Origin of the sequence: Kocuria sp. CNJ-770 (assembly GCF_001942375.1) — a bacterium.
Classification (GTDB): Bacteria; Actinomycetota; Actinomycetes; order Actinomycetales; family Micrococcaceae; genus Kocuria; species Kocuria oceani.
This window is the reverse complement of record NZ_MKJW01000084.1, coordinates 1-55835: the sequence shown is the minus strand read 5'-3', so window position 1 is coordinate 55835 and position 55835 is coordinate 1. Positions and strand designations below refer to the sequence as shown.

At 74.8% G+C, this 55835-nt stretch carries 44 protein-coding genes, 1 tRNA gene and 7 pseudogenes; 38 read left to right on the top strand and 14 right to left on the bottom strand.

Going from position 1 to position 55835, the window contains the following annotated elements; translation table 11 throughout:
• The 5 genes from BJF77_RS07095 to BJF77_RS07075 all read left to right on the top strand — a co-directional run.
• On the top strand, positions 1–992 hold a 992-nt coding region (locus BJF77_RS07095; protein WP_075871702.1), incomplete at its 5' end, for a pseudouridine synthase.
• A gap of 10 nt (positions 993–1002) precedes the next feature.
• The gene (locus BJF77_RS07090) at positions 1003–2121 is read left to right on the top strand and encodes a prephenate dehydrogenase (protein WP_075871701.1); all 1119 of its coding nucleotides are present in this window, start codon (positions 1003–1005) and stop codon (positions 2119–2121) included.
• Complete coding sequence (gene cmk / locus BJF77_RS07085) at positions 2118–2879, top strand: (d)CMP kinase (RefSeq protein ID WP_369821369.1); 762 nt, start codon at positions 2118–2120, stop codon at positions 2877–2879. The genes BJF77_RS07090 and cmk overlap by 4 nt, the downstream gene beginning before the upstream one ends.
• Positions 2880–2952: 73 nt before the next feature.
• Positions 2953–4512 carry a ribosome biogenesis GTPase Der gene (gene der / locus BJF77_RS07080; RefSeq protein WP_238986028.1) on the top strand — a complete coding sequence of 520 codons (1560 nt, stop codon included), beginning with the start codon at positions 2953–2955 and terminating at the stop codon, positions 4510–4512.
• Between the two features lie 84 nt (positions 4513–4596).
• Positions 4597–4670, top strand: a tRNA-Pro gene (locus BJF77_RS07075).
• Between the two features lie 79 nt (positions 4671–4749).
• Here BJF77_RS07075 and BJF77_RS21515 read toward each other — a convergent pair.
• Together BJF77_RS21515 and BJF77_RS21510 are read right to left on the bottom strand one after the other, a co-directional pair.
• Positions 4750–4911 carry a hypothetical protein gene (locus BJF77_RS21515; protein WP_255396169.1) on the bottom strand — a complete coding sequence of 54 codons (162 nt, stop codon included), beginning with the start codon at positions 4909–4911 and terminating at the stop codon, positions 4750–4752.
• Positions 4912–5063: 152 nt separating this feature from the next.
• Positions 5064–5864, bottom strand: a pseudogene (locus BJF77_RS21510) (PfkB family carbohydrate kinase); the annotation flags it as partial.
• On the opposite strand from BJF77_RS21510, the pseudogene BJF77_RS21505 reads away from it, so the two are divergent.
• Positions 5863–6870, top strand: a pseudogene (locus BJF77_RS21505) (AI-2E family transporter); the annotation flags it as partial. The pseudogenes BJF77_RS21510 and BJF77_RS21505 sit on opposite strands and share 2 nt — an antisense overlap.
• A gap of 273 nt (positions 6871–7143) precedes the next feature.
• Here BJF77_RS21505 and BJF77_RS22535 read toward each other — a convergent pair.
• The 3 genes from BJF77_RS22535 to BJF77_RS07050 form a co-directional block, all read right to left on the bottom strand.
• Entirely contained in the window at positions 7144–7431 is a 288-nt protein-coding gene (locus BJF77_RS22535) for an SHOCT domain-containing protein (protein ID WP_369821370.1), read from the bottom strand.
• Positions 7432–7591: 160 nt separating this feature from the next.
• Entirely contained in the window at positions 7592–10348 is a 2757-nt protein-coding gene (locus BJF77_RS07055) for a LuxR C-terminal-related transcriptional regulator (RefSeq protein WP_075871700.1), read from the bottom strand.
• A gap of 164 nt (positions 10349–10512) precedes the next feature.
• Complete coding sequence (locus BJF77_RS07050; RefSeq protein ID WP_075871699.1) at positions 10513–10776, bottom strand: DUF2252 family protein; 264 nt, start codon at positions 10774–10776, stop codon at positions 10513–10515.
• Positions 10777–10964: 188 nt separating this feature from the next.
• Here BJF77_RS07050 and BJF77_RS07045 point away from each other — a divergent pair, with 188 nt between their 5' ends.
• From BJF77_RS07045 to BJF77_RS07020, 6 genes and pseudogenes are all read left to right on the top strand, one after another.
• The gene (locus tag BJF77_RS07045; protein ID WP_047804401.1) at positions 10965–11963 is read left to right on the top strand and encodes an adenosine deaminase; all 999 of its coding nucleotides are present in this window, start codon (positions 10965–10967) and stop codon (positions 11961–11963) included.
• A gap of 82 nt (positions 11964–12045) precedes the next feature.
• A pseudogene (gcvH, locus tag BJF77_RS07040) lies at positions 12046–12411 on the top strand (glycine cleavage system protein GcvH); the annotation flags it as partial.
• 215 nt (positions 12412–12626) lie between these two features.
• The gene (locus tag BJF77_RS07035) at positions 12627–13082 is read left to right on the top strand and encodes an FHA domain-containing protein (RefSeq protein WP_047804399.1); all 456 of its coding nucleotides are present in this window, start codon (positions 12627–12629) and stop codon (positions 13080–13082) included.
• A gap of 9 nt (positions 13083–13091) precedes the next feature.
• Positions 13092–13838: a MerR family transcriptional regulator gene (locus tag BJF77_RS07030; protein ID WP_075871698.1), complete on the top strand. Its 747-nt coding sequence runs from the start codon at positions 13092–13094 to the stop codon at positions 13836–13838.
• 1 nt (position 13839) lies between these two features.
• Positions 13840–14364, top strand: a complete 525-nt coding sequence (locus BJF77_RS07025) for a bifunctional nuclease family protein (RefSeq protein WP_047804397.1) — start codon at positions 13840–13842, stop codon at positions 14362–14364.
• 178 nt (positions 14365–14542) lie between these two features.
• Positions 14543–15145 (top strand): MerR family transcriptional regulator, encoded by a 603-nt coding sequence (locus BJF77_RS07020; RefSeq protein ID WP_047804396.1) that lies wholly within the window; start codon positions 14543–14545, stop codon positions 15143–15145.
• 9 nt (positions 15146–15154) lie between these two features.
• Here the strand turns inward: BJF77_RS07020 and BJF77_RS07015 are convergent.
• Positions 15155–15942: pseudogene (locus tag BJF77_RS07015) on the bottom strand (ParA family protein).
• 361 nt (positions 15943–16303) lie between these two features.
• Here BJF77_RS07015 and BJF77_RS07010 point away from each other — a divergent pair.
• Positions 16304–19756: a pyruvate carboxylase gene (locus BJF77_RS07010; protein ID WP_075871697.1), complete on the top strand. Its 3453-nt coding sequence runs from the start codon at positions 16304–16306 to the stop codon at positions 19754–19756.
• Positions 19757–19834: 78 nt separating this feature from the next.
• Here the strand turns inward: BJF77_RS07010 and BJF77_RS07005 are convergent, their stop codons facing one another.
• On the bottom strand, positions 19835–21205 hold the full coding sequence (locus BJF77_RS07005; RefSeq protein WP_075871696.1) for a phenylacetate--CoA ligase family protein: 1371 nt from the start codon (positions 21203–21205) through the stop codon (positions 19835–19837).
• 87 nt (positions 21206–21292) lie between these two features.
• On the opposite strand from BJF77_RS07005, the gene BJF77_RS07000 reads away from it, so the two are divergent.
• Complete coding sequence (locus BJF77_RS07000; RefSeq protein ID WP_047804392.1) at positions 21293–22750, top strand: mycothione reductase; 1458 nt, start codon at positions 21293–21295, stop codon at positions 22748–22750.
• Positions 22751–22771: 21 nt separating this feature from the next.
• On the opposite strand, the gene BJF77_RS06995 is transcribed toward BJF77_RS07000, so the two are convergent.
• The 3 genes from BJF77_RS06995 to BJF77_RS06985 form a co-directional block, all read right to left on the bottom strand.
• Positions 22772–24676: a long-chain fatty acid--CoA ligase gene (locus BJF77_RS06995; RefSeq protein ID WP_075871695.1), complete on the bottom strand. Its 1905-nt coding sequence runs from the start codon at positions 24674–24676 to the stop codon at positions 22772–22774.
• Between the two features lie 90 nt (positions 24677–24766).
• Positions 24767–25168: a hypothetical protein gene (locus tag BJF77_RS06990; RefSeq protein WP_075871694.1), complete on the bottom strand. Its 402-nt coding sequence runs from the start codon at positions 25166–25168 to the stop codon at positions 24767–24769.
• Entirely contained in the window at positions 25165–26010 is an 846-nt protein-coding gene (locus BJF77_RS06985) for a carboxylesterase (RefSeq protein ID WP_075871693.1), read from the bottom strand. The genes BJF77_RS06990 and BJF77_RS06985 overlap by 4 nt, the downstream gene beginning before the upstream one ends.
• A gap of 146 nt (positions 26011–26156) precedes the next feature.
• Here BJF77_RS06985 and BJF77_RS06980 point away from each other — a divergent pair, with 146 nt between their 5' ends.
• On the top strand, positions 26157–27008 hold the full coding sequence (locus tag BJF77_RS06980; protein WP_075871692.1) for a 1-acyl-sn-glycerol-3-phosphate acyltransferase: 852 nt from the start codon (positions 26157–26159) through the stop codon (positions 27006–27008).
• A 42-nt stretch (positions 27009–27050) separates the two neighbouring features.
• On the top strand, positions 27051–28445 hold the full coding sequence (locus BJF77_RS06975) for a class II 3-deoxy-7-phosphoheptulonate synthase (RefSeq protein WP_082157493.1): 1395 nt from the start codon (positions 27051–27053) through the stop codon (positions 28443–28445).
• A 70-nt stretch (positions 28446–28515) separates the two neighbouring features.
• On the opposite strand, the gene BJF77_RS21500 is transcribed toward BJF77_RS06975, so the two are convergent.
• From BJF77_RS21500 to BJF77_RS06960, 3 genes and pseudogenes are all read right to left on the bottom strand, one after another.
• Positions 28516–29394 (bottom strand): PASTA domain-containing protein, encoded by an 879-nt coding sequence (locus BJF77_RS21500; protein ID WP_075871691.1) that lies wholly within the window; start codon positions 29392–29394, stop codon positions 28516–28518.
• 205 nt (positions 29395–29599) lie between these two features.
• Positions 29600–30241: pseudogene (locus BJF77_RS21495) on the bottom strand (protein kinase); the annotation flags it as partial.
• Between the two features lie 150 nt (positions 30242–30391).
• The gene (locus BJF77_RS06960) at positions 30392–31279 is read right to left on the bottom strand and encodes a LysM peptidoglycan-binding domain-containing protein (protein WP_075871690.1); all 888 of its coding nucleotides are present in this window, start codon (positions 31277–31279) and stop codon (positions 30392–30394) included.
• Between the two features lie 415 nt (positions 31280–31694).
• On the opposite strand from BJF77_RS06960, the gene BJF77_RS06955 reads away from it, so the two are divergent.
• The gene (locus BJF77_RS06955; RefSeq protein WP_082157200.1) at positions 31695–32081 is read left to right on the top strand and encodes an Rv2175c family DNA-binding protein; all 387 of its coding nucleotides are present in this window, start codon (positions 31695–31697) and stop codon (positions 32079–32081) included.
• 49 nt (positions 32082–32130) lie between these two features.
• Here BJF77_RS06955 and BJF77_RS06950 read toward each other — a convergent pair whose 3' ends face one another.
• The gene (locus tag BJF77_RS06950) at positions 32131–33276 is read right to left on the bottom strand and encodes a polyprenyl synthetase family protein (protein ID WP_082157199.1); all 1146 of its coding nucleotides are present in this window, start codon (positions 33274–33276) and stop codon (positions 32131–32133) included.
• A 133-nt stretch (positions 33277–33409) separates the two neighbouring features.
• On the opposite strand from BJF77_RS06950, the gene dinB reads away from it, so the two are divergent.
• The 21 genes and pseudogenes from dinB to BJF77_RS06845 all read left to right on the top strand — a co-directional run bounded on the left by dinB (position 33410) and on the right by BJF77_RS06845 (position 55746).
• Positions 33410–34735: a DNA polymerase IV gene (gene dinB, locus BJF77_RS06945; RefSeq protein ID WP_075871704.1), complete on the top strand. Its 1326-nt coding sequence runs from the start codon at positions 33410–33412 to the stop codon at positions 34733–34735.
• A gap of 11 nt (positions 34736–34746) precedes the next feature.
• Complete coding sequence (locus tag BJF77_RS06940) at positions 34747–35121, top strand: DUF3040 domain-containing protein (protein ID WP_047802099.1); 375 nt, start codon at positions 34747–34749, stop codon at positions 35119–35121.
• 352 nt (positions 35122–35473) lie between these two features.
• Positions 35474–35905, top strand: coding sequence for a division/cell wall cluster transcriptional repressor MraZ (gene mraZ, locus BJF77_RS06935; protein ID WP_062736790.1), 432 nt, complete (start codon positions 35474–35476; stop codon positions 35903–35905).
• 226 nt (positions 35906–36131) lie between these two features.
• Entirely contained in the window at positions 36132–37133 is a 1002-nt protein-coding gene (gene rsmH / locus BJF77_RS06930) for a 16S rRNA (cytosine(1402)-N(4))-methyltransferase RsmH (protein ID WP_075871689.1), read from the top strand.
• Positions 37130–37840, top strand: a complete 711-nt coding sequence (locus tag BJF77_RS06925) for a hypothetical protein (RefSeq protein ID WP_255396168.1) — start codon at positions 37130–37132, stop codon at positions 37838–37840. The genes rsmH and BJF77_RS06925 overlap by 4 nt, the downstream gene beginning before the upstream one ends.
• Before the next feature lie 78 nt (positions 37841–37918).
• Positions 37919–39913 (top strand): penicillin-binding protein 2, encoded by a 1995-nt coding sequence (locus BJF77_RS06920; protein ID WP_075871688.1) that lies wholly within the window; start codon positions 37919–37921, stop codon positions 39911–39913.
• Positions 39914–40006: 93 nt separating this feature from the next.
• On the top strand, positions 40007–41650 hold the full coding sequence (locus BJF77_RS06915) for a UDP-N-acetylmuramoyl-L-alanyl-D-glutamate--2,6-diaminopimelate ligase (protein WP_075871687.1): 1644 nt from the start codon (positions 40007–40009) through the stop codon (positions 41648–41650).
• Positions 41647–43247, top strand: a pseudogene (gene murF, locus BJF77_RS06910) (UDP-N-acetylmuramoyl-tripeptide--D-alanyl-D-alanine ligase). Before BJF77_RS06915 ends, murF begins: the two are co-directional and overlap by 4 nt.
• Positions 43244–44358 (top strand): annotated as a pseudogene (gene mraY, locus BJF77_RS06905) (phospho-N-acetylmuramoyl-pentapeptide-transferase). Before murF ends, mraY begins: the two co-directional pseudogenes overlap by 4 nt.
• Positions 44355–45878, top strand: a complete 1524-nt coding sequence (gene murD, locus BJF77_RS06900; RefSeq protein WP_075871686.1) for a UDP-N-acetylmuramoyl-L-alanine--D-glutamate ligase — start codon at positions 44355–44357, stop codon at positions 45876–45878. The pseudogene mraY and the gene murD overlap by 4 nt, the downstream one beginning before the upstream one ends.
• Positions 45875–46795: an FtsW/RodA/SpoVE family cell cycle protein gene (locus BJF77_RS06895; protein ID WP_075871685.1), complete on the top strand. Its 921-nt coding sequence runs from the start codon at positions 45875–45877 to the stop codon at positions 46793–46795. Before murD ends, BJF77_RS06895 begins: the two co-directional genes overlap by 4 nt.
• On the top strand, positions 46687–47109 hold the full coding sequence (locus BJF77_RS21490; protein WP_255396167.1) for an FtsW/RodA/SpoVE family cell cycle protein: 423 nt from the start codon (positions 46687–46689) through the stop codon (positions 47107–47109). The genes BJF77_RS06895 and BJF77_RS21490 overlap by 109 nt, the downstream gene beginning before the upstream one ends.
• A complete protein-coding gene (gene murG, locus BJF77_RS06885) occupies positions 47106–48233 on the top strand; it encodes an undecaprenyldiphospho-muramoylpentapeptide beta-N-acetylglucosaminyltransferase (RefSeq protein ID WP_075871683.1) in 1128 nt (375 codons plus the stop codon). The genes BJF77_RS21490 and murG overlap by 4 nt, the downstream gene beginning before the upstream one ends.
• Positions 48223–49626, top strand: coding sequence for a UDP-N-acetylmuramate--L-alanine ligase (gene murC / locus BJF77_RS06880; protein WP_047802090.1), 1404 nt, complete (start codon positions 48223–48225; stop codon positions 49624–49626). Before murG ends, murC begins: the two co-directional genes overlap by 11 nt.
• Positions 49626–50837 (top strand): cell division protein FtsQ/DivIB, encoded by a 1212-nt coding sequence (locus tag BJF77_RS06875; RefSeq protein WP_075871682.1) that lies wholly within the window; start codon positions 49626–49628, stop codon positions 50835–50837. The genes murC and BJF77_RS06875 overlap by 1 nt, the downstream gene beginning before the upstream one ends.
• A 250-nt stretch (positions 50838–51087) precedes the next feature.
• Complete coding sequence (gene ftsZ, locus BJF77_RS06870; protein ID WP_255396166.1) at positions 51088–52329, top strand: cell division protein FtsZ; 1242 nt, start codon at positions 51088–51090, stop codon at positions 52327–52329.
• Positions 52330–52438: 109 nt separating this feature from the next.
• Entirely contained in the window at positions 52439–53179 is a 741-nt protein-coding gene (locus BJF77_RS06865; RefSeq protein WP_075871681.1) for a polyphenol oxidase family protein, read from the top strand.
• A complete protein-coding gene (locus tag BJF77_RS06860) occupies positions 53176–53934 on the top strand; it encodes a YggS family pyridoxal phosphate-dependent enzyme (protein ID WP_075871680.1) in 759 nt (252 codons plus the stop codon). The genes BJF77_RS06865 and BJF77_RS06860 overlap by 4 nt, the downstream gene beginning before the upstream one ends.
• Positions 53935–54062: 128 nt before the next feature.
• Positions 54063–54593, top strand: a complete 531-nt coding sequence (locus BJF77_RS06855; RefSeq protein ID WP_047802085.1) for a cell division protein SepF — start codon at positions 54063–54065, stop codon at positions 54591–54593.
• A 9-nt stretch (positions 54594–54602) separates the two neighbouring features.
• Positions 54603–54893 carry a YggT family protein gene (locus BJF77_RS06850; RefSeq protein WP_047802084.1) on the top strand — a complete coding sequence of 97 codons (291 nt, stop codon included), beginning with the start codon at positions 54603–54605 and terminating at the stop codon, positions 54891–54893.
• A 139-nt stretch (positions 54894–55032) separates the two neighbouring features.
• Positions 55033–55746 (top strand): DivIVA domain-containing protein, encoded by a 714-nt coding sequence (locus BJF77_RS06845; RefSeq protein ID WP_075871679.1) that lies wholly within the window; start codon positions 55033–55035, stop codon positions 55744–55746.
• Positions 55747–55835: the final 89 nt, after the last annotated feature.

The window sequence follows — 55835 nt, the reverse complement described above, 5'->3', positions numbered from 1 at the left end:
CTCCGAGGGGTTCATCGTCGAGGCCTGAGCCCCGGCCGGCTCCGGGCGGCGGCGGCGCCGCGAAGGGCGGCGCCGGCAAGGGCGGCACCGCGAAGGGCGGCGCCTCGAAGGGCGCCGGCAAGGGCGGGACCCAGGACCGGGGTCCCCGGCCGTTCGCCTCCTCCGAGCGCAGCGCCCGGCGGATGCCGGCCACGCCCTACCGCCCGCCGCACCGTCGCCGCCGTCCCACGAACCCGCCGGTGGACCGGCTGGACCAGCACGACCCTGACGGGGTGCGCCTGCAGAAGCTCATGGCCCAGGCCGGGGTGGCCTCGCGGCGGGTCTGCGAGGAGATGATCGAGGCCGGCCGCGTGCAGGTCAACGGCGAGACCGTCACCGAGCTCGGCATCCGCGTGGATCCGGCGACCGTCGAGATCCACGTGGACGGCGTGCGCGTGCAGCTCGACGAGAACCTCGTCTACTACGCCTTCAACAAGCCCGAGGGCGTGCTCTCCACCATGGAGGACCCCGAGGGCCGCCCGTGCGTGGCCGACTACCTGAACCAGCAGAAGAACGAGCGCGTGTTCCACGTGGGCCGCCTCGACGTCGAGACCGAGGGGCTGCTGCTGCTCACCAACGACGGCGAGCTGACCAACCGGCTCACCCACCCCTCCTACGAGGTGCCCAAGACCTACCTCGTGCAGGTGCGCGGGCCCATGGAGAAGGGCGTCGGGGCCGCGATGAAAGCCGGCATCCAGCTCGAGGACGGGCCCGCCTCCGTCGACTCGTTCCGGCTCGTGGACTCCACCCCCGGGCACATCCTCGTGGAGGTCGTCCTGCACTCCGGGCGCAACCGGATCGTGCGGCGGCTCTTCGACGCGGTGGGCCACCCCGTGGAGAAGCTCGTGCGCACCCAGGTGGGTCCCATCCGGATCGGCGACCAGCGCCAGGGCACCATCCGCAAGCTGTCCCGGACCGAGGTCGGGCACCTCCTCGCCTCGGTCGGCATGTGAGGGGCCCCCGGTGACGCAGACCCCCTCCGCCCGATCGGCCCCCGCGGCGACCACCGGCCCCGTGCTCGTGGTCGGTGCCGGACTGCTCGGCGCCAGCATCGGGCTGGGCCTGCGCCACCTGGGCGTGGACGTGTGGCTGCAGGACGCCTCGCCCACCGCCGAGGCCGTGGCCCAGGACATCGGCGCCGGCCGCTCCTGCCGGGCCGCCGGACCGGCCCCGGAGCCGGCCCTCGTCGTCGTCGCCACCCCGCCCGACGTCACGGCCCGCACCGTGGCCGAGGCGCTGGAGCGCCACCCCGGCGCCGTCGTCCTCGACATCGCCTCCGTCAAGGAGGCGGTGCTGGAGGGCGTGCGCGAGCTGGGCGGCGACCTCGCCCGGTACGTGGGCACCCACCCGATGGCCGGGCGCGAGCGCTCCGGTCCCGTGGCGGCCCGCGGGGAGCTGTTCACCTCCATGCCCTGGGTCGTGTGCGACTCGGGGTTCTCCTCGCCCGCGGCCCTGGCCGCCGCGAAGAGCCTCGCGGTGGACCTCGGGGCGACCGTGACCTTCATGGACGCCCGGGAGCACGACGCCACGGTGGCGCTGATCTCCCACCTGCCGCAGGTGATGTCCTCGCTGCTGGCCTCCCGGCTGCAGGACACCCCGCTGCACCAGCTGTCCCTGGCGGGCCAGGGACTGCGGGACACCACCCGCATCGCCGCCTCGGACCCGCACCTGTGGGTGCAGATCCTCTCCGCCAACGCCGAACCCGTGGTGGCGTCCCTGCACGGGGTGCGCCAGGACCTCGACCGCCTCATCGCCACCCTCGAGGGACCCGAGGCCCCGGGCGCGCGCCTGGACATCGCCCAGCTCATCGCCGAGGGCAACGCGGGCCAGGCCCGCATCCCAGGCAAGCACGGCGGGGCGCCGCGGGCCTTCGCCAGCCTGACCGTGCTCGTCGGCGACGTGCCCGGGCAGCTGGCCCGCCTGCTCACCGAGATCGGGGAGATCGGCGTCAACCTCGAGGACCTGCGCCTCGAGCACTCCCCGGGCCAGCCGGTGGGCCTCGCCGAGGTCTCCGTGCTCCCCAACCGCCGCAAGGAACTCGTCGAGGCGCTCCAGGAGCGCGGATGGAAGGTCGTGCAGTGAACACCGGAACGAACACCGGACCGAACGCCGGGACGAGCTCCGCCGCGGGCGCCCCGGAGGCCGGGGCGCCGTTCCCCGGCGCCGGGCGGGAGCTGGTCGTCGCGATCGACGGGCCCTCCGGCTCGGGCAAGTCCAGCGTGTCCAAGGAGGTGGCCCGCCGCTTCGGCCTCGCCTACCTGGACACCGGGGCGATGTACCGGGCCCTCACCTGGTGGTGCCTCGACCGCGGGGTGGACCTCGCCGACGCCGACGCCGTGGTGGAGGCCGCCCGCACCTTCCCCCTCGCCCAGGGCACCGACCCGGACCGGGAGCTGGTCCTGGTGGGCGGCACCGACGTGGCCGTCGAGATCCGGGGCGCCCGGGTGACCGGGGCGGTCAGCGCCGTGGCGACCAACCCGGCGGCACGCGCCGTCCTGGTGGCCCGGCAGCAGGAGCTCATCGCCGACAGCGGCCGCCGGATCGTGGCCGAGGGCCGGGACATCACCACCGTGGTGGCCCCGGACGCCGAGGCGCGGATCCTGCTCACCGCGGACGAGCGGGCCCGGATGGCCCGCCGCGGCCTGCAGAACGGCGGGGTCGAGGACGCCGCGCAGCTGCGGGCCGAGGTCGTGGGCCGGGACGCGAAGGACTCCACGGTGGTCAACTTCACCGAGGCCGCCGACGGCGTCGTGACCATCGACTCCTCCGACCTCACGGTCGAGCAGACCGTCCAGGCCGTGCTCGACGCCGTCGTCCGAGCGGCCGGCCGCACGGCCTGAGCCGGGCCCGCCCGGCCACCCCCGACATTTTCCCGCACCCGACCGGCCGCCCCCGGCCCAGCGAAGGACAGCCATGACCGGCAACCCCGAGAACTCCGCGCACGACACCGCCCACGACCCCTACGAGGCCGAGATCCTCGGCGGCAGCACGGACGACGTCGCCGAGCGGCTCGCGGCCATCGACGACGACGAGGCCGAGCAGCGCGCGCAGGCCCTGCGGGCCGGGCTCGAGGACTACGAGCTCGACGAGGAGGACACCGCGCTGCTCGCCGGATGGGCCGAGGGTGAGGACCAGGCCCCGGTGCGCCGCCCCGCCCCCGTGCTCGCCATCGTGGGCCGGCCCAACGTGGGCAAGTCCACCCTGGTCAACCGGATCCTCGGCCGGCGCGAGGCCGTGGTGGAGGACACCCCGGGCGTCACCCGGGACCGGGTCTCCTACCGGGCCACCTGGGCCGGGCGCAACTTCACGCTCGTGGACACGGGCGGCTGGGAGTACGACGCCAAGGGCATCAACGCCCGGGTCGCCGAGCAGGCCGAGCTGGCGGTGGAGTTCGCCGACGCCGTGCTGCTCGTGCTGGACGCCACCGTGGGGGTGACCGCCGCCGACGAGGCCATCGTGAAGATGCTGCGCAAGGTGCGGAAGCCGGTGATCCTGGTCGCCAACAAGGTGGACTCCCCGCAGCTGGAGGTCGAGGCCACCTACCTGTGGTCCCTGGGCATGGGGGAGCCGCACCCGGTCTCCGCGCTGCACGGGCGCGGTGCTGCCGACGTCCTGGACGCCGTCATGGAGGTGCTGCCGGAGTTCTCCGCCGTGGCCGAGACCGAGCTCACCGGAGGGCCCCGCCGGGTGGCGCTGATCGGGCGCCCCAACGTCGGGAAGTCCTCGCTGCTCAACAAGCTCGCCGGCTCCGAGCGCGTCGTGGTCGACCCGCTGGCCGGCACCACCCGGGACCCGGTCGACGAGCTCATCGAGCTGGGCGGCAGGCCGTGGCGCTTCATCGACACCGCCGGCATCCGCCGCCGCGTGCACATGGCCCAGGGCGCCGACTTCTACGCGTCCCTGCGCACCCAGGCCGCCCTGGAGCGCGCCGAGGTGGCCGTGGTGCTGCTGGCCGCCGACGAGGTGCTCTCGGAGCAGGACGTGCGCATCCTGCAGCTGGCCGTGGACTCCGGGCGCGCCCTCGTGCTGGCCTTCAACAAGTGGGACCTGATGGACGAGGACCGCCGCTACTACCTGGAGCGCGAGATCGACCGCGACCTCGCGCACGTGGCCTGGGCGCCGCGGGTGAACGTCTCCGCCAAGACGGGCTGGCACAAGGACAGGCTGGTGCCCGCGCTGGAGAAGGCCCTCGAGTCCTGGGACACCCGCGTCCCCACCGGCCGGCTCAACGCGTTCCTCGGCGAGATCGTGGCCGCCCACCCGCACCCCGTGCGCGGCGGCAAGCAGCCCCGCATCCTGTTCGGCACGCAGGCCTCCTCCCGCCCGCCGCGCTTCGTGCTGTTCACCACCGGCTTCCTCGACCCGGGCTACCGCCGCTTCATCACCCGCCGGCTGCGGGAGACCTTCGGCTTCGAGGGCACCCCGATCGAGGTCAGCATGCGGGTGCGCGAGAAGCGCGCCCGGAAGCGCTGAGCGGCGGCGCCGGCCGAGATGAATTCCGCCCCGGGTTGCTGTAATGTGATGCGAGTGCTCAGGGCGGCGACGTACTGAGCGCTTCGGGCTGTGGCGCAGCTTGGTAGCGCACTTGACTGGGGGTCAAGGGGTCGCAGGTTCAAATCCTGTCAGCCCGACGAACCGGAGGCCGGTGGACCGCGGAGACGCGGACCACCGGCCTTCGTCGTGCCCGGGGTCCTCGCACCTGTGGCCGGCTCAGGCGCCCCGGTGGCGGCGCACCGTCTCCCGCAAGCGGTCCGGGTCCAGGTGCGGCCGCCCGCCGGCCGTGCCGACCACCTGCGCGGCGGCCGCCGCGGCCCACCACGCCGCGGTCCGCGGGTCCTCGCCGCGCAGCAGCGCGACGGCCAGCGCGGCCACGAACGCGTCGCCCGCGCCGGTCGGGTCCACCGGGTCCTCGCCGAGGTGCGGGAGCACCACGTGCCCGGCGGCCCAGGCGACCACGTCCGCGTCCCGGCGGCGAGGGCCACGACGCGCGGGCCCTGCTCCAGCAGCTCCCGCGCCGCCCGCACCGTCTCCGGCACCCCGCGCGGGGCCCACCCCACCAGCGCCTCGGCCTCCGAGCCGTCGGCGCGCACCACGTCCGCCGCGTCCAGGACCCGCCGCCGTGTCCGTGCGTCCGCGGGGGCCCCGTCGGCCACGACCAGCGCACCGCGGGCGGCCGCGAGCGCCTCCACCACCGCCGGGCCCGGCTGCTGGAGCTGGACCAGCACGGCGCCCGCGTCCTGCAGCAGTCCCGCCCGGGACCGCACGTCCTCGGCCGTGAGCAGCGCCGCCGGTGCCACGTCCTCGAGCAGACGGCGCACACCGGGCGGGCCGACGACGTCGACGAGCAGCGCCGTCGGCACGCCCTCGCGGCGCAGCACGCCGCCCACGCCGATCCCGTCCGCGGCGGCCTGGGCGAGCACGTCCTCGCCGGCCCGGTCGGTGCCGACGACCCCCAGCAGCTCCACCTCGGCGCCCAGCCGGCGGCACGCCACGGCCTGGTTCGCGCCCTTGCCGCCGAGCAGCTCCTGGCGCTCGCGGACCTCCGTCGAGCCGCCCTCCTCGGGAACCCGGTCGACGACCAGCACGAGGTCGCGTGCGACCTGCCCCACCACGACGACACCGGGCACGGGGCTCTCCTTCCGACGGCGGACCGGTCCTGCCGGCCAGCCTAGGGCAGCGCACCGGCCGCGGTGAGAGCACCGGCCGGCGGGACGGGCGTCACCCGCGCGGGGTGATGTGCGCACCGATCGTGGGGCACGACGGTGGGAACGACCCCGGGCGCGAGGCACCGTGCGCCCGCGGCGCCGACGCGGAGGAGCCGCCATGGCACTGCAGGCAGGAAGCGGAGCCCACACGCCCCCGAGCCGGGCACCGGGACCGCTGCTGGGCCGGCCCGTGGCGGTGCTCGTGGGGCTCACGGCGGCCGTCGTCGTCGTCCTCGGGATGCGCACGATGGCGGACCTGCTGGGCCCGGCGTTCCTCGCGCTGGTGCTCACCCTGGCGGCGCACCCGGTGCGGGGCTGGTTCGCCCGCCGTGGGCTGCCGGGCTGGGTCGGCACGGCCGTGGCCCTGGTCGCCGTCTACGCGGCCCTGCTGGTCCTCACGGCGTCCCTCGTGGTCGCCGGTGCCCGCTTCGCCACCCTGGTGCCGACCTACCAGGCCGAGCTGGACGCGCTGCTGGACGGGCTCGTCGCGGCCCTCGCCCAGGTCGGGGTGGGGCAGGAGCAGATCTCCCGGCTCCTCTCGGGGGTGGACCTCGGCCGGATCGCCTCCCTGGCGGGCGGACTGCTGGGCGGGCTGCTCGCCCTGCTCACCGACCTCTTCTTCATCGTGACCCTCGTGCTGTTCATGGCGGTGGACGCCGCGTCCTTCCCCGGCAAGCTGGCGGCCCTCCGTGGCGCCCCGGGGGAGCTCGCCGTGGCGCTGCGCCACTTCGCCGCCACCAGCCGGAAGTACCTGCTCGTCACCACGGTGTTCGGGCTGATCGTCGCGGCCGTGGACACCCTGGCGCTGATCTGGCTGGGCGTGCCCGTGGCGCTGCTGTGGGGCCTGCTGGCGTTCATCACCAACTACATCCCCAACATCGGCTTCGTCCTGGGCCTCGTCCCCCCGGCCCTGATCGGCCTGCTCGAGGGCGGGCCGCGGCTGATGCTCGCGGTGGTCGTGGTCTACAGCCTGGTCAACGTGGTGATCCAGACCTTCATCCAGCCGAAGATCGTCGGGGACGCGGTGGGGCTGTCCGTGACGGTGACCATGCTCTCGCTCGTCTTCTGGGCGGCCACCCTGGGGGCCCTGGGGGCGCTGCTGGCGGTGCCGCTCACGCTCTTCTTCAAGGCGGTCCTCGTGGACGCCGACCCCCGCACCCGGTGGGTCGCCCCGCTGCTGTCCGGCGCCGGCGCCGCGGACGCCGGCCGGGACGTCACGGCCCGGGGGCCGGTGCACCGGCGGTCGGCCCGGCGGCGCCCGGACCGGTGGAGGCGGCCGGGGGAGGCCCGTCCGGCGGAGGAGGCGGTCGAGCTGCGGACGGAGCGCCCGCCCGGGCCCGCCGGAGCAGGTCCTCCGGGCGCCCGGGGCGGGCGTCGTGACGGCGCGCCGAGCCGGCGCTCAGAGCGCCGGCTCGGCCGGGGCGCGCCCGGGTGCGGTCTGCGCCAGGACCCGGGTCTTCTCGGCCTCGAACTCCTGGGCGGTGAGCGCGCCGCGGTCGCGCAGATCGGTCAGCAGGGCGAGCTGCTGGGCGTTGTCGGTGGGCGCGTACCGGGCCACGAACTGCCGGCTGGCCGTGTCGATCGCCTGGCGCTCCTGCTCCGTGGCCCCGGCCGGCCGGACGACGAGGTAGATCAGGGTGCCCAGGAACGGCAGGAAGATGACCACCAGGGTCCACACCGCCTTCATGGCGCCCCGGATGTCGTCGCGCCGGAAGATGTCGTGCAACGCCATGCCCCACACCAGGAACAGCGGCACCCAGATCAGCAACAGTACAAAGACGTCCCAGAAGGTCATCGGGTTCTCCTCGGTCCACGTGGCCGCGGCGTCTCCGGGCCCGGGTCCAGGTTCAGGCCGGGCCGGGTGCTGCGGGATCACCCCGGGCGGGTGATCGTGGGGCCGGAGGCGACCCGCCCAGCAGGCCCAGCTCCGCGGCCCGCAGCACGGCCTGGCGCCGGGTGCCGACCCCGAGCTTGCGGTACAGGGACTTCAGGTGGACCTTGACGGTGTTCACCGAGAGGTAGAGCTCCCCGGCGATCTCGGAGTTGCTCATCATCGTCGGCAGCAGCTGCAGGACGCTTCGCTCCCGGTTGGTCAGCGGCTCGGCCGGCGCGGGGGGAGCCGCGGGGCGCGCGGCTCCGCCGAGGCGCTCGACCAGGTGGGCGGCGAACCCGTCGTGGTCGGGATGCGCGCGACCGTACCGCTGCAGCAGGCGCAGCGTGCCGTCCCCGGCCACGAGGAAGGGACGGGCGATGGCCTCTGGGGCTGCCACGGCCAGGGCCCGGTCCAGCGCCGCCTGCGCCGGCGCGTCCTCGCGCAGCCGGTCGTGGGCCAGGGCGGCGAGCACCCAGAGGTCGGTGGCCGGGCCACGGTCCTCCGGAGGCTCCTCGAGCAGCGGCCGCAGCACCTGCAGGCACTCCTGCGGCCGGCCCGCCAGCAGACGGGAGCGGGCGAGCAGCACCAGGCGGTGGGCGTGGGGGCGCTCGCCCCCCGTGGCCGCGGTCCGGGCGGCGGCGAGCAGGCGCGCGACCTCCTCCGGGCGCCCCTCCGCCAGGAGCACCTCCGCCTCCACGAGCGTGCACCACTGCTCCAGGAAGCGGGGCATGGCCCAGCCGGCCGTGCGCCGGCGCAGCTGCGCCAGGGCGGCGCGCGCCGTCCGGAGGTCCCCCCGCGAGACCTCCAGGCGGGCGCCGACCAGGGACAGGCCCGTCTCCGCGTAGCGGTCCCGCAGGTCCCCCACGCACGCGCGCCCTCGCGCGAGCGCCGCGGCGCAGGCCTCGGTGTCGACCTCGAGCAGCCGGATCAGCGACTCGGCCACGTAGGCCGTGGCGGCCTGCGGCAGGAACGTCCAGCCGGACTCCTCCGCCACGGCCAGGGCGACGTCCACGTCCCGGCGGGCCTCGTGCAGCCGTCCGCCCATCGCCTCGAGCACGGCCAGGTTCCCGTGCAGGTGCAGGGCCAGCACCGGGGTCATCGCCTGGCGGGCCGAGACCGCCGTGACCGTGCGCCGCAGCGCCGTCTCGGCCTCGCCCAGCTCCCCGGACCACAGCCTGCCCATCGCCTGCACGGTGGTCGCGGCGATGCGGTAGACGGGAACGGCCGGCATCTCCTCGGGCAGGACGTCCTCCAGCCGCCGGAGCGCCTGCTCCGAGGACCGCACCTGCGCGGCGGCGTCCGCGCGCATCCAGGCGAGCAGCGCCTCCAGGGTGGTGAGGACCGCCTCCGTCAGCTGGGCGTCGCGCGCGGGGAGACCGGGCAGCAGCGTCCGTGCGCGCGCGATGCGGGAGGCGAGGCCCCCGGCGTCGTACTCGGCGTAGCTGGCCACCGTCGTCGCCGCCGCCACCTCGGCGTGCCGGGTGACGAGGTCGACGGGCACGTCCGCGAGAAGGGCGACGAGCGCGGCGCGCTCCGTGCCGAGCATCTCCGCGCCGGCGGCCCGCAGCACGAAGCGTGCGAGCACGGTCCAGTCCTCGGCGGCCCGCAGGTGCCGGGCGGCCTCCAGCAGCTCCCCGCGCGCCGCGAACCAGGCCGCGGCCCGCCGGTGCAGCTCCCGGCGGCGCCCGGGGGCCTGGGCCCGGAGCCGGTGGCGCAGCAGGTCCCCGAAGAGCTGGTGGTAGCGATACCACTCGTTCCGGTCGTCGAGGGCCACGACGAACAGGTTCGCCCGCGCCAGCTGGCCCAGCAGCAGGCGGCCGTCCGAGCGACCGGTGAGGGCGTCGGCCAGGTCCCCCGAGATCCGGTGGACCACACAGGTGTCCAGCAGGAACCCGGTCAGCTCCGGGTCCTGGCCGTCCAGGACCTCCTGCACGAAGTAGTCGGCCACGGCCCGCTGGTCGCCGGCGAGCTGCTCGACGACGGCGCCCACGTCTCCCGCGCTCTGCAGGGACAGGGCCGCGAGCCGCAGCCCCGCCGCCCACCCCTCGGTCTTCTCCAGGAGTGTGGCCAGCTGGGCTGGTGGCAGCACCACGCCGTGGGCCCGGAGCAGCTGCGCGGCCTCCGCGGCGTCGAACTGCAGGTCGCCCGCGCGCAGCTCCGTGAGCCGCCCCTCGAGGCGCAGCCGCTGCAGGGGCAGCCCCGGGACGGTCCGCGTCGCCACGACCAGGCGCAGTCCGCCGAGGCCGCGGCGGACCACCCCGGCGAGGGACCGCTCGGCGGGGGTGCCGTCGACCAGGTGCGCGTCGTCGAGCACCAGCACCCGCGGCCCCGGCAGCGCCGTGCAGGCCTCGACCAGGACGGAGACGAAGCGCGGATCGTGCGCGGAGGGCGGATGCAGGGTCGCCAGCAGGCTGGCCGGCGGCACGTCGTCCACGGCCTGCAGCGAGGCGAGCACCCGGGCCCAGAACTGGTGCGGGTCCGCGTCGGACGGCTCGACCGACAGCCACGCGACCGGCGGTCGGCGTCCCGCGGCCCACGAGGCCAGCAGGAGCGTCTTGCCCGAGCCCGCCGGACCGGACACGACCACCGTGCCGGCCGCGACGCCGTCGTCGAGCAGCCGCTCCAGGCGGGGACGGCGCACGAGCCCGGCGGGCAGCCGGGGGACGCGGGACCGGGTGGCCGACAGGACTCCGGAAGCGCCCACCAGCCCCCGGGGCGGTGCGGTCCTCATGCATCGAGGCTACCCGCGCGGCAGGGAGGCCGGTACTGTGTCCTCCGCGTCCGGGCGGTCCGGCCCGTGGCCGGGGCCGTCGCGGCAGCCGGCCGGTGCGGAGGAGCGGGACCGGGGTGGGCCGGCCGGGTCCGCCCGGAGCGCGCGGACAACGGCGGGGAGCGTCACGCGGGCGGCCCGCCGGGGCCGCGGCGCGGGACGGCCGTGCGGGTCCCGGCGCCGGTCCCGGCCTCGAGCGCGGCGCGGAAGAGGCGGTGGTCCTCGGCGTTGCGGTCCGCGTACGCCTCGGCGAAGTCGGCCAGGGCCTCGTCGAGGACCTCGGCCTGGGCCAGGCAGGCCGCGAGGGCCATCCGGTCCCCGGAACGCGCGTGGGCCCGGGCCAGGGTCCAGCCGCACAGCTCACGGTAGGACCATCCCGCCGAGGTCATCCGCCCCACCGCGCCCCGTGGCGGCTCACCTGCCGCGGGTGAACCGGGGTTCCCGCGCCGCTCAGCGTCCGCGCCGGCAGCGGAGCGTCCCCGCCGGCCCCGCACCGGACGCGACCACCGGTACACTGCTCGGGATCCCGCCGTCCGTGGCGGGACGACGTGGGACGGGACGCGAAGGAGCGTCGAGGATGAAGGACCTGTACACCCTGCCGAAGGCGGAGCTGCACCTGCACATCGAGGGCACCCTGGAGCCCGAGCTCGCGTTCGAGCTCGCCGCCCGGAACGGCGTGGAGCTGCCGTACGCCTCGGTGGAGGAGCTGCGGCGGCAGTACGACTTCGAGGACCTTTCCTCCTTCCTGGAGCTCTACTACGCCACGATGGCCGTGCTGCGCGAGGCCTCGGACTTCGAGGCCCTCACCCGGGCCTACCTCGAGCGGGCGGCCGGCCAGGGGCTGCGCCACGTCGACGTCTTCTTCGACCCGCAGGCGCACACGGCCCGCGGGGTGCCCCTGGCGGCGGTGGTCGACGGCATCCGCGCCGGCCTGGACGCCGCCCGCGCGCAGCACGGCATCACCAGCACGCTGCTGCTGTGCTTCCTGCGCGACCGGCCCGCCGCCGAGGCCCTGGCGATGTTCGACGGCCTGGGGGACCAGCTCGCCCGGATCGACGGGATCGGCCTCGACTCGGCCGAGGTGGGCCACCCGCCGGCACTGTTCGAGGAGGTCTACGCCCGAGCCCGGGACGCCGGGCTGCACGTGGTCGCCCACGCGGGGGAGGAGGCCGGTCCCGAGTACGTCCGGGAGGCGCTGGACGTGCTGCGCGTCGAGCGGGTGGACCACGGCATCCAGTGCCTGCAGGACCCCCGGCTCGTGGAGCGCCTCGTCGCCGAGCGGGTGCCGCTGACCGTGTGCCCGCAGTCCAACGTCCGCCTGCGGGTGGTGCGCACGCTCGCGGAGCACCCGGTGCTGGAGATGCTCGAGCGCGGGCTCGTGGTGACCGTCAACTCGGACGACCCCGCCTACTTCGGCGGCTACGTGGGCGACGCCTTCCAGGGCCTGCGCGAGGCCCTCGGGCTCACCGACGAACAGGCCGCCGCACTGGCCCGCAACGCGGTGGACGCCTCCTTCGCCGGGGCCCCGCGCAAGCGGGAGATGCACGAGGAGATCCGCGCGTGGGAGCGCGGCTGAGCCGCCGCGCCGCCGTGCCCGGCCCACCGGGCGCTCTGTGCCATAATCGAGCCGACCGCGCACGTCCGACCAGGAGCGACCCATGAGCGAGATCCCCGCCGACCTGTCCTACACGGCCGAGCACGAGTGGGTCGCGGACCCCGGAGCCGACGGCGTGGTGCGCATCGGCATCACCGACCACGCGCAGAGCGAGCTGGGCGACGTCGTCTTCGTCCAGCTGCCCGAGGTGGGCGAGGCCGTCGAGGTCGGCGCCGCCGTGGGCGAGATCGAGTCCACCAAGTCCGTCAGCGACATCTTCGCCCCGGTCTCCGGCGAGGTCACCGCGGTCAACGACCGGCTCGAGGACGAGCCCGCGGCCGTGAACACCGCCCCCTACGGCGAGGGCTGGCTGTTCGAGGTCCGTCCCGCGGACGAGGACTACCGGTCCGGGCTCCTGGACGCGGAGGCTACGCCGCCCAGCTGGGCTGAACCGCCCCGGGCCGAGCCCGGTGGACCGGCGACCGGGACGCGTCCCGGCCGCCGTGTCCCGTCGCCCCCACCCAGTACACTGGGAACTGCAACCGGGTGGCTCCGGCCGCTCCCGGGAGACCCCCGGGACAGGCGGTCGCGGGGTCGGGATCCCACGGGATCCGCCAACCAACACGTCACCAGTCGAGGGAAGAGATGTCCAGAACCCAGAACGGCTCGAACGCACCCCAGGGGGAGCCGGAGACCACGTCGATCCAGATCGTGGCCGAGGTCCTCTCCCTCGCCGCTTCCCACAAGCTCTCGCCGGAGGAGAACGCCGCGGTCTCGGCCCTGCCCCCGCGCAGCGCCCTGCTCGTCGCCCACGACAGCGGAGGCACCGGTTCACGCTTCCTCCTGGACCGGGACGAGGTCCCCGCCGGACGCCACCCGTCCTCGGAGATCTTCCTGGACGACGTCACCGTCTCCCGCCGGCACGCGCGGTTCGTCCGCCGCGGCGACACCTTCGAGATCATCGACTCCGGGTCCCTCAACGGGACCTACGTCAACGGGGACCGGGTGGACAGCGCGACGCTCGACAACGGCGACGAGGTCCAGATCGGGAAGTTCCGGTTCACGTTCTACCGTTCGCTGCGCACGCAGTCGGACCAGTAGAAGGGAGCCATGGCCGACCCCGCCGAGACCGACCTGCACCGGGACGACGTCCAGCACGAGCCCCGGGTGGGCATCAGCGCCGTGCTCAAGGAGCTCGGCGCTGACCACCCGGGCATCACCGCCTCGAAGCTGCGCTTCCTCGAGGACAAGGGCCTGGTGCACCCGGCCCGCACCGCCTCGGGCTACCGGAAGTTCTCCCGGTCCGACATCGAGCGGCTGCGCCGCATCCTGGAGCTCCAGCGCGACCGCTACCTCCCGCTGAAGGTCATCCGGGAGCGGCTCGACGCCGACGCGACCTCGCAGGACGACGGTGACCGGCGGGTCCCGGAGGCCGCGGACCCCGTGACCGCCCCCATCCCGATCGTCCCCGCACCGCCCGCGTACAGCCTGCGCGAGCTGGCCGGGCGCACCGGGGCCGGGATCCCCCTCGTGCGTGAGCTCGTGAGCTACGGGCTGATCCGGGAGCAGAACGGCGTCTTCGACGACCACGCGCTGGCGATCACCCGTGCGGCCCTCGCCCTCACGGCGCACGGCCTCGAGCCGCGGCACCTGCGCCCCTTCAAGGCGGCGGCGGACCGCGAGCTCGGCCTGGTGGAACGGGCCGTGGCGCCCCTGAGCTCCCGTCGCGACGCCGCCTCGCGCGCCCGGGCCGTCGAGCGCGCCCAGGAGATCTCCGGACTGTGCCTGACCATCCACACCTCGCTCGTGAGGTCCGAGATCGCCGCGCTTCAGGAGCGCGCCGCGGTGGAGCACTGACATGGCCGTGCACCAGGTCCTGATGGAGATCGCCGGGGTGCGGATGGACGTGCCCTCCGCGCAGCCCGTCGTGGTGCTGCGCGAGGTGGAGGGCGGGCGGCACCTGCCGATCTGGATCGGCACCAACGAGGCGACCTCGATCGTCTTCGCGGTGCAGGGCATCGAACCGCCCCGGCCGCTGACGCACGACCTGCTGCTGTCGGTGGCCACCGCTTTCGGGCGCACCCTCACCCGGGTGCGGATCCACACGGTCGAGGAGGGCGTCTTCCACGCGGCCCTGGAGTTCTCGGACGGGACGGTGGTGGACTCCCGCGCCTCGGACGCGATCGCGCTGGCGGCCCGCACCGACTGCCCCATCCTGTGCACCGAGACCGTCCTGGACGAGGCCGGGCTCGTGATGAGCGGGGACGGCGAGCTGCGGGAGCCGTCGCACCGGTCGGGCGAGGGCGAGCAGCAGCTGCCCCCGGAGACGCAGGTCGAGCAGTTCCGCGACTTCCTGGACAACGTCGACCCCGAGGACTTCTGAGCGCCGAGCCGCGGGGCACGCCGACACGGGGGCGGGGCGGCGGATGTCTTTGACCCCGTCACCGGGGAGGTCTAACGTCGAAGCAGTACTCGAGGTGTCCCCCGGGGGGTCCGGACGTCTCGCCCAGAGCATGTCCTGCCGGTGCCGCGAGGACCGGACCCACGAACGAGGAGGCGGCGTGAGCGACCCTGAGCAGCCCGGCGGGCCGGCCGGTCCCGACCGCCCTCCGGCCCACGGCACCCAGGGCGTCCTCTTCGACGACTCGGTGGTCCGGGACGAGTCCGTGGGCTACCGCGGGCCCACGGCGTGCAAGGCCGCGGGCATCACCTACCGGCAGCTGGACTACTGGGCGCGGACCGGCCTGGTGGAGCCCACCGTCCGCGGCGCCTCCGGCTCCGGGACCCAGCGGCTGTACAGCTTCCGGGACATCCTGGTGCTCAAGATCGTCAAGCGGCTGCTGGACACCGGGGTCTCCCTCCAGCAGATCCGCACCGCCGTCGGCGCGCTGCGGGCACAGGGCGTCGATGACCTCGCGCAGCTCACGATGATGAGCGACGGCGCCAGCGTCTACGCCTGCACCTCCCCGCACGAGGTCATCGACCTGGTCCAGGGCGGCCAGGGGGTCTTCGGGATCGCCGTGGGCCGGGTGTGGCGCGAGGTCGAGGGCACCCTCGCGGCGATGCCCGGGGAGCACACCGGGCAGCCGCCCGCCCCGCCCGAGCGTCCCGCGCCCGACGACGAGCTCTCGGTCCGCCGGGCCCGCCGGCAGAGCGCGGGCTGAGGCCCGGGCTCAGGCCGGCCGCTCGAGCAGGCCCTGGAGGATCGCCGTGAAGCGCCCGGACAGGTCCTTGGCCTCGGAGCCGGGCCAGCGGTGGATCGGCCAGGCCGCACCCTGCGCCTGCTGCCACACGGGCAGGTCCGGGAGCACGGGGCTGACCAGCAGCGGCCCGAACAGCTCCCCGAGCTCCTGCAGCCGGTGCCGGTGCTCCACCGAGGCGTGCCGGACCTTGTTCACCACCACTCCGGCGGACGGCACCGCCCAGCTGCGGCTCTGCTCGAACTGGGCGATGGCGGTCATGGTGCGCTTCGTCCCCGCGACCGAGAACAGGGACGGCTCCGCGACGGAGAGGACCTTGTCGCTGGCGGCCCACGCGGTGCGCGTCAGGGCGCTGAGCGTCGGGGGGCAGTCGACCAGCACCAGGTCGTAGCCGGAGATCCCCGCCAGAGCCCGTTCCAGCCGGCCCAGGTCCTTGTCCCGGTACTCGGAGCGGTCGAGGTAGGACGATCGCGCGGAGCCCGGGGCCACGTCGAGGGCCTTGGCGTCGAGGCCCTCGCGCACCGCCCAGGCCGAGGCCACGACCACGCGCTCGAGGCTCCCCGGCGGGGCCGGCGCAGCGCCCCGCCCACGTCGTGGCCGCGCGCCGGCTGCACGCCCAGCCCGGTCGTGGCGTCCGCGTGGGGGTCGAGGTCCACCACGAGGGTGGGCACGCCCGCCCGGAGCGCCGCGGAGGCGATCCCGAGGGTCACCGAGGACTTGCCGACACCGCCCTTGAGGCTGCTGACGCTGACGATCTGCACGGAGGGGGCACCCTTCGTTCGCTGGAGGACGGGGGAATCAGGGGCAGCGCCTCCTCGTGACCGGGATCGGGGGCCGCGGCGAGGAGACGGTCCGGGCCCATCGTAGCCGTGCACGCGGGCCCGGCCCCGGCGCGGCGCGGAGTCACACGCGATCCGGCGGTCCGCCCCGCGCCTCGGGGGGAGTACCCTGACAACGGACGCGCGCTGTGACGACGGTCACAGTCCGTCCCGGTGCGGCGTGGTTCACTGGTCAGGGGCGCCCGCGGGTGGCCATGCTGACCGTGTGCCCGGAGGGGCACGACCTTCGAAGAAACAGTGCCCGGGCGTCCGCCGGACGGCCCCGGGCGCGGGACGGGTGTAGATGTTCTCCAAGATCCTGGTGGCCAACCGCGGTGAGATCGCGATCCGTGCCTTCCGCGCCGCGTATGAGCTCGGGGCCAAGACGGTGGCGGTGTTCCCGTACGAGGACCGCAACTCGATCCACCGGCAGAAGGCGGACGAGGCGTACCGGATCGGGGAGGAGGGCCACCCCGTGCGGGCCTACCTCGACGTCGAGGAGATCGTCCGGGTCGCGAAGGAGTCCGGGGCGGACGCCATCTACCCCGGCTACGGCTTCCTTTCCGAGAACCCGGAGCTGGCCCGGGCGGCGGCCCGGGAGGGCATCACGTTCGTGGGCCCGGCCGCGGAGATCCTGGAGCTGGCGGGCAACAAGGTCGCGGCGCTCAAGGCCGCCAAGCGCGCCGGGATCCCCACCCTGGCGTCCACGGAGCCGTCGGCGGACGCCGAGGCGCTGCTCGCCCAGGCGGCGGACATCGGCTTCCCCATCTTCGTCAAGGCGGTCGCCGGCGGCGGCGGCCGGGGGATGCGCCGGGTGGAGACCCCCGAGGCGCTGCCGGAGGCGCTGGCGGCGGCCATGCGCGAGGCCGACACCGCCTTCGGGGACCCCACGGTGTTCCTGGAGCAGGCGGTGCTGCGCCCCCGCCACATCGAGGTGCAGATCCTGGCGGACAACGAGGGCGAGATCGTCCACCTCTTCGAGCGCGACTGCTCCCTGCAGCGCCGGCACCAGAAGGTCGTGGAGATCGCCCCGGCCCCGAACCTCGACGAGGGCATCCGCCGGGCCCTGCACGCCGACGCCGTGAAGTTCGCCCGGGAGCTGGGCTACGTCAACGCCGGGACGGTGGAGTTCCTGGTGGACACCGCCGGGGAGCGCGCCGGCCAGCACGTGTTCATCGAGATGAACCCGCGCATCCAGGTGGAGCACACGGTGACCGAGGAGATCACCGACGTCGACCTGGTCCAGTCCCAGCTGCGGATCGCGGCCGGGGAGTCCCTGGCCGACCTCGGCATCGCCCAGGAGCAGCTGGTGGTGCGCGGGGCCGCGCTGCAGTGCCGGATCACCACCGAGGACCCGGCCAACGGCTTCCGCCCCGACGTCGGGAAGATCTCCGCCTACCGCTCCGCCGGCGGGGCGGGGGTGCGCCTGGACGGGGGCACCGTCTACGCGGGTGCCGAGATCTCCCCGCACTTCGACTCCATGCTCGTGAAGCTCACCTGCCGCGGCCGGGACTACACCACCGCGGTGCACCGCTCCCAGCGCGCCCTGGCCGAGTTCCGCATCCGCGGGGTGGCCACCAACATCCAGTTCCTGCAGGCGGTGCTGGCCGACCCCGAGTTCCTCGCCGGGGACGTGGCCACCGACTTCATCGAACGGCGCCCCGAGCTGCTCGAGGCCAGGACCTCGGGGGACCGGGGGACCAAGGCCCTGACATGGCTGGCCGAGGTCACCGTGAACCAGCCCAACGGGGAGCGGGTGGAGGGCATCGACCCGCGCAACAAGCTGCCCCGCTACCCGGGGGACAAGGTCGAGGAGCCCTTCCGCTCGCCCTTCGACGGGCCCTCCGAGCACACGCCGCCGCCGGGCTGGCGGCAGAGGCTGCAGGAGCTGGGCCCCGAGGGCTTCGCGAGGGCCCTGCGGGAGCAGTCCGCGGTGGCGGTGACGTCCACGACCTTCCGCGACGCCCACCAGTCGCTGCTGGCCACCCGGGTGCGCACCCGCGACCTGCTCGCCGCCGCCCCGGCCTACGCCCACACCCTCCCGCAGCTGCTCTCGGTCGAGGCCTGGGGCGGGGCGACCTACGACGTCGCGCTGCGCTTCCTCGGGGAGGACCCCTGGGAGCGGCTGCGGCTGCTGCGCGAGGCGATGCCCAACATCCCGATCCAGATGCTGCTGCGCGGGCGCAACACCGTGGGCTACACCCCGTACCCCACCGAGGTCACCGACGCCTTCGTCGCGGAGGCCGCGGCCACCGGGGTGGACATCTTCCGCATCTTCGACGCGCTCAACGACGTCGAGCAGATGCGCCCGGCCGTCGAGGCGGTGCGGGCCACCGGCACCGCGGTGGCCGAGGTCGCCCTGTGCTACACCGGCAACCTCCTGGACCCGGCCGAGGACCTCTACACCCTCGACTACTACCTCGACCTCGCCCAGCAGTGCGTCGACGCCGGCGCCCACGTGCTGGCGATCAAGGACATGGCCGGGCTGCTGCGCCCGGCAGCCGCCGCCGCGCTCGTCACGGCCCTGCGGGAGCGCTTCGACCTGCCCGTGCACCTGCACACCCACGACACCGCCGGCGGCCAGCTCGCCACGCTGATGGCGGCGATCGACGCCGGGGTGGACGCCGTGGACGTCGCCGAGGCCTCGATGGCCGGAACCACGTCCCAGGTCCCGGCCTCGGCGCTGATCGCCGCGCTGGCCCACACCGACCGCGACACCGGCATCCCGCTGGAGGCCGCCACCGCGATGGAGCCCTACTGGGAGGTCATCCGCCGGATGTACGCCCCCTTCGAGTCCGGGCTCACCGCCCCGACCGGGCGGGTCTACCGGCACGAGATCCCGGGCGGGCAGCTGTCCAACCTGCGCCAGCAGGCCATCGCGCTGGGGCTGGGGGAGCGCTTCGAGGCCATCGAGGACATGTACACCGCCGCCAACGCCATGCTCGGGCGGCTGGTGAAGGTCACCCCGTCCTCCAAGGTCGTCGGCGACCTCGCGCTGCAGCTGGTGGGCATGGGCGTGGACCCGGCCGAGTTCGAGGCCCAGCCGCAGAAGTTCGACATCCCGGACTCGGTCATCAGCTTCCTGGCCGGGGAGCTGGGCACGCCTCCGGGCGGGTGGCCCGAGCCGTTCCGCACCCGGGCGCTGGAGGGGCGCACCGTCAAGGTGGGGATCACCGAGCTGGCCCCCGAGGACTCGCAGGCCCTGGCCGGGGACTCCGCGACCCGGCGCGCCACACTGAACCGGCTGCTCTTCGCCGGCCCCACCCGCGACTTCGAGGCCAGCCGGGCGAGGTACGGCAATCTCGCCCTGCTGCACACCCGGGACTTCCTCTACGGTCTGACCCCGGACCACGAGCACGTGATCTCCCTGGGCAAGGGGGTGCGGCTGCTCGTCACGCTGCAGGCGATCTCGGAGGCCGATGACAAGGGCAAGCGCACGGTGATGGTCACGCTCAACGGCCAGCCGCGCATGATCGAGGTCCGGGACACCTCCGTCGCCTCGGCCGTGCCCGAGACCGAGAAGGCCGACCCCGCCGACCCCGGCCACGTGGCCGCTCCCTTCGCCGGCGCCGTGACCGTGACGGCGGCCGAGGGGGACACCGTGGAGGCCGGGGCCCAGGTGGCCACCATCGAGGCCATGAAGATGGAGGCCTCCATCACGGCCCCCACCGGCGGGACCGTCAAGCGCGTCGCGCTGCAGGGGGTCGCGCAGGTCTCCGGCGGGGACCTGCTGCTCGTCCTCGAGCCGGCGGGCTGACGCGCCCCGCCCCGGCGGGCGCCGGCGCGTCCGGGCAGCCCGCCGGGGCGCCGGCCTGGGCCGGGCGGTGCGCCCGGCTCAGGCCGACCACACCTGGCGGAACTTCCCGGAAGGGTCCGGGCGGGGCGGCCCGGGGGCGTGCCGGACGCCGACCGCGCCCAGTCCCCGGTCCGTGAGGAAGGCGCGCATCCGGGCCTCCACGGCCGCACGCACCCGCGCCGGCTCGGCGCCGGGCTCGGGCTCCAGCCGCAGGACGAGGGTGTCCGGGGCGGTCCGCACCGCCTGGAACCGCCGGACCCCCGGGGTCTGTTCGACGACCGTGCCCAGGGCCAGCGGCAGCACGGGCACCGTGCGCCCGTCGGCCGACGCGAAGCGCAGCACGTCCCCGGCGCGCCCCTCCACCCGCACCGCGGGCAGCGGGCTGCCGCACGGGCAGGCCCGGAGCTCGACGCGGTCCCCGAGGTCGTAGCGGATGAGGGGCTGCACCCGGTTGCCGAGGTCCGTCACCAGCACGGTGGCCGAGGTGGTGCCCGGCGGCACGGGGCGACCGGCTTCGTCGACGGGCTCGAACAGGTACCGGTCGGCGTTCACGTGCAGCGCCCCGCGGTGGCACTGCACCGCCAGGCCCGGCGCCTCGGAGGCCGCGTACTCGTCGAGGACGGGGCATCCGAAGGCGGCCCGGATCCGGCGCCGGGCGGCGGGGGTGAGCGTCTCCCCGCCCACGGCGACCAGTGCCGGGGCGATCCGCAGCCGTCCCCCCGCCTGCTCCTCGGCGAGCAGGCCCACGGCGCTCGGATACCCCACGAGCACGGTGGGGCGGAAGGCGTCGAGCTCCGCGGCGAGCTCGGGGAGGGGCCGCAGGACGGAGAGCACGCGCAGCCGCTCGCTCCGGCGCGGGCCCCGCCGCCGCAGGTCCTCGGCGGCGGTGACGGCCGCGAAGTGCCCGCCCGTGGCCAGCAGCGCGGCCACGCGCAGGCCGTGGCGGGCCACCGGGGCGAGCACGTCCCGGCGCAGGAGCGTGCGCCTCGCCCGGACCCCCAGCACCGCGCCGGCGCTCGACCACGACCGGTGGTCGTGCACCAGCACCGCGGGCTCCCCGCTGCTCCCGGAGCTGGTGAGCACGTGGTACCGGCCGAGGTGAAGGACGCCCACCCGGACCGGGTCGGGCAGGACGTCACGGCGCAGCGCCGCGAGGGTGAGCCGCGGGTCCGTCACCCACTCGTCGAAGTGCTCCATGAGCTGCGGCTTCGCCACCGGCGGCAGCAGCACCGGGTCCGTCACGTCCGGCGGCAGCGCGCGGTAGAGCCGCCGGTAGTAGGGCGACGCCCGGCGGGCGTGCTGCACGAGCGCGGCCAGGCGGACCTGCTGCCGGTGCGCGACCGCCGCCGTCCCGGCGTGCTCGGCCCACCAGGCGTCCCACGCCGCCCCGGCCGCCGCGGCTGTCGCCATCGCATCCTCCGTGCCCCTGCCCGTGCCCGTGGCTCCAGGGTAGGACCGGGCGGCCGGGAGGGCACGGGAGCCGCATAGGATGGCGCCATGCGGACATTCGACCTCATCATCATCGGCTCCGGCTCCGGCAACTCGATCCTCAACGAGGACTACGAGGGCCTGGACGTGGCGATCGTCGACGGCGGGACCTTCGGAGGCACCTGTCTGAACGTGGGCTGCATTCCCACGAAGATGTACGCCTACCCGGCCACGCTGGCCCGGCACACCGCCGATGCCGACCGGCTCGGGGTCCGCGCGGAGGTGCAGGACGTGCGCTGGCGGGAGATGCGGGACCGGATCTTCGGGCGGATCGACGCGATCTCCCAGGGAGGCCTGGACTACCGCCGCACGCTGCCGCAGGTGACCGTCTACCAGGAGCACGTGCGCTTCATCAGGCCGCGGGTCCTGCGCACCGCCTCGGGGGAGGAGATCACCGCCCCGCAGATCGTGGTGGCCTCCGGGTCGCGTCCCGTCCGCCCCAACGTCCCCGGGATCGACCTGCCCCAGGTGCACACCTCGGACACCGTGATGCGCATCGACGAGCTGCCCCGTCGCGTGGTGGTGGTCGGCGGCGGCTACATCGGCGCCGAGTTCGCCCACGTCTTCTCCAGCCTGGGCTCGAGGGTCACCCAGGTGAACCGCTCCCAGCGACTCCTGCGCTACCACGACCCCGAGATCGCCGAGCGGTTCGCCCGGGAGGCCTCCCGGCAGTGGAAGCTGGAGACGGGCTGGGCGCTGTCGGCGATCGAGGAGTGGGCCGGGGACGAGTGCGCCGCGATGGTCACCTTCCGCGACCCCGAGGACCCGGAGCTCACCCTGCGCCTGCCCGCCGACATCGTGCTCGTGGCCACGGGCCGGCAGCCGAACACCGACGTGCTCGACGCCCGGACCGGCGGACTCGACGTGCGCGAGGACGGCCTGCTCGCCGTCGACGAGTACCAGCGGGCCCTCTCGGACGGGGCGCCGGCGGAGGGTGTGTGGGCGCTGGGCGACATCAGCTCCCCGTACCAGCTCAAGCACGTGGCCAACGCCGAGGCGCGCACGGTCCAGCACAACCTGCTGAACCCCGGCGACCTCCGGGCCACCGACCACCGGTTCGTCCCCTCGGCGGTGTTCACCAGCCCGCAGATCGCCTCCGTGGGCATGACCCAGGACGAGGCCGAACAGTGGGCGATCGAGCACGGCGCCGAGATCACGGTCAAGGTGCAGGACTACGGCGCCACGGCCTACGGCTGGGCGATGGAGGACCACACGGGCCTGTGCAAGCTCATCGCGGAGAAGGGCACGGGCCGCCTGCTGGGCGCCCACCTCGTCGGTGAGGAGGCCTCCCTGCTGATCCAGCCGCTGGTGCAGGCCATGTCCTTCGGACTGGACGCCCACACGATGGCCCGGGGCCAGTACTGGATCCACCCGGCCCTGAGCGAGGTCGTGGAGAACGCGCTGCTGGGCCTGGAGGTCCCGGAGCACTCGCCGCTGGCCCGGCAGGAGCTGGTCGGCGGCCGGTGACCCCACCGGCCGCCGGCCGGCTCAGCCCTCGCCGCGGCCCGGCAGGTGGGCGTGGGAGAGCTTCTCCTTGATCCGCTCCGCCGGGGTGGCCGGGGCGGGGGCCGGCTCCGGGGCCGGCCGCGAGTAGATCTCCTCGATCCGGTCCGCGAAGTCCTGGGCGATCCTCGCCCGCTTGATCTTCATGGACGGGGTCAGGTGCCCGGAGGCCTCCGTCCAGTCGACGTCGAGGATCTCGAACGAGCGGATGCTCTCCGCCCGGGAGACCGCCTTGTTGGCGTGGTCGACGATCTCCTGCACGTGCTCCACGATCCTCGGGTGCCGGGCGGCCTCGGCCAGCGGCATCGCCGGGTCCAGGCCCATCAGCTCCAGGCGCGCGGGCAGCACGTCCTGGTCCAGGGTCACGAGGGCCGCGACGAACGGGCGGTCGTCGCCGACGACCATCACCTGGGAGACCACGGCCGACGCGCGGATGGGGTCCTCCAGCACGTTGGGCACCACGTTCTTGCCGCCCGCGGTGACGATGATCTCCTTCTTCCGCCCGGTGATGGTCAGGGCGCCGTCCTCGTCCAGGGAGCCCAGGTCGCCGGTGCGGAACCACCCGTCCTCGAACGCGGCCGCGGTGAGGTCCTCGCGCCCGTGGTAGCCGCGCATCACGTGGGTGCCGCGGACCAGGACCTCCCCGTCCTCGGCGATCCGGACCTCGTTGCCGGGCAGCGGCAGCCCCACGGTGCCGATCTTGCCGACCTCCGGGGTGTTCACGGCGATCGGGGCGGTGGTCTCGGTCAGCCCGTAGCCCTCGACCACGTAGACGCCGATCCCGTTGAAGAAGTGACCCAGACGGGTCCCGAGGGCGGCCCCGCCCGAGACGGCGTGCGTGACCTCCCCGCCCATCGCCTCGCGCAGCTTGGCGTAGACGAGCCGGTCGTAGAGGGCGTGCCGGGCGCGCAGCAGCGGCAGCACCCGCCCGGACTGCTGGGCCCGGGAGTACGAGACGGCCGTGCGCACGGCCCGCTCGAAGATCATGGCCTTCGCCTTCCCGCCCTTCTCGGCCTTCAGCCGGGCGCTCTGGTAGATCTTCTCGAACACCCGCGGCACGGCGAGGATGAACGTGGGCCGGAAGGACTCGAGGTCCCCCATGAGGTTCTTCACGTCCGGGGTGTGGGCCAGGACGGTGCCCGAGTAGAGGGCGATGACCTCCACGAAGCGCGCGAACACGTGGGCCAGCGGCAGGAAGAGCAGGGTGCGGGCGCCCGGGTGGATGATGTCCGCCACCACAAGGGTGGTGTTCTCGCACAGCCGCACGAAGTTGCCGTGGGTGAGCTCGCAGCCCTTGGGCGGGCCGGTGGTGCCGGAGGTGTAGATGATCGTGGCGACGTCCTCGAGCCCCCGGGACGCGCGCCGCGCCTCGAGCTCCTCGTCCGGGACGCCCGCCCCGGACGCGATGAGCCCGTCGAGGTCGGCGCCGGTGCCGTCCAGGCGCCAGACCCGCTCCGCGGCCGCGAACGGCTCCTCCCGGGCGGCCTCGACGACGGCCCCCTCCAGGGCCTCCGTCTCGACGAAGACGGCCTTGGCGTCGGAGTCGGCCATGATCCACCGGATCTGCTGGGCCGAGGAGGAGTCGTAGACCGGGACGGGGACCGCACCGGCGTACCAGATCGCGAAGTCCACCAGGGTCCACTCGTACCGGGTCCGGCTGAGGATGCCCACGCGGTCCCCGGGCTCGATGCCCGCCGCCACGAGACCCTTGGCCACCCCCTGCACCGCCGTGCGGAACTCCCGGGCCCGGACCTCGCGGGCGGCTCCGCCCGGGCCCAGGACCGTGTACAGGTGCGGGTCCCCGTCCCGTTCGGCCTGCATCAGCAGGAAGTCCGTGATGCTGCGGTGGGCGGGCGGGTCCACGAGGGCGTCGGTGGCGACGTGGCGCATGGAGTTCTCCTCGGATCGGATGGCTTCGGATGACTTCGGAAGGCTGTGGCGTTCCTCCCCAGTCTAGTGACTTCGCTCACGCAAACCGGCTCAGACGCGGGCGCCGTCGTCCAGGTCGTCGCGGTCCTCCGGCAGGGACGTCAGCAGGTGGACGATCGCCCCGACCACGGCCACCAGCCCCGCCACGGTCGCCCACCACGGCAGCGACCCGGGCATCAGGCCCAGCACCAGCAGGAGCACCGGCACGCCGATCAGCACGGTCCAGGACAGCAGCGCCCCGCGGCTGAGCCCCTGCGTGACCGGGCCGGGATCGGGGGAGTAGGGCGCGTCGTCGTCCGCACCTGCGGGGGGTCCGCCGAAGACGGCCTCCTCGGGGGACCAGTCCCGGGGGCCGGCGAGGTGCCGGTCCCCGGCCCGGCGGACGTCCTCCAGACCCGAGACGATCTCGGTCCACTCGTCCTCGGGCCCGGTCCCGCCGGGCCGGGCGCTCATCGTCCGGCTCCCGGGGCGGCGGGGCGCCGGGGCACGCCGGTGACGGGGTTGCGCCCGGCCACGAGGTCGCCCACGAAGCGCACCGACCGGGCGTGCAGGACGTCCGCCTCCCGGTCCAGGGTGGCCACGTGGAAGCTCTCGGTCAGGCGCACGATCTCCACGTCCCCGCCCGCGCGCCGGAGCACGTGGGCGTGGGAGGCGTCGGAGACCACGTGGTCGTGCTGCGAGCGCAGCAGCAGCACCGGGGCGGTCACCGCGGGCAGGAGCCTGCGGGTCCTGGCCATGAACCGGCCCAGCTCCGCGACCCCCGCCACCGGGGTGCGCGGATAGGCGTGCTCGGTGACGCCCGGGATGCTGATGTCGTCCCCCACGGACGCCACGGAGGGCACCGCCCGGTGCAGGGCCGGGGCGAACCGCGCCGTGCGGCTGACCAGGGACAGCGCCGGGTTGAGGGCCACCACCCCGTCCACGGGCAGGAGCGCGGCGAGGTGCAGGGCCAGCGCCCCGCCCATGGACAGCCCGCAGACCACCACGACGTCGTGCCGGGCGCGCAGCTCCCGCACGTGCCGGGCCGCGTGGTCGCGCCACTGCTCCCACCGCACGCCGGCCAGGTCCTCCCAACGGGTGCCGTGGCCGGGCAGCACCGGGCCGACGACCTCGGCGCCGGCCTCGTGCAGGGCGCGGCCCCACGGGCGGACGCTGTACGGGACGCCGGTAAAGCCGTGCAGGACGAGGACGCCCGCCGGGCCCTCGGCCCGGTAGCGGAAGGGCGTGGCGGGGGACTCGGCGGCCGCGGGCGCGGCCGGGGCCGGCGGGCGGTGGTCCTCGACGGGATGCGTCATGGGTCCATGATGGCAGGACGGGGCCCGGACCGGGCGCTCTGGCGCTCGCGGGCGCGCGGACGTGAGAGAATACCGGAGGCCGGACCCGGTCCGAGCGGCACGGACCCTCGCGACATCCCGATCAGCACGAAGGAGTCCTCTCCCACATGGTCTACATGTTCTTGAAGCGCTACGTCGTCGGACCCCTGGTCAACGTCGCCTTCCGCCCCGAGGTCCGCGGCCTCGAGCACGTGCCGAGCGAGGGTCCGGCGATCCTGGCCAGCAACCACCTCTCCGTCTCCGACTCGGTGTTCATGCCCGTGGCCGTGCCGCGCCAGGTGTTCTTCCTCGCGAAGTCGGACTACTTCAACAGCCCCGGTCTCAAGGGCCGGGTCATGGCCGCCTTCTTCCGGGCGATCAACCAGATCCCCATGGACCGCTCGGGCGGGCGCGCCAGCGCCACGTCCCTGAGCAACGGGGGGCGCAAGCTGCAGGAGGGTCAGCTGCTGGGCATCTATCCGGAGGGCACCCGCTCCCCGGACGGGCGGATGTACAAGGGGAAGATCGGCGTGGCCCGGCTCGCCCTCGAGACCGGCGCCCCGGTCGTGCCCATCGCGATGGTGGGCACCGACAAGGTGCAGCCGATCGGCGCGCGGGTGCCGCTGCCCCGCAGCAGGGCCCGGGTGGCCACGATCTTCGGGGAGCCGCTCGACTTCTCCCGCTACCAGGGCCGGCAGGGCGAGCACGCCCTGCTGCGCGAGGTCACCGACGAGATCATGCGTGCCATCCAGGCGCTCTCGGGCCAGGTCTCCGTGGACGTCTACGCGGCCGAGCACAAGAAGCGCCTCACGGAGCAGAAGCGCCAGGAGACCAAGCAGGCCGCCGCGGAGCTCGTGGGCACCGCCAAGGACCGGGCGCGCACCGCCGCCCAGACCGCCCGGCACGCCGCCGACTCCCTCACCCACCGCGACCGTCCCACAGCCACGGACGACGACGCGTCCGGGACCACCGCACCCTGAATCCCCCGTCCGGGCCCGCCCCGGACGAGACCATAGGAAGACATGATGCTCGAGTTCACCGTTCCCGACAGCCTCCGCAACCTGGCCTCGCCCGTGCCCTCGGCGGCCGACTACCCCGGGCTGGACGACTGGCGCGAGCTGCCCGCCGACCAGCAGCCGACGTGGCGCGACCACCCGGAGTTCGCCACCGCCATCGGGGAGCTCAACGCGGTCCCGCCGCTCGTGTTCGCCGGGGAGGTGGACCAGCTGCGCGAGCGCCTGGCCGAGGTCGCCCACGGCCGGGCCTTCTTCCTGCAGGGCGGCGACTGCGCGGAGACCTTCGAAGGCGCCACGGCCGACCGGATCAGCGCCCGGGTCAAGACGCTGCTGCAGATGGCCGTGGTGCTCACCTACGGCGCGTCCATGCCGGTCGTGAAGATGGGCCGCATGGCGGGCCAGTTCTCGAAGCCGCGCTCGTCCAACGACGAGACCCGGGACGGCGTCACCCTGCCGACCTTCCGCGGCGAGATGGTCAACGGCTTCGACTTCACCGAGGAGTCCCGGGTGCACGACCCCCGGCGGATGGTGCGCGGCTACCACACGTCCGCGTCCACCCTGAACCTCATCCGGGCCTTTACCACCGGCGGCTTCGCCGACCTGCGCCTGGTGCACGCCTGGAACATGGGCTTTACCACGAACCCCGCCCACGCCCGCTACGAGTCCCTGGCCCGCGAGATCGACCGGGCCGTGAAGTTCATGGACGCCTGCGGAGCGGACTTCGACGCGCTGCGCACCACCGAGTTCTACGCCGGGCACGAGGCGCTGTTGCTGGACTACGAGCGCGCGCTGAGCCGGATCGACTCCCGCACCCACCTGCCGTACGGGACGTCCGGGCACTTCCTGTGGATCGGGGAGCGCACCCGGGAGCTCGACGGCGCCCACGTGGACCTGCTCTCCAAGCTGCGCAACCCGATCGGCGTGAAGCTCGGCCCGAAGACCACCGGCGACGACGCGCTGGCGCTCATCGACAAGCTGGACCCGCAGCGGGAGCCCGGGCGGCTGACCTTCATCACCCGCATGGGGGCGAAGAACATCCGCGAGAAGCTGCCCCCGCTGGTCGAGGCCGTGGAGCGCTCCGGCGCGAAGGTCGTGTGGGTCACCGACCCCATGCACGGCAACACGGTGTCGCTGCCGTCCGGGTACAAGACCCGCAACTTCGACGACGTCGTGGACGAGGTGCGCGGCTTCTTCGAGGTGCACGAGGCGATCGGCTCCTTCCCGGGCGGCATCCACGTGGAGATGACCGGTGACGACGTCGCGGAGTGCCTCGGCGGCGCCGATCCCGTGGACGAGTCCTCCTTCGAGGACCGCTACGAGTCGCTGTGCGACCCGCGGCTGAACCACATGCAGTCCCTGGAGATCGCCTTCCTCGTGGCGGGCTACCTCTCCCGCCGCTGAGCGGGGCCGGACCGACAGGATCGGACCGACAGGATCGGACCGACGGGGCCGGGGCCGGACCGGCCGTCCGCTACAGGACGGTCAGGACGACCTCGGCCCCGTCCGTCGTCTGGGACAGCACGTAGCCGAAGGGGGCGCCGAAGCTCTCCTCGACCCGGGCGGTGAAGCCCGCCTCCTCGAGCGCCGGCACCGCCTCCCCGACGGGCCGGCCCACGACGTCGGGGGCGCTCTCGGCCCGTGGGCCGCGGGAGACGGCCAGGTCCACCGCCGAGCCGGCGGCGACCTCCGTGCCCGCCTCCGGGTGCTGGCCCACCACCGTGCCCGCGGCGGCGTCGTCGCTCACCGCCGTCCGCGCCCCGGCGGCCAGGTCGGCGTCGCCCAGGCGGGCGGCCGCGTCCTCCGCGCTCATGCCGACGACGTCCGGGGCGGTGACCTGCTCCGGTCCGGTCGAGACGAGCAGGACGACCTGCTCCGCCGGGCGCACGGTCGCGGACGCGGCCGGGTCGGTGCCGATCACCGTTCCGGCGGGTGCCGCCGGATCGGGGGTCTCGTGCACGGCCACGTTCCGGAGCCCGGCTCCGGCGAGGTACTGCTGGGCGAGCTCCGGTCCGGTGCCGCGCACCTCCGGCACGCTCACCGTTCCGCCCGGGCCGGTGCCGATCAACCAGCCCAGGAAGGCGGCCGCGGCCACCGCGAGCGCGGCCAGCGCCAGGTGCGCCGCCGCGCGCAGGGGGCGCCGCGGGCGCAGCTCGATAGCGGGCCGCCACGGGTCGGAGGAGCCGGCCGGGCGCGGCGCCGGCAGCGCCTCGGTCGCCGCGCCGGCGGGGCGGAGGGCCTCGGTCGGGTCCTCGTGCCGGCGCAGGGTCTCCGTCGGAGCCTGCTGCCGGCCGAGCACCTCGGTCCGGGTGCCGCCGGGGACGGGCGACCCGGCGGCACCCCGGCCGAGCACCTCGGTCGGGGCGCCGCCGGGGTGGTCGTCCCGCTCCGGGCGCTGTCCGCGCCCGTCGCCCGCGGACCGGTCCGCCGGTCCGCGGCGCGGGAGCGCGGTCGAGCTCGTCGGGGCGCAGGACCGCCCGGACCGCGCGCAGCTGCTCGAGCATCTCCCGGGCGTCCGCGGGACGGTCCTCCGGGTCCCGGGCGGTGGCCCGGGCCACCAGCCGCGCCAGCGCTCCCGGGACACCGGGGTCGAGGGACCGCAGGTCCGGCACCCTGCCCTCCGCGTGGGCGTGGGCCACGGCGAGGGGTGCGCCCTCGAACGGGCGGCGCCCGCAGAGCAGCTCGAAGAGCACGATGCCGGCCGAGTAGACGTCCGCGCGGGTGTCCACCCGCTGCCCGGTCACGAGCTCGGGGGAGGCGTAGCCGACGGTGCCGAGCACGGTGCCGCTGCCGGTGTGCTGGTCGACCGCCCGGGTGAGCCCGAAGTCGGCCACGGTGACCCGGCCGCCGGCCGCGATCAGGACGTTCTCCGGCTTGACGTCACGGTGCACCAGCCCGGCGCGGTGGGCGGCGGCCAGCCCGTCCAGGGCGGCCTCCATCACCTCCAGCGCCTCGCGCGGCGTCAGGGCGCCGCGCCGGCGCAGCAGGTCCCGCAGCGTGGAGCCCTCCACGTGCTCCATGACGAGGTAGGGCACCCCGTCCGCCGCGTGGCCCTGGTCGAGCACGGACACCACGTGCGGGTGGGACAGCCGGGCGGCCGCCCGGGCCTCGCGCACGAACCGGTCCGCCGCCGCCGGGTCCTCGGCCAGGTGCGGGTGCATGAGCTTCACGGCCACGGTGCGCTCGAGGCGCGTGTCCACCGCGCGGTACACGGTGGCCGTGCCCCCGCGGGCGATCCGGGGTCCGAGCTCGTACCGGCCCTCCAGGAGGGACCCGGTCAGGTGGTCGGGGTGCGCGTGCTGCACGGGATCAGTCTAGAACGCGGCGCTGTGCGGCGGCTGGGCCGCGGTTCACGCGCCGAACGACCGGCGGTGGGCCTTGACGCTCTTGACGTACTTCTTCGTGTCGTCGTACATCCCGTACTTCTTCACCCCGTGCAGGCCCTGGTAGTAGGCGGCGATGGCCACGTCGGTGCTGGGGGCGCTGCGGCCGAGCTGGCGGATGATCGCGACCCCGGCGGTGACGTTGTCCTGCGGGTCGAGCAGGTCCAGCTCGCGGCCGACGAGTCCGGACGCCCACGCGCCGGCGTCCGGGATCACCTGCATGGTGCCCACGGCGTCGGCGGGGGAGACCGCGCGGTGGTCGAACCCGGACTCCTGGTAGGCGTGGGCGAGCGCGAGGGCGGGGTCCACGCCCATCTGCACGGCGGTGTCGTGGACGATCCGGCGCATCTCCTCCCGGGACGGTGCCGGCCGGGAGGCCAGCTGCTCGTGGTGGCGGTTCGCGGAATCGACCACGTCCCGTTCGTAGGTCCGGCCGAGGAACGTGTCCCCGACGGCGCGCTCGGGCTCCGGCGCGGCCTTCCGCTCGGGCTCCGGGACGGCCGCGGGCCGGACGGCGCCGGCGACGGCCAGCTTCTGGCCGGGGCGCAGCAGCGAGCCGACGGTGAGGTCGTTGTCGTCCAGCAGCTGCTGGACCGACACGTCGTGGGACTGGGCGATGCCCCAGAGGGTGTCCCCGGAGCGCACGACGTGCTCGGTGGCCGCGGCGCGCGGCTGCGGCGCGGGCGAGACCGGGTCCTCGGCGGCCCGGGGGGCCCGGGTCTCCGGGGCGGCCAGGCGGAGGGTCTGGCCGGGCCGGAGCAGGGCGGCTCCGGAGAGGTCGTTCCAACGCATCAGCTCGTCGACGGCCACGCCGTGGCGCTGGGCGAGCGCCCACAGGGAGTCGCCGGGGGCCACGGTGTGCTCGGGGGGCGTGGAGCCTTCTGCCCCAGCACCAGGGGCGCCGGGGCCACCTGCGAGGTCTGGGGCGGGGCGGCGTGGGCCACGGTGCCCCGCCGAGGGCGGCCATGGCGGCCACGGCGGTCACCGCCGAGCCGGTCCTCGCGCGGCGGGCCCAGCGGGGGGAGCGGTCCTCCCGGGCCCCGCAGCCGCCGTCGGGGTCGTCGCTGGGCCCGGTGGCGGTGCGGCCGGTGGTGGTGCGGTGCGGTGCGTCGTTCGGGTCGGTCGTGTCGCGCTCGGGGGGAAACGGCATGAAGTGGCTCTCTGACGCTGATCGGGGAAGAGGCGGAGGTCTCAGCGGTCTCCGCGGGTCCGAGCATACCGTGCGGGCCCCGCGTGGCACGGGCACCGGCGGACGTGGCACTCTGGGGGCGTGAAGAAGACATCCGGAAACAGCACCGAGGAGTTCGACCGTCTGGACGGTCTCGTCCAGGACTGGCTGCCCCTGCCCGACGTCGCCGAGCAGCTCGGCCTCGTGGTCACGCGCGTCCACGGTCTCGTCGACGACGGGACGCTGCTCGCGGTGCGCAACCCGCACGACAACATCCGCCGGATCCCGGCGGCCTTCCTGCTGGACGGCGCCGTGCTCGACTCCCTCAAGGGCACCGTGGCGGTCCTGCGGGACTCCGGGTTCACCGACGCCGAGGCGATCGCCTGGCTGTTCACCGAGGACGAGTCCCTGCCGGGCCGGCCCGTGGACGCGCTGCGCGACGGCCGCAAGACGGAGATCCGCCGCCGCGCCCAGGCCCTGGCCTGGTGACCCGGTCCTGAGCCCCCCCCGGGCGTGCGCGCCCGGGGGCCCGGGCTCGTCAGGACGAGCGGCGCACCGCCGCCGCGGCGAGCCCGCGCAGCGCGGCCAGGGGCACCGGCCCGGCGCCGAGCCGGTCCAGCGCCGCGAAGGCCTCCGCGCTGAGCGCGTCGATGAGCTCCTCGGTGGCGCGCAGGGCGCCGCAGCCGGTGATGACCGCGCGGAGCTCCGCCACATCGGTCTCGTCCAGGTCGGCCCGGCCCAGGGCGGCCTCGAGCCGGGCGATCTGCTCCTCGTCGCCGAGCCGGCGCACGTAGCCCACCAGCACCGTGCGCTTGCCCTCGCGCAGGTCGTCCCCGGCGGGCTTGCCCGTGGTGGCCGGGTCGCCGAACACGCCCAGGACGTCGTCGCGCAGCTGGAACGCCTCGCCCAGCGGCAGGGCGAACGCCGAGCACCGCTCGAGCACCGCCTCCGGGGCGCCCGCGAGGGCGGCCCCCAGGACCACGGGGTGCTCCACCGAGTACTTCGCCGACTTGTAGCGGATCACGTCCAGCGCCCGCTGCACCGCGCCGGCCCGGTCCTGACCCGCCCCGGCGACCTCCCCCTGCACGTCCAAGTACTGGCCGACCATCACCTCCGAGCGCATGAGGTCGAACACGGCCCGGGCCCGCGCCGCGCCCGGCGCGGCCGCGCCGGCGAACAGCTGCTCGCTCCAGGACAGGCACAGGTCCCCGGACAGGATCGCGGCCGCCACCCCGAAGGCGGACCCGTCCAGGGACCAGCCGTGCTCGGCGTGCAGGGCCTCGAAGCGGCGGTGGACGCTGGGCGCGCCGCGGCGGGTGTCGGAGCGGTCGATGACGTCGTCGTGGATCAGGGCGGCGGACTGGAAGAGCTCGAGGGCCGCCCCGGCACGGACCACCGCGGGGTCCTCCGGGTCGCCGCCCGCCGCCCGCCAGCCCCAGTAGCACAGCCGCGCACGCAGCCGCTTGCCCCCGGAGGAGAGCCCGGCGACGGCCTCCAGCAGCGGCAGCGTGTCCGCCGAGATGGCTCCGAGGACGTCCCGCTGGCCCTCGAAGAAGCGCCCCAGCTCGGCGTGCAGCCGACCGACGAAACGACCGTCCTCGGCCCGGAAGGCGTCCTCGGGCGCCGCCCGCGGCACGGTGTCGGCGCGCGCGGGGGAGGAGTGCGGCAGGGACGGTGACGTCATGGGCGGAAGGACCTCGATCTCGGGCTGCGGAGGACGGGCCGGGCGGCCGTCCGCGGTCTCCGCCCAGCCTAGCGAAGGGGCTCGGATGTCCGGGCCGGGAACTATGCTGTGGCGGACGCAGGAGGAGGGCGCGGTGACCGAGACGCCGAAGGACCGGCTGGCCCGCTGGCGGGCGTGTGCCGTCATGCACGTCGACATGGACATGTTCTACGTCGGCGTGGAGCTCCTCGCGGCCCCCGGGCTGCGCGGCCGGCCCGTCATCGTGGCCGGCTCCGGGCACCGCTCCGTCGTCCTCTCCGCCTCCTACGAGGCACGGGCCTTCGGCGTGCGCTCGGGCATGCCGCTGGCCCGCGCCCGCGCCATGTGCCCGGGCGCCGTGCTCCTCGAGCCGCACCGCAGCGCCTACGAGGCCTACTCGCGGCGGGTGATGGCCATGTTCTGGGAGATCACCGACCGGGTGGAGCAGATCAGCGTGGACGAGGCCTTCCTGGACGTCGCCGGCGCCGTCCGGCGGCTCGGCCCGCCGGTGGGCATCGCCCGGACGCTGCGCGCCCGGGTGCAGGAGGAGCTGGGGCTCACGGCCTCCGTGGGCATCGGGGTCAACAAGACCGTGGCCAAGATCGCCTCCACCCGCTCCAAGCCCGACGGCCTGCTGCTGGTGCAGCCCGAGGACACGCTCGCCTTCCTCGCCGAGCTGCCGGTCACGGCCCTGTGGGGGGTCGGCGGCCGCACGGCGGAGGCCCTGGTCGGTGCCGGTCTGCGGCAGGTCGGCGACCTCGCGGCCGCGCCGCTGCCCCAGCTCACCCGGGTGGTCGGCCGGGCCGCGGGGCACCACCTGCACGAGCTGGCCAACGGCCGGGACCCGCGCCCGGTGGTGCCGGTGCGGGAGGAGAAGAGCGTGGGCGCGGAGGAGACCTTCCCGCAGGACGTCTCCGACGACCGGGTCCTGCACGAGGTCCTGCTCCGGCTCAGCCACCGGACCGCCTCGCGGCTGCGGCGCCAGGGGCTGCGGGCGCGCCGGGTGGGGCTCAAGCTGCGCTACGCCGACTTCACCACCCTCACCCGCTCGCGGACCCTGTCCCAGCCGTTCACCTCCGCCCACGACCTCCTCCAGCACGGTGCCGGCCTGCTCGAGGAGCTGGGGCACCGCCCGCAGGCGGTGCGCCTCATCGGCATCCGCGCCGAGGCCCTGGAGCAGTCCACGGACGCCCTGCAGCTGAGCCTCGACGGCCGCGAGGAGGAGTGGGGAGCCGCCGAGGAGGCCATGGACCGGGTGCACGCCCGGTTCGGGGCGGACCGGCTCGGTCCGGCCCGCCTGCTGTCCGCCGCACCGCGCGAGCGGCAAGGCAATTCCAAGGCTGTTGACAGCCGCGCGCGCGGTGCACAATCCACAGCCGACGGTCTATCCTGGTACCAGGCGGCGCCGGAACAGCCGGGGATTTCCGCACCCGAAGGATGAGGAGGCATACCGTGCCACTGTCCGAGCACGAGCAACAGCTCCTGGCCCAGCTCGAGAAGCAGCTCCACGCGGACGACCCGCGGTTCGTCACGAACATGGGGTCCCGCGCCGTCCGGGGCGCGTCCACCCGCAACATCGTCCTCGGGATCGTCATCGCCGTCGTCGGCCTGCTCGTCCTGCTCGGTGGAGTCGTCCTCAAGTCCGTCCTGCTGGGGGTACTGGGGTTCGTCGTCATGGGCGCCGGCGTCTATGTCGCCACGTTGCGCTCCGGCAAGCCCCGCTCCGAGGGGGCCGGCGGCAAGGGCGGACCGCCGCGCCGGTCCTCGCCGTTCCTGCAGAACCTCGAGCAGCGCTGGGACCAGCGCAACTCCGGGGGCCAGTCCTAGTCCGGGGCCCCTGGGCACCGCCGCCCGGCCGGCCCCTCCACCACCCACCACCTCGGCGCCCCACCGGGTGCCCGCACCGTTCCCGAACAGCTCCCCGGCGTCCCGCCGGGGAGCTTCTTCGTGCCCGGGCCCCTGCCGCGGTCCGCCCCTCCACTCTCCTCCCCGCGGGCCTCCACGAGCCCCCACTCCGGCGCCGCCGCGCCCCACCTGCGACGATGCCGGGCGGGCGCGCCGCCCGCCACGCCACGCCGGGCCGGGCGGGCCCCGGTTTCGTTGACCGGGGAGTGAAGTGGAGTAAAGTGGGGCGAAGAGATGGATCTGGGAGAACTCTCGGGCTGGAGAGGCGGTGAGCATGTTTCTCGGAACGTACTCACCCCGTCTCGACGAAAAGGGCCGCCTGATCCTGCCGGCGAAATACCGGGAGGAGCTGGCGGAGGGACTGGTCCTGACGCGAGGTCAGGAGCGGTGCCTGTACGTCTTCAGCGTCCGCGAGTTCGAGCGGGTCCACGAGCAGCTGAGGGCGGCGCCGCTGTCCTCGAAGCAGGCCCGGGACTACATCAGGGTCTTTCTCTCGGGCGCCTCGGACGAGGTCCCGGACAAGCAGGGCCGCGTCACCATTCCGCCGCCGCTGCGGGAGTACGCCGGTCTGGACCGGGAGCTCGCAGTGATCGGCGCGGGCACCCGGGCGGAGATCTGGGACGCCCAGGCGTGGAACGAGTACCTGAACGAGAAGGAGGCCGTCTTCTCCGAGACCGAGGAGGAAGTGGTACCCGGGCTCTTCTGAGCACAGGGTCGCCGACCATCACCCGCGGGGCGCGGCACCGCCTCCCGGATGAGATCTCCAGCCGCACAGCCGTCACCGTCCTGGCTCACCTTCCCCTGAGCCAGGCCGGATTCGAGGGACGGCCAGCGGATGGGGTTCTGATCCTGGAACGCCCGCGGCCCCACCACGGCGTCGACCCGGCGCCGGCCACCCCAGACCGACCGACCGACCGCCGAAGAGAGGGCCCATGGCGCAACGCCCAGCCGAGCAGCTCCACGTCCCCGTGCTGCTCGAGCGCTGCCTGGACCTGATGGCCCCCGCGCTCGCCGAGGACGGTGCCGTGGCGGTGGACGCGACGATGGGCATGGGCGGTCACTCCGAGGCGCTGCTGCGCCGCTTCCCCCAGCTGCAGCTCGTGGCCATCGACCGGGACCCGCAGGCGCACGCCCTGGCCGGGGCCCGGCTGGCCCCGTTCGGGGACCGGTTCCACCCGGTGCACACCACCTACGACCGGATCCCCGAGGCGCTCGCCCAGCACGGCTTCGACGCCGCGGACGCGGTGCTGTTCGACCTCGGGGTCTCGTCGCTCCAGCTCGACGAGCGGCAGCGCGGCTTCGCCTACTCCTACGACGCCCCGCTCGACATGCGGATGGACTCCACCGCGCCCGTGACGGCCCAGGACGTGCTCAACGACTACAGCGAGGCCGACCTGCGCCGGATCCTGCGCGACTGGGGCGAGGAGCGCTTCGCGTCCCGGATCGCCCGGGCCGTCGTGGAGCGCCGGGCGCAGGCCCCGCTCCGGACCACGGGCGAGCTCGTCGAGGTCGTCCGCGCGGCCGTGCCCCAGGGCGCCCAGCACCGCAAGGGCCACCCGGCCAAGCAGACGTTCCAGGCGCTGCGGATCGAGGTCAACGAGGAGCTCGACGTCCTGCGCCGGGCCGTTCCCGCCGCACTGGACGCCGTGCCCGTGGGCGGGCGGGTCGTGGCGATGAGCTACCACTCCCTGGAGGACCGGATCGTCAAGCAGGCCTTCGCCGGCGGGGCGACCTCCTCCGCGCCCAAGGGCTTCCCCGTGGAGCTCGACGAGCACAAGCCCACGCTGCGGATCCTCACCCGGGGCACCGAGACCCCCACCCCCACGGAGGTCGAGGAGAACCCCCGGGCCGCCTCGGCGCGCCTGCGGGCCGCCGAGCGGATCCGGCAGAACCCACCGCACTCCTCACAGAAGGCGCAGAGGTACAACGCATGAGCGGCACCGGACTCCAGCGACGACCGGCCCGCCCGGCTCCTCCGCGCAGCGGCATCGGGGCGTGGGCCGTCCGGCGGGGCCAGCGCCCGCCGGTGGACGGCAGCTCCGCCCGTCAGCTCGAGACCCCGGCCCCTCCCGCGCCGGAGACCGGTGGATCCACCCGCGCGCCCCTGTCCGTGGTGCCCGGCCGGGCCCGGCGGGGGCGGGTCTCCACGGTGGCGCTGAGCCTGCTCGCGCTCGTGGTCGCGCTGGCCTCCATCCTCGTCCTGAACATCCAGATCTCCGGGGGCCAGTACCGGCTGGTGGAGCTGCGCGCCCAGGAGCAGGCGCTCAGCCAGCAGAACGAGGCCCTCACCCAGGACCTCGAGTTCTACGACGCCCCCCAGAACCTCGCGGTGATGGCCTCGGACCTCGGCATGGTGCCCGCGCAGGGCTCGGGCACGGTGGACCTCACGACCGGGTCCGTCGAGGGCGACCCCCTGCCGGCGCAGCCGCAGGAGAACCACGAGATCCTGGTCGACCACGCGCAGCAGACCGGCTCGGAGGCCGCGGACCGCGCCGCCCAGCGCGCGGAGGACCGCGAGCGGGAGAAGGCGGAGCAGCAGCGGGAGGACGCCGAGCGGCGGGTCCGTGAGGACGCGGCGCCGAACGCCGGGCTCGGTGGCGGGAGCCTGCCGGCCCCGCAGCAGCGCGCGCCCGGGGAGTGACCGGGGCGCCGACACCGCCCCCGCACCCCGCAGCTCACCGGAGACCCCCCCAGCCGAGACCAGGAACGAGGCATTCACGTGGCACGCGCACGCTCGACGCCCACCGACGGCACCCCCCGCGCACCGGGCCTCGGCCGCAGCCACGTCGGGGTGCTCCTCGTGCTCGCCCTGCTCGTGGTGCTGGGGCTGCGCCTCGTGTGGGTGCAGGGCTTCGACGTCTCCGGCCGGGCCGAGGCCGCCGCCACGGACCGCTCCCGCACCGAGGTGGTCCCGGCCCAGCGCGGGGAGATCCGCGACACCGAGGGCAACGTGCTCGCGCGGACGCTGCAGCGCTACGACGTGACGGTGGACCAGAGCAAGGTCCGCGAGTTCGAGCGGCTCAAGGCGGACGGGACCACCGAGACCGTCACGCCCACGCAGGCGGTGTACCAGCTCGCCGACGCCCTCGAGCTCGAGGACGCGGAGGTCAAGGACTCCCTCGACGGCGACAAGCCGTTCGAGTACGTGGCGCGCGGGGTCACCCCCGAGCAGTGGAACACCGTGCGCGAGCTCGACCTGCCCTACGTCTACGGGCAGCCGTCCTCGGACCGGATCTACCCCAACGGGCCCGTGGCCGGCAGCGTGGTCGGCTTCATGGGCGGCGACGACGAGGCCCTCGGCGGGATCGAGCAGACCCAGGACGAGCTGCTGCGCGGCACGGACGGCAGCCGCACCTTCGAGATCAGCGCCGACGGGGTGCGCATCCCGGTGGCCCCCACCGAGGAGAGCCCCGTGGTGGACGGGTCCTCGGTGCAGCTGTCCATCGACAGCGACGTCCAGTTCATCGCCCAGCAGGCCGTCACCGAACGCGCCCAGGAGCTCGACGCCGAGTGGGGCACCGCCGTGGTGATGCGCATCGAGGACGGCGCGGTGCTGGCGCTGGCGGACTCCTCGACCGTGGACCCCAACGACATCGGCTCGGCGGACGCCGAGGACCTCGGGGCGCGGGCCGTGACGCAGGCCGTGGAACCGGGTTCCACCCAGAAGATCCTCACCGCCGCGGCGGCCGTGGAGGAGGGCCTGGTCACACCTCGGACGGAGATCACGGTGCCGCCGTTCCTGGAGATCGACGGGGAGAAGATCACCGACGCCTTCGACCACGGCGAGCAGGACCGCACGTTCGCCGGGATCATCGCCGACTCGATGAACACGGGCACCGTGATGGTCGGCAGCCAGCTCTCCCGCGAGCAGCGCCACGACTGGATGCAGCGCTTCGGGGTGGGCGAGACCACGGGGATCGAGCTGCCGGGGGAGTCCCCGGGCATCCTGGCCGCGGCCGACCAGTGGGACAAGCGCCAGCAATACACCGTGCTCTTCGGCCAGGGCGTGTCCCAGACGCCCCTGCGCACCGCCACCGTCTTCCAGGCGATCGCCAACGGCGGGGTCCAGGTGGAGCCGCGCGTCGTCGAGGCCGTCATCGACCCCGAGGGCACCCGCACCCCGGTGGAGCGCCCCGAGGGCGAGCGGATCGTCTCCGAGGAGACGGCGGAGCAGCTCCTGGACATCATGGAGGTGACCGTCACGGAGGGCGGCGCCAAGGAGGCGGCCGTGGAGGGCTACCGCGTGGGCGGGAAGACCGGCACGGCCGAAGCCCCCAGCGCGCAGGGCGGCTACGACGGCTACACCACCTCCTTCGTGGGCGTGGCGCCCATCGAGGATCCCCAGTACCTCGTGGCCGTGACCCTCCAGCGTCCCCAGGGCGACGTCCGCAGCATCGGCACGACCGGCACCTTCAGCAAGATCATGGGCCAGGTGCTGCGCCACTACGACGTCCCGCCGTCGACCGACGACCCGGTGGAGATCCCCCTGCGCACGGACGAGCCGGAGGAGACCGCCCCGGAGGACGCCGCCCCGGACGTCGTCGGGACGGAGGACGCCACGGGCACCTCGGAGGACGCCGCGGAGGGCACCACCGGGTCCGCGGACAGCGACGCGGAGGACGCCGCGGCGCAGGGGACGGGCGCGACCGGGACCACCGCGGATCCGGGCGCGCCCGGGACCGGCCCGTCCCGGCGGGCCGACGAGGGCGACTAGACTTCCGTATCGCTGTGCCCGGAGACCCCTGGGCGCCTTCCCCCCAGCACCCGGCGGACCACCCACCCGCCCCCCAGACCACGAAGGACGTTGATGGACGCGACAGCCCAGCAGGGACACGACGCGCAGACGATGCGCCCCGCCAGGCCCCGCCCGCTGAGCCTCACGGAGGAGGCGCGGCTGGCCGGGGCGGCGGACCCGGCCCGCACCGTGGACGTCACCGGCATCTCCCTGGACTCCCGGCAGCTGCGCCGGGGAGACCTCTACGCGGCGCTGCCCGGGGCCCGGGCGCACGGGGCGCAGTTCGCGCCACAGGCCGAGCGGGCGGGCGCGGCCGCGGTGCTCACCGACGCGGAGGGCGCCGGCCTGCTCGAGCGCACCGGCGTGGACCTGCCCGTCGTCGTGGCCCCGGACCCCCGCCGGTCGGTCGGGACGATCGCGGCCCGCGTCTACGGCTCCCGCCCCGAGGACGGCACCGCCCCGGTGCTCCTCGCGGTGACCGGCACGAACGGCAAGACCACCACGACCTACTTCACCAACTCGCTGCTGCGCGCGCTCGGCCGCACGACCGGGCTGATCGGCACCATCGAGATCCTCGCCGGGGAGCAGGCCATCCCCTCCCGGCTGACCACCCCCGAGGCCCCGCACGTGCACGCGCTGCTCGCCCTCATGCGCGAACGCGGCATCACCGCGGCGTCCATGGAGGTCTCCTCCCACGCCCTGGAGTTCTCCCGGGTCGACGGCGTCCGCTTCGACGTCGCCGGGTTCACCAACCTCACCCAGGACCACCTGGACCTCCACGGGTCCATGGAGGAGTACTTCTCCGTGAAGGCCCGCCTGTTCACCCCCGGGCGCACCGGGCGCGCCGTGGTGGTGCTGCAGGACGAGGACGACGTCTGGGGCGCCCGCATGGCCGCCCACGCCCGGGCGCAGCTCGGCGCGGACCGGGTGGACACGATCGCCCTGCGCGGCGACGTGGCCGAGGACCGGGACGCCGGACCGGAGCGGCACGGCGCCGACTGGACCCTCACCGCACTGACCCGCCGCGGCATCGGCCACTCCTTCACCCTGGTGCACCGGGACGGCCGCTCGCTGCGGGTGTCCACCGGCCTGCCGGGGGACTTCAACGTCGCCAACGCCGCGCTCGCCGTGGTGATGGTCCTGGCCTCCGGGACCGACGTCGGGCAGCTGCAGCGCGTGCTCGACGAGCAGGACCCGCTCACCACGGACGTGCCCGGGCGGATGCAGCTGATCGGCACCGAGCCGACCGCCGTCGTCGACTTCGCGCACAACCCCGACGCCCTCCGCCGGGCGCTCGCCGCCGTGCAGCCGCCCGAGGAGCAGGGCCGGGTGATCGTGGTCTTCGGCGCCACGGGGGAGCGGGACCGGACCAAGCGCCCCGTCATGGGTGCGGTCGCCGCCCGGCACGCCGACGTGGTGATCGTCACCGACGACGACCCCCACGACGAGGAGCCGGCCGGGATCCGCGAGGAGGTCGCCGCGGGAGCGCGGGCGGCCGACGGCGCCCGCGCCGAGGAGGTGCTCGTGCTCGCACCGCGGGCCGTGGCCATCCGGGCCGCGGTGGCCATGGCGGGACCGGGCGACTCCGTGCTCGTGGCCGGCCGCGGGCACGAGACGGTCCAGGAGATCCGGGGCGTGGACCACCCGCTGGACGACAGGGAAGAGCTGCGCGCCGCACTGGCCGACGCGCGGCAGGGCCGTAGGGAGGACCGATGATCGAACTGACCGCAGCGCAGATCGCGCAGATCACCGGCGGGCGCGCCGTCGGCGACGCCGCCGCGCGGGAGGTCGTCGTCGGGCACGTCACGACCGACTCCCGCGAGGCACGCCCCGGGACGCTGTTCGTGGCGAAGCCGGGCGAGGTCACCGACGGCCACGAGTTCGTGGGCGCGGCCTTCGCCGCCGGGGCGGTGCTGGCCCTGGTGGAGCGGGAGGTGACCGACGCCGCCGGCGCGACCTACCCGGGCGTCCTCGTCCCCGACGTGGTCGAGGCGATGGGCCGGCTGGCCGCCTGGGTCGTGACCCAGCTGCGCGCCGACCACGAGCTCACGGTCGTCGCGGTGACCGGGTCCGTGGGCAAGACGACCACCAAGGACCTGCTCCGGGGCGTCTTCTCCGCCGAGGGACCCACGGTCGCCCCCCGCGGCTCGTACAACGGCGAGGTCGGGGTGCCCCTGACGGTCTTCGAGTGCACCGCCGAGACGCGCTACCTCGTGGTCGAGATGGGCGCCACCCGGATCGGCAACATCGACTACCTGTGCCGCATGGTCCGCCCCGACGTCGGGTGGTGCTGTGCGTGGGCTCCGCCCACGCCGGGGAGTTCGGCGGCGTGGCCAACATCGCCCGGGCCAAGGGGGAGATGGTGGAGTCCCTGCGCGCCGACGGGGTCGCCGTCCTCAACGACGACGACGCCCTGGTGCGGCAGATGCACCGGCGCACCGCCGCCCCCGTCCTGTTCTTCGGGGAGTCCCCGGCCAACGCCCTGCCGGACGTCCCGGCCGCCCGGGTGCACGCCTCGGAGGTGCGCCTGGGACCCGGCGGCAACCCCGAGTTCCTGCTGCACCTCCCGGACGGCTCCGCGCACCGGATCGTCTCCCGGCTCATCGGGGAGCACCACGTGAGCAACCTCCTCGCGGCCGCCTCCGCGGCCTTCGTGGCCGGGGTGGCCCCGGAGCGGATCGCCGCCTCGCTCAACGCCCAGGGCCCCGCGAGCCGGTGGCGGATGGAGCGCACCGAGCGGGCCGACGGGGTGAGCGTGGTCAACGACGCCTACAACGCCAATCCGCAGTCGATGCGCGCCGCGCTGCAGACCCTCGCCCAGCTGGGCCGCGGGACCGACGGCACCGCCCCCCGCCGCACCTGGGCGGTGCTGGGCGGCATGCTGGAGCTCGGGGACAGCACCGTCGAGGAGCACGACACCCTGGGCCGGATGGTCGTGCGGCTCAACATCTCCAAGCTGGTCGCGGTGGGCGAGCTCGCCCGCCCCGTCTACGACGCCGCCCAGCTGGAGGGCTCCTGGGGCAACGAGGCCACGTGGGTGGCCACGGCCGAGGAGGCCGAGGAGATCCTGCGCCGGGAACTGGCCCCGGGCGACATCGTCCTGTTCAAGGCGTCCAACGCCTCCGGCCTGGGGGTGCTGGGCGAGCGGGTCGCGGCCACCGCCGCCGCCGGCGCCGACGGGCCCGCGCCCGGCAACGACGCGCCCGCACGCGGCGACCACTGGCGCTCGGCGGGGCCCTTCGTCAACGCCTCCCTCGACGCGAGCGGACGCCCGGTGGCCCCGGGCGCCGGCGCCGAGGGGGACCGGGCATGATCCAGATCCTCATGGCCGCCGGGCTCGCCCTCGTGCTGTCCCTGTTCGGGACCCCGGCCTTCATCAAGTTCCTCGCCCGCCGCGGCTACGGCCAGTTCATCCGCGACGACGGTCCGACCAGCCATCACACCAAGCGCGGGACGCCCACCATGGGCGGCGTCGCGATCCTCGGCTCCGTGGTGCTCGCCTACGGCCTCACCCATCTGGCCTCCGGGCTGCTGTGGCCCTCCTACGGCGGGATGACCCTCTCCGGGCTGTCCGCGCTGCTGCTCATGCTCGGCATGGGCCTGGTCGGCTTCATCGACGACTACAAGAAGATCGCCAAGAAGCAGAACCTGGGCCTGAGCCCCCTGGGCAAGATCGTGCTGCAGGGGCTGATCGGCACGGCGTTCGCGCTCCTCGTGCTGCTCGTGCCCGGCCCGGAGGCTCGACCGCCGCGTCCTCGGCGATCTCCTTCACCCGGGACACCGCCCTGGACCTCGCCTTCGCCGGCTCCGTGCTCGGGGCGCTGCTCTTCGTGGTCTGGGTCAACCTCATCGCCACGGCCACCACCAACGCCGTGAACCTCACCGACGGCCTGGACGGGCTCGCCACCGGGGCGTCCATCCTGGTGTTCAGCGGCTACATGCTGATCGCCATGTGGCAGAACACCCATCTGTGCGGGACGGTGGCCGAGGGCGTGTGCTACGAGGTGCGCGACGCCGCCGACCTCGCCCTCACCGCCTCCGCGCTGGTGGGCGCCCTCGTGGGCTTCCTGTGGTGGAACACCTCCCCGGCGAAGATCTTCATGGGCGACACCGGCTCCCTCGGGCTCGGCGGGGCGCTGGCCGCCTTCGCCGTGCTGACCCGCACCGAGCTGCTGCTCGTGCTGATCGCCGGGCTGTTCGTGGTGATCACGGTCTCCGTGATCCTGCAGGTCGGCTACTTCAAGCTCTCCGGCGGCAAGCGCATCTTCAAGATGGCGCCCCTGCAGCACCACTTCGAGCTCAAGGGCTGGAACGAGGTGACCATCGTGGTCCGTTTCTGGATCATCGCCGGGCTGTTCGTCGCGGCCGCGCTCGGCGTCTTCTACGGCGACTGGCTGCTCTCCCACGGAGGAATGATCCAATGATCCACGCGAGCAACGACAACCCCGTCCTGGACCGCCCGCGGCTGGCCGGGCTCACCGGCTGGGACGCGGACTGGTCCGGGCTGCGCGTGGTCGTGGCCGGGATCGGCGTGTCGGGCTTCGCCGCCGCGGACACCCTGATCGAGCTGGGCGCCCGCGTCGTCGTCGTCGACGGGGCGGACACCCCCGCGACCCGCGGCAAGGCCGACACCCTGCGGATCGTCGGCGCCGCCGACGTCCTGCTGGGGGAGGCGCACGGGTCCTCCGTGCCCGACGTCGACGGCGAGCGCCCCGAGCTGGTGGTCACCTCGCCCGGGCTCCGTCCCGACTCCCCGCTGCTGGCCGCCGCGGCCGCGGAGCGGATCCAGATCTGGGGCGACGTCGAGCTCGCCTGGCGGGTCCGGGAGCGCGCCGGGCGCAGGACCGCCGAGTGGGTGTGCGTCACCGGCACCAACGGCAAGACCACCACGGTGGGGATGACGGAGGCGATGCTGCGGGCCGCCGGGCTCACCGTGGCCGCGGTGGGCAACGTGGGCACCCCGGTCCTCGACGCGCTGCGGGAGCCGGTGGAGCACGACGTGCTCGTGGTGGAGCTCTCCAGCTTCCAGCTGCACTGGGCGCACTCGGTGTCCCCGCTGGCCTCGGTGGTGCTCAACGTCGCGGAGGACCACGTGGACTGGCACGGCGGCTACGCGAACTACGTCGCGGACAAGTCGAGGATCTACGAGCACACCCGGGTGGCCTGCGTCTACAACGCCCAGCAGCCCGAGACCGTGCGGATGGTCGAGGAGGCCGACGTCGTGGAGGGCTGCCGTGCCGTGGGCTTCACCCTGGAGACCCCCGACGTGAGCATGCTCGGCGTGGTCGAGGACCTGCTCGTGGACCGGGCGTTCCTCGAGGACCGGCGCGGCTCCGCGCTGGAACTCGCCTCCGTGGCGGACACCGGGCCCATCCCGACCCCGCACGGGGTCACCAACGCCCTGGCCGCCGCGGCGCTGGCCCGCGCCGCCGGCGCGCCCCCGGAGGCCGTGCGGGACGGGCTGCGCGCCTGGGAGCCCGGCGACCACCGGATCCAGGCCGTGGCCACCACGCACGGGGTCGTGTGGGTCAACGACTCCAAGGCCACCAATCCGCACGCCGCGGACGCCGCCCTGTCGGCCTTCGGCTCGGTGGTCTGGATCGCCGGCGGGCTCTCCAAGGGCGTGTCCTACGACCGGCTCGTGGCCCGGCACGCCGAGCGGCTGCGCACGGTGGTGCTCATCGGCACGGACAACGACGGGCTGCTCGCGGCGCTCGCCGAGCACGCCCCGGCCGTGCCCGTCCTGCCGGCCGCGGCGGACGGCGCCACGGACGGGAACGCCGTGATGGCCGCGGCGGTGCGCCTGGCCCACGGGGCGGCGCAGCGGGGGGACACCGTGCTCATGGCCCCGGCCTCCGCGTCGATGGACCAGTTCACCTCCTACGCCCACCGGGGCGACGCGTTCATCCGCGAGGTCGCCGAGCTCGTGGAGCGGCTGTCGTGACGCAGGTCCAGGACCGCACCGGCGCCGCGGGGAGCGCACCCGGGCCCCGCGGCGGACTGCGGCGCTTCTGGCGCACGCTCGTGGACGGCCCGCTGATCCACTCCTACTACGCGCTGGCCGGATCCGTGGTGCTGCTCACCGGGATCGGCATCATGATGGTCCTCTCCGCCTCCGCGGTGGAGTCCATCTCCGCCCAGGAGTCCGCCTACTCGTACTTCACGAAGCAGGCCACGTACGCGGGCCTGGGCATCGTGCTGATGTTCGGGCTCTCCTTCGTGCCCACGTCCTGGTACCGGCGCGGCGCCACGGGCCTGCTGGTCCTGGGGGTGCTGCTCCTGCTGCTCGTGTTCACGGGACTCGGGCAGGAGATCAACGGCAACCGGAACTGGATCGTGGTGGGCGGGCAGTCCTTCCAGCCCTCCGAGGCCGCGAAGCTCGCCGTGTCCTTGTGGCTGGCGATGATGCTGGCCCGGCAGGGCGACGCCGTGCGCGAGTGGCGCCAGGCGCTGTGGCCCTCGGCGCTGGGCATCGGGATCCCCGCCCTGCTGGTCGTGCTCGGCGACGACGTCGGCACCGCGCTGGTCTTCGCGCTGATCTACGCCGCCGCGCTGTTCTTCGCCGGGGCGCCGCTGCGGCTGTTCGCCGTCGCCGCCGCCGGGGCGGTCGCGCTCGGGGCGGTCGCCGTCGCCGCGGCGCCCCACCGGGTGGACCGCATCACCGGCTGGCTGTTCGGCGAGTGCGGCGCCACCGACGCCTGCTACCAGCCGACCAGGGGCTCAACGCCCTGGCCTCGGGCGGCTGGTGGGGGGTGGGCCTGGGCCAGTCGCGGCTCAAGTACAACTACGTGCCCGAGGCGCACAACGACTACATCTTCTCCATCATCGGCGAGGAGCTGGGGCTGCTGGGCACGGTGCTGATCCTCGCGCTGTTCGCGGTCATGACCCTGGCGATGGCCCGGATCATCCTGCGCGCGCGCAGCAGGTTCGTGCGGATCGCCACGGCGTGCGTGGTGACGTGGCTGGTGGGCCAGGCGTTCATCAACATCGGCATGGTCACCGGGGTGCTGCCGGTGATCGGCGTCCCCCTGCCGTTCATCAGCTACGGTGGGTCCTCGTTGCTGATGAGCCTGGCCGCCGTCGGCGTGGTGATGTCCTTCACCCGCCTGCCGCGCCGGATCCCGGTCCCCACCCGCACCCCCCGCCCCCGCACCCCGAACGAGGATCGCGCATGACACCGTCCGAACCGACCACCGAGGACGCCGCCCCGTCGGTCCTGCTCGCCGGCGGCGGCACCGCCGGGCACGTGAGCCCCCTGCTGGCCGTGGCCGCCGCCCTGCGAGAGCAGGCCCCGGGAGCCCGGCTCACAGCGGTGGGCACCGCCTCCGGGATGGAGACCCGGCTCGTGCCGCAGGCCGGGCTGGCGCTCGAGCTCGTCGACCGGGTGCCGCTGCCCCGGCGGATCTCCGTGGACCTCGTCCGGCTGCCCGGACGGCTGCTCGCCGCTGTGCGACAGGCGGGGGAGGTCCTGGACCGGGTGCGCCCCGACGTGGTGGTCGGCGTCGGCGGGTACGTTTGCACCCCCGTCTACCTCGCCGCCGCCCGGCGAGGGCTGCCCGTCGTGGTGCACGAGGCGAACGCCCGCCCGGGCCTCGCCAACCGGGTGGGCGCGCGCTGGGCACGGACCGTGGCCACCGCGTTCCCCGGCACGCCCCTGCGCGGGGCCGTCACCGTGGGCATGCCCATGCGCCGGGAGATCGCCGGCCTGGACCGGGCCGGCCGGCGCGACGACGCCCTGCGGTCCTTCGGGCTGGACCCCGACGTGCCCACCGTCGTGGTCACCGGCGGCTCCTCCGGGGCCCTGAACATGAACCGGACGGTGGCCGCGGTGGCCGGGGAGGTCGCCGCCCACGGCCACCAGCTGCTGCACGTCACCGGTCGCGGCAAGCAGGTCACCCGCGACGACGGCACGCTGCTGGAGGCCCCCGGCTACGTGCAGGTCGAGTACGTCGACGGCATGGAGCGGGTCTACGCCGCTGCGGACCTCCTCGTGGCCCGCGCCGGGGCGGCGACCGTCTCCGAGGTCGCGGCCGTCGGGCTGCCGGCCGTGTTCGTGCCGCTGCCCGTGGGCAACGGCGAGCAGTCGCTCAACGCCGCCTCCCTCGTGGCCGCGGGCGCGGCACGGCTGGTGCCCGACGACGCCTTCACCCCCGGCTGGTACCGCGAGCACGTCCACCCGCTGCTGGCCGAGCCGGACCGGCTCGCCGCCATGGCCGCCGCCAGCCGGGAGCACGGCGTGCGCGATGCCGACGCCGTCCTGGCGCGGCTGATCCTCGAGGAGGTGCCCCGTGGCCGCTGAGCACGAGCTCGACCCCGCCCGGCTGGGCCGGGTGCACTTCATCGGCATGGGCGGGGCCGGCATGTCCGCCGTCGCCAAGCTCATGCTCGCCCACGGCGTCCCGGTCAGCGGCTCCGACCGCCAGGACTCCCCGGCGCTGCGCCAGCTCGAGGACCTGGGCGCCACGGTGTTCGTGGGCCAGCGGGCCGAGCACGTCACCGGCGCCCGCACCGTGGTCGTCTCCACCGCCATCCCGCCCGAGGACCCCGAGTACGCCGCGGCGCGGGCCGCCGGGCTGCGCGTGCTGCACCGCTCCGACGCCCTGGCCGCCACGATGCACGGCCGCGACGTCGTGGCGGTGGCCGGCACCCACGGCAAGACCACCACGAGCGCGATGGCCGCTCTGGCCCTGCACGCCGCCGGCCGGCACCCCTCCTGGGCCATCGGGGCGCACGTGGCCGACCTCGGGTCCAACGCCGCCCTCGGGGACGGCCGGTGGTTCGTGGCGGAGGCCGACGAGTCCGACGGCTCCTTCCTCAAGTACGGTCCCCGGATCGCGGTGGTCACCAACATCGAGCCGGACCACCTCGACTTCTACCCGTCCCGCGAGGCCTTCTACCAGGCCTTCGACGACTTCGCCGCGACCCTGACCGAGGACGGGCTGCTGGTGGCCTGCCAGGACGACCCCGGCTCGCGGGCCCTGGCCGAGCGGCACCGGGCCGCCGGCGGACGCGTGGTCGGCTACGGCACCGATGCGACCGCGGACGTGCGGGTGATCCCGCACGGGACCGACGGGCTGCGCACCCGCAGCACCCTGGTGCTGGGGGAGGGTGCCGACCGCCGCGAGGAGCAGCTCGAGCTCGCCGTGCCCGGGCGGCACAACGTGCTCAACGCCACCGCCGCCTTCTGCGTGGCCGTCGAGGCCGGCGTCCCGCCCGCGGACGCCGTGCGCGGGCTGGCCGGTTTCCACGGCTCGGCCCGGCGCTTCGACCTGCGGGGCGAGGGGCGCGGCGTGCGGGTCTTCGACGACTACGCCCACCACCCCACGGAGGTCGTCGCGGCCCTCACCGCGGCCCGGGAGGTCGCCGGCGGGCACCGCGTGATCGCCATCTTCCAGCCCCACCTGTTCTCCCGGACCCGGGAGTTCGCCGCGGAGTTCGCCGACGCCCTGGCCCTCGCGGACGAGAGCCTGGTCATCGACGTCTTCGCTGCGCGCGAGCAGCCGGTGCCCGGGCTCACCAGCGAGGTCATCACCGACCGCGCCCCCGCCCACGTCCGCTACGTCCCCGAGGGCGGGCAGGCGGTCACCGAGGCCGCCCGCGCCGCCCGCGCCGGCGACCTGGTGCTCACGGTCGGGGCCGGTGACGTCACCCGGCTCGGCCCCCTGCTCGTGGACCGGCTCGGGGCGAGCTGATGAGCCGGCACGGCCGACCGCACCAGCCCCGGTTCGGCGACGACCCCCGGGACGCCGGCACCCCGGCGCCGGAGGTCCCTGCCCGGGAGGCCCCGTCCCCGGAGGCCCCGATCGCGGAGACCCCGGTCGCGGCAGCGCCCGCTCCGGGCCCGCACGACCCGGACGTCCCCGCCGGGGGCGGCCGGGACGGGGCTCCCCAGGACACCGCCGGGGACCGGTCGGACGCAGGGCCCTGGTCCGCGGCCCCCGCCGAGGGCGTGGCGCCGAGCGGCCGGGTACGGGTGAACGACGGGACCAAGGTCTCGCCCGTCTCCGACGAGGACGAGCTCGTGGAGGCCCCCGCGGCGGGAGGCCGGTTCAGCGCCTGGCGACGGCACCGGCAGGAGCGCGCGCCGTCCCGCACGCTCACCGCCTCCCGGGTGCCGGTGGAGTCCGCCCACCTCGGCTCCACCGGGGCCGGCTCCACGGCGGCCGGTTCCACGGCGGCCGGGGCCACCGTCGTCGCGTTCCCCGCCTCGGCCGGGGCCCGGCGCCGGCGCCGCCGGCTCGGCGCCGCCCTGGGTGCGCTCGTGGCCCTCGCCGTGCTCGCCGGCGTCCTGTTCCTCTCCCCGGCCCTCGCGGTGCGGGACATCTCCGTGCGCGGCGCCCAGCTGACCGACCCCTCCAGCGTCGAGGAGACCCTGGAGGGCTACCGCGGGATCCCGCTGACCCGGATCTCGAAGCAGGACGTCCGTGCCCGCGTGGGGGCCATCCCGCAGGTCCGCTCGATCGAGGTCGTGCTCGAACCTCCGCACCACCTGATCGTGGAGCTGCACGAGCGGGTGCCGGTGGCCGCGGTCCAGGACGGCGACCAGTTCGCGGTCGTGGACTCGGAGGGCGTGCGGCTCACCACCGCGGCCACCGCCGAGGAGGCGGCCGTGCCGGTGGTCACGGGCGGCCCCGAGGTGCTGGAGGGCGAGCGCTTCGACGCCATCACCGACGTGCTGGCCGCACTGCCCGAGTCCGTCCTCGCCCAGCTGCGCACGGCCTCGGCCGAGTCCCTGTCCTCCGTGGAGCTCGCGTTCACCGACGGCCGCACCGTCGTGTGGGGCACTGCCGAGGACAGCGAGCTGAAGGCCCAGGTGCTCCGGGAGCTCGTCGAGGCGCGCGGGGCCGGCAGCGGCGTGGAGACCTACGACGTGTCCAGCCCGACGCGCCCCGTGGTGCGCTGAGCACCGCGTGCCGCGACTCAGCTTCCACCAGAGCTTGAGACCTGGGCCGGACACCGGTGCGGCCTGCGGTTTTGGCGAAAAGTGTCGAAAGCGGTATGGCTTGTCGTGCAGGTGGTCCCCTCGGTTGTTAGTCTTGACCCGACATCCAACCGCCCGGAGCAGCAGCTGACGGCCTGACGTTCCACCTTCGATCGAAGGTTGAGCAACGGCTTGCGACCCCGGCCCCGAAACCATCTCGAGTTAGGTACCCATGGACTCCTCCACCCCCCAGAACTACTTGGCCGTCATCAAGGTCGTCGGAATCGGCGGCGGCGGTGTCAACGCCGTCAACCGGATGATCGAGGAGGGGCTGCGCGGTGTCGAGTTCATCGCGATCAACACGGACGCGCAGGCCCTGCTGATGAGCGACGCCGACGTCAAGCTCGACGTCGGGCGCGAGCTGACCCGCGGGCTGGGCGCCGGCGCCAACCCGGATGTCGGGCGCCAGGCGGCGGAGGACCACCACGAGGAGATCGAGGAGGTCCTCAAGGGGGCCGACATGGTGTTCGTGACCGCCGGCGAGGGCGGCGGCACCGGCACCGGCGGCGCCCCCGTGGTCGCCCGGATCGCCCGCTCCCTGGGGGCCCTGACCATCGGCGTGGTCACCCGCCCGTTCACCTTCGAGGGCCGCCGCCGCTCCAACCAGGCGGAGAACGGCATCGAGACCCTGCGCGACGAGGTCGACACCCTGATCGTGATCCCGAACGACCGGTTGCTGTCGATCTCCGACCGCAACGTGTCCATGCTCGACGCCTTCAAGTCCGCGGACCAGGTGCTGCTCTCCGGCGTGCAGGGGATCACCGACCTGATCACCACCCCGGGCCTGATCAACCTCGACTTCGCCGATGTGAAGTCCGTGATGCAGGGCGCCGGCTCGGCGCTCATGGGCATCGGCGCGGCGCAGGGCGAGGACCGCGCGGTGAAGGCCGCGGAGCTCGCCATCGCGTCCCCGCTGCTGGAGGCCTCCATCGACGGCGCCCACGGCGTGCTGCTGTCCATCCAGGGCGGCTCCGACCTCGGCCTGTTCGAGATCAACGAGGCGGCCCGCCTGGTGCAGGAGGTGGCCCACCCCGAGGCGAACATCATCTTCGGCGCCGTCATCGACGACGCCCTCGGCGACCAGGCCCGGGTCACCGTCATCGCCGCCGGCTTCGACTCCGTGAGCCCGGAGACCAACGCGAACAACACCAACGCCGCCGCCCAGCAGGCGCGAGCACCCGCGCCGCCTTCGGCTCCGGCGCCGGCCAGCCCGCCGGCCTGGGCCGCTCCCCGCAGCGCGGCGGCACCGCCTCCTTCGGCCAGCCCGCCACCGCGCAGCGGTGGGCCCAGCCGGCGGCCAACGACGACGTGCCCGACGACGCCGGCTTCGACGTCGACCTGCCCGCCGAGGCCGAGGCCGGCTCGCCCGCCGGTTCCGCCCGCAAGGACTCCCTGGACTTCCCCGACTTCCTGAAGTGAGTCCCGGCCCGGGGGCGGACGCGGTGCACCGCGTCCGCCCCCGGGCGCTTTAACCCCGCCCCGTCCGTCCGGCGGCCGGTGCGGCACGACAGAGGAGGACCAGGGTGTTCTGGTGGCAGGACGAGGTCGGGCCGGGCGTCCGGATGGCCTTCACGGACCGCGGCGCGGGCAACCTCGCGCTGCACACGGGCGACGACCCGGCCGCGGTGCGCCGCCGCCGGGCCGCCCTCGAGCGGTCGATGGGGGTGGCCGCCGGCTCGCTGCTCTTCCTGGAGCAGGTGCACGGCACCGACGTCGTGGACGCCGACCGCACCGACCGCACGGCGGTGCCCGTGGCCGACGCCGCGGTCTCGGCCACGGGCGTGCCGCTGGCCGTGATGGTGGCCGACTGCGTGCCCGTGCTGTTCCTGGGCGCGGGCCCCGGCGGCCCGGTCACGGCCGTGGCGCACGCCGGGCGGCGGGGTCTGCTCGACGGTGTGCTGGAGCGCACCGTGGAGCGGCTGCGGGAGCGGGGTGCGGACGGGGTCGCCGCCTGGGTGGGACCCTCGATCTGCGGCAGCTGCTACGAGGTGCCGGCCGCGATGCGGGAGGAGTCGCTGCGGCGGATCCCCGCGGTGGCCGCCACCACGTCCTGGGGCACCCCGGCCCTGGACCTGCGCGCCGGCGCCCGGGACCGGCTCGCCGGACTCGGCGTGGCCGTCACCGAGCCCGCGGCCGACCACGGGCCGGCCTGCACCCTGGAGGACGAGCGGCTCTCCTCGCACCGGCGGGACCCCGGCTCGGGCCGGATCGTCGGCCTCGTCTGGCGCAGCCGCCCCGGCGCCCGGGCGGAGCGCACGGCATGAGCGCCGGTGCGGACGACGCGCGCAGCCGGGAGCTCGCCGAGGCGTTGGAGCGCGTCCGGGCCCGGATCGGGGCCGCGGCCCGCGGCGCCGGCGCCCCGGAGCCCACGCTGGTCGCCGTGACCAAGTTCTTCCCCGCCGCGGACGTCCTCCGGCTGCACCGGCTGGGCGTGCGCGACGTGGGGGAGAACCGGGACCAGGAGGCCGCCGGCAAGGCCCGGGAGGTCGCGGAGCTCCTCGACGGCCCTTTGGCCTGGCACTTCATCGGCCAGCTGCAGTCGAACAAGGCGAAGTCCGTGGTCCGCTACGCCTCGTGGGTGCACTCGGTGGACCGTGGTTCCCTCGTCACCGCGCTGGGCAAGGCGGTGCGGCGGCACCGGGAGGAGGCCGCGGCCGGGCAGGTCCCTGCCGGTCCGTGCGTCCGGCAGGACCTCACCTGCCTGGTGCAGGTGTCCCTGGACGCCGAGGAGCACCGGGGCGGCGCCCGCCCCGAGGACGTCGTGGGGCTCGCGGAGCAGATCGCCGCCACGGAGGGCCTGCGCGCCGGCGGCGTCATGGCCGTCGCCCCGCTGGGTGCCGCCGCGGGCCCGGCCTTCGACCGCCTCCAGGACCTGTCGCACCGGGTGCGGGAGGTCCTGCCGGAGGCCGGCGCCGTCTCCGCCGGCATGAGCCAGGACCTCGAGGAGGCCGTCGCCCGGGGAGCCACGCACGTGCGCGTCGGCTCCGATATCCTCGGCCCGCGACCGCCCGTAGGATAGCTTGGAGGACGGCCCTGCGGGGCCAGGGCCGTACCGCGATCCGTGCAGCACGACGGGCGCCGGGCGGTCCGAGGATCCCGGAACTCCCCCCACCGCCGATATCCGCACAGACAGTCAAGGAGAGCACCATGGCCGGAGCGTTGCGCCGCACCATGATCTATCTCGGCCTCGCCGAGACGGACGAGGACTACGACGACGACCCGACGCCTGCCCGCCAGGAGCACCAGTCCGCCGTCGCGGTCCGCGAGGAGCCGCGCGAGGCCCGCGCCCACGAGTCCACGGCCGTGGCCGTGCCGCGCCGGTCGGCCGAGTACAGGGCGCCGGTCACCCCCATCAAACGCGCCCCCTCCAGCTCTCGAGAGGACAGCTCGACCTTGCGCACGATCACCACGGTCCACCCCCGCTCCTACAACGACGCGAAGTCCATCGGCGAGGCCTTCCGCGAGGGCACTCCCGTCATCATGAACGTCAGCGACATGGGCGACGCCGAGGCCAAGCGGCTGGTGGACTTCTCCGCCGGGCTGGTCTTCGCCCTCCACGGCTCCATCGAGCGGGTGACCGGCAAGGTCTTCCTGCTCACCCCGTCCTACGTCGAGGTCGTCGGACACCCGGCCGGCGGCGAGGCCGAGGACGGCACCGACGACCACCCGGAGGACTGAGGCGGACCGATGGACCTGTTGCTCTCCCTGCTGTACCTGGCCCTGCACCTCGTGTACGTGGCGCTGCTGGCCCGGCTCGTCCTGGACTGGGTGCAGATGTTCGCCCGCAGCTGGCGGCCCCGCGGGATCGCCCTCGTGGGCGCCTCCGCCGTGTACACCGTCACCGACCCGCCCATGCGGTGGCTGCGCCGGATCGTGCCGCCACTGCGCTTCGGTGGGGTGGCCCTGGACCTCGGCTTCCTGATCCTCATCTTCGCCGTCAGCATCGTCCAGGGCATCGTCGGCCAGCTGCTGGTCTGACCCGGCCCCGCTGCGACCTGCCTGTACGCTGTAACCGCACGACCCACCGGGTGCCGGCCGCCGGTCCGCCCCCGGCGCCGGTCGGACGGAGCCCCCGCCGCGGGCCGCGCCCGCGCCCCGCCCTAGGAGGAATGCACTCATGGCCCTGACGCCCGAAGACGTCATCAACAAGCGGTTCCAGCCCACCAAGTTCCGGGAGGGCTACGACCAGGACGAGGTCGACGACTTCCTCGACGAGATCGTCGTGGAGCTGCGGCGCCTGAACCAGGAGAACACGGACCTCAAGCAGCAGCTCGAGACGGCCGGCCGGCCGGTCGCACCCCGGGAGTCCGCGCCGTCCACGGAGCCGGGCCCGGCCGCGGCCGAGGAGCCCTCCGCCGGACCGGGCGCCGCCGGGACCGCGGTGAGCGAGCCCGCCGCCGAGCCGTCCGCCGCGCAGCCGGTCCTCGCCGAGCCGTCCGCCGGGGAGAGCCCGGCCGGCGCCGCGCAGTCCGCGGCCGGTGTGCTCGCGATGGCGCAGAAGCTGCACGACGAGTTCGTCGCCGAGGGCGCCGCGGAGCGCGACCGGCTCGTCGCCGAGGCCCGGGCGCAGGCCGAGGAGCTCGTCGAGGACGCACAGCGCACCCGCGAGCAGACCCTGACCGCCCTGCGGGACGAGGAGGCCGCGCTGCAGCACCGCGTCGAGGGGCTGCGCGGCTTCGAGCAGGACTACCGCGACAAGCTGCGGGGCTTCATCCAGGATCAGCTGCACGACCTGGAGACGACCCCGGCCCTCGAGCCCGCGCCTGTTTCCTCGCCCCACAGCGGCACGTGCTGGCGGTGGACCGGGTTCTTGGTCACCCGGCCCGCGTAGCCGACGTCCCCGCCCAGGACGTCGACGAGGCCTTGCTCGATGCGGGCCAGCAGATTGATCGGCTTCCGGCGGGCGGAGTCGGTGAGGCA

Coding starts and splice junctions, on each gene's coding strand:
- murG (WP_075871683.1), top strand. CDS start 47,106: ATGACACCGTCCGAACCGACCACCGAGGACGCCGCCCCGTCGGTCCTG.
- BJF77_RS06925 (WP_255396168.1), top strand. CDS start 37,130: ATGAGCGGCACCGGACTCCAGCGACGACCGGCCCGCCCGGCTCCTCCG.
- BJF77_RS07045 (WP_047804401.1), top strand. CDS start 10,965: ATGAAGGACCTGTACACCCTGCCGAAGGCGGAGCTGCACCTGCACATC.
- BJF77_RS06950 (WP_082157199.1), bottom strand. CDS start 33,276: ATGACGTCACCGTCCCTGCCGCACTCCTCCCCCGCGCGCGCCGACACC.
- BJF77_RS07005 (WP_075871696.1), bottom strand. CDS start 21,205: ATGGCGACAGCCGCGGCGGCCGGGGCGGCGTGGGACGCCTGGTGGGCC.
- BJF77_RS06975 (WP_082157493.1), top strand. CDS start 27,051: ATGATGCTCGAGTTCACCGTTCCCGACAGCCTCCGCAACCTGGCCTCG.
- BJF77_RS07055 (WP_075871700.1), bottom strand. CDS start 10,348: ATGAGGACCGCACCGCCCCGGGGGCTGGTGGGCGCTTCCGGAGTCCTG.
- BJF77_RS06990 (WP_075871694.1), bottom strand. CDS start 25,168: ATGAGCGCCCGGCCCGGCGGGACCGGGCCCGAGGACGAGTGGACCGAG.
- BJF77_RS07000 (WP_047804392.1), top strand. CDS start 21,293: ATGCGGACATTCGACCTCATCATCATCGGCTCCGGCTCCGGCAACTCG.
- BJF77_RS06845 (WP_075871679.1), top strand. CDS start 55,033: ATGGCCCTGACGCCCGAAGACGTCATCAACAAGCGGTTCCAGCCCACC.
- BJF77_RS07025 (WP_047804397.1), top strand. CDS start 13,840: ATGGCCGTGCACCAGGTCCTGATGGAGATCGCCGGGGTGCGGATGGAC.
- BJF77_RS06980 (WP_075871692.1), top strand. CDS start 26,157: ATGGTCTACATGTTCTTGAAGCGCTACGTCGTCGGACCCCTGGTCAAC.
- rsmH (WP_075871689.1), top strand. CDS start 36,132: ATGGCGCAACGCCCAGCCGAGCAGCTCCACGTCCCCGTGCTGCTCGAG.
- BJF77_RS07010 (WP_075871697.1), top strand. CDS start 16,304: ATGTTCTCCAAGATCCTGGTGGCCAACCGCGGTGAGATCGCGATCCGT.
- BJF77_RS06855 (WP_047802085.1), top strand. CDS start 54,063: ATGGCCGGAGCGTTGCGCCGCACCATGATCTATCTCGGCCTCGCCGAG.
- BJF77_RS06850 (WP_047802084.1), top strand. CDS start 54,603: ATGGACCTGTTGCTCTCCCTGCTGTACCTGGCCCTGCACCTCGTGTAC.
- ftsZ (WP_255396166.1), top strand. CDS start 51,088: ATGGACTCCTCCACCCCCCAGAACTACTTGGCCGTCATCAAGGTCGTC.
- der (WP_238986028.1), top strand. CDS start 2,953: ATGACCGGCAACCCCGAGAACTCCGCGCACGACACCGCCCACGACCCC.
- BJF77_RS06985 (WP_075871693.1), bottom strand. CDS start 26,010: ATGACGCATCCCGTCGAGGACCACCGCCCGCCGGCCCCGGCCGCGCCC.
- BJF77_RS06995 (WP_075871695.1), bottom strand. CDS start 24,676: ATGCGCCACGTCGCCACCGACGCCCTCGTGGACCCGCCCGCCCACCGC.
- mraZ (WP_062736790.1), top strand. CDS start 35,474: ATGTTTCTCGGAACGTACTCACCCCGTCTCGACGAAAAGGGCCGCCTG.
- murD (WP_075871686.1), top strand. CDS start 44,355: ATGATCCACGCGAGCAACGACAACCCCGTCCTGGACCGCCCGCGGCTG.
- BJF77_RS07030 (WP_075871698.1), top strand. CDS start 13,092: ATGGCCGACCCCGCCGAGACCGACCTGCACCGGGACGACGTCCAGCAC.
- BJF77_RS06915 (WP_075871687.1), top strand. CDS start 40,007: ATGGACGCGACAGCCCAGCAGGGACACGACGCGCAGACGATGCGCCCC.
- BJF77_RS22535 (WP_369821370.1), bottom strand. CDS start 7,431: ATGAAGGCGGTGTGGACCCTGGTGGTCATCTTCCTGCCGTTCCTGGGC.
- BJF77_RS07050 (WP_075871699.1), bottom strand. CDS start 10,776: ATGACCTCGGCGGGATGGTCCTACCGTGAGCTGTGCGGCTGGACCCTG.
- BJF77_RS06875 (WP_075871682.1), top strand. CDS start 49,626: ATGAGCCGGCACGGCCGACCGCACCAGCCCCGGTTCGGCGACGACCCC.
- BJF77_RS06860 (WP_075871680.1), top strand. CDS start 53,176: ATGAGCGCCGGTGCGGACGACGCGCGCAGCCGGGAGCTCGCCGAGGCG.
- BJF77_RS07035 (WP_047804399.1), top strand. CDS start 12,627: ATGTCCAGAACCCAGAACGGCTCGAACGCACCCCAGGGGGAGCCGGAG.